This is a genomic window from Tardiphaga sp. 215_C5_N2_1, assembly GCF_052076055.1.
Lineage (GTDB): Bacteria > Pseudomonadota > Alphaproteobacteria > Rhizobiales > Xanthobacteraceae > Tardiphaga > Tardiphaga robiniae.
The window spans coordinates 2,153,027-2,207,314 of sequence record NZ_CP197240.1 but is presented as its reverse complement, the minus strand read 5'-3'; the positions used below and the strand labels follow the sequence as shown (position 1 = coordinate 2,207,314).

The 54,288-nt window shown below is 62.4% G+C and carries 60 protein-coding genes and 1 tRNA gene (1 of these 61 running past the window's edge); 31 read left to right on the top strand and 30 right to left on the bottom strand.

Annotation, left to right across the window (positions count from 1 at the left end):
• Both AB7828_RS10655 and AB7828_RS10650 read left to right on the top strand, forming a co-directional pair.
• Positions 1-177: the final stretch of a cupin domain-containing protein gene (locus AB7828_RS10655; RefSeq protein ID WP_441230116.1), read on the top strand. It extends 372 nt beyond the left edge of the window; the window shows 177 of its 549 coding nt (coding positions 373-549); its start codon lies beyond the left edge, outside the window; it ends in the stop codon at positions 175-177.
• 101 nt (positions 178-278) lie between these two features.
• Positions 279-1,340 carry a dipeptidase gene (locus AB7828_RS10650; protein ID WP_441230115.1) on the top strand — a complete coding sequence of 354 codons (1,062 nt, stop codon included), beginning with the start codon at positions 279-281 and terminating at the stop codon, positions 1,338-1,340.
• A 19-nt stretch (positions 1,341-1,359) separates the two neighbouring features.
• Here AB7828_RS10650 and AB7828_RS10645 read toward each other — a convergent pair whose 3' ends face one another.
• From AB7828_RS10645 to AB7828_RS10615, 7 genes are all read right to left on the bottom strand, one after another.
• The gene (locus AB7828_RS10645) at positions 1,360-2,610 is read right to left on the bottom strand and encodes a NupC/NupG family nucleoside CNT transporter (protein ID WP_441230114.1); all 1,251 of its coding nucleotides are present in this window, start codon (positions 2,608-2,610) and stop codon (positions 1,360-1,362) included.
• 78 nt (positions 2,611-2,688) lie between these two features.
• A complete protein-coding gene (locus AB7828_RS10640) occupies positions 2,689-3,447 on the bottom strand; it encodes an SDR family oxidoreductase (protein WP_441230113.1) in 759 nt (252 codons plus the stop codon).
• Positions 3,448-3,469: 22 nt separating this feature from the next.
• Positions 3,470-3,988: a GNAT family N-acetyltransferase gene (locus tag AB7828_RS10635; protein ID WP_441230112.1), complete on the bottom strand. Its 519-nt coding sequence runs from the start codon at positions 3,986-3,988 to the stop codon at positions 3,470-3,472.
• Between the two features lie 11 nt (positions 3,989-3,999).
• Positions 4,000-4,746, bottom strand: a complete 747-nt coding sequence (locus AB7828_RS10630) for a proteasome-type protease (RefSeq protein ID WP_093756417.1) — start codon at positions 4,744-4,746, stop codon at positions 4,000-4,002.
• A gap of 78 nt (positions 4,747-4,824) precedes the next feature.
• Positions 4,825-5,667 carry a transglutaminase family protein gene (locus AB7828_RS10625; RefSeq protein WP_441230111.1) on the bottom strand — a complete coding sequence of 281 codons (843 nt, stop codon included), beginning with the start codon at positions 5,665-5,667 and terminating at the stop codon, positions 4,825-4,827.
• Between the two features lie 40 nt (positions 5,668-5,707).
• Positions 5,708-6,652, bottom strand: a complete 945-nt coding sequence (locus AB7828_RS10620; RefSeq protein WP_068736110.1) for an alpha-E domain-containing protein — start codon at positions 6,650-6,652, stop codon at positions 5,708-5,710.
• Positions 6,653-6,714: 62 nt separating this feature from the next.
• Positions 6,715-8,133 carry a circularly permuted type 2 ATP-grasp protein gene (locus tag AB7828_RS10615; protein WP_089264954.1) on the bottom strand — a complete coding sequence of 473 codons (1,419 nt, stop codon included), beginning with the start codon at positions 8,131-8,133 and terminating at the stop codon, positions 6,715-6,717.
• A gap of 221 nt (positions 8,134-8,354) precedes the next feature.
• Between AB7828_RS10615 and AB7828_RS10610 the strand changes: the two genes are divergently transcribed.
• The 3 genes from AB7828_RS10610 to AB7828_RS10600 all read left to right on the top strand — a co-directional run bounded on the left by AB7828_RS10610 (position 8,355) and on the right by AB7828_RS10600 (position 10,334).
• Positions 8,355-9,089: a competence/damage-inducible protein A gene (locus tag AB7828_RS10610; RefSeq protein ID WP_309948719.1), complete on the top strand. Its 735-nt coding sequence runs from the start codon at positions 8,355-8,357 to the stop codon at positions 9,087-9,089.
• Positions 9,090-9,162: 73 nt separating this feature from the next.
• Entirely contained in the window at positions 9,163-9,687 is a 525-nt protein-coding gene (gene gpt / locus AB7828_RS10605; protein WP_068736116.1) for a xanthine phosphoribosyltransferase, read from the top strand.
• Between the two features lie 23 nt (positions 9,688-9,710).
• Entirely contained in the window at positions 9,711-10,334 is a 624-nt protein-coding gene (locus tag AB7828_RS10600; protein ID WP_441230110.1) for a hypothetical protein, read from the top strand.
• 112 nt (positions 10,335-10,446) lie between these two features.
• Here AB7828_RS10600 and AB7828_RS10595 read toward each other — a convergent pair whose 3' ends face one another.
• Positions 10,447-11,469 carry a methionine synthase gene (locus AB7828_RS10595; RefSeq protein ID WP_441230109.1) on the bottom strand — a complete coding sequence of 341 codons (1,023 nt, stop codon included), beginning with the start codon at positions 11,467-11,469 and terminating at the stop codon, positions 10,447-10,449.
• A 134-nt stretch (positions 11,470-11,603) separates the two neighbouring features.
• Here AB7828_RS10595 and AB7828_RS10590 point away from each other — a divergent pair, with 134 nt between their 5' ends.
• The 3 genes from AB7828_RS10590 to AB7828_RS10580 are packed head-to-tail and all read left to right on the top strand — an operon-like array spanning position 11,604 to position 13,969.
• On the top strand, positions 11,604-12,308 hold the full coding sequence (locus AB7828_RS10590; protein ID WP_089264950.1) for a glutathione S-transferase N-terminal domain-containing protein: 705 nt from the start codon (positions 11,604-11,606) through the stop codon (positions 12,306-12,308).
• 54 nt (positions 12,309-12,362) lie between these two features.
• Complete coding sequence (locus AB7828_RS10585; RefSeq protein ID WP_441230108.1) at positions 12,363-12,992, top strand: 2-hydroxychromene-2-carboxylate isomerase; 630 nt, start codon at positions 12,363-12,365, stop codon at positions 12,990-12,992.
• Positions 12,992-13,969 carry an NADPH:quinone oxidoreductase family protein gene (locus tag AB7828_RS10580; protein ID WP_441230107.1) on the top strand — a complete coding sequence of 326 codons (978 nt, stop codon included), beginning with the start codon at positions 12,992-12,994 and terminating at the stop codon, positions 13,967-13,969. The genes AB7828_RS10585 and AB7828_RS10580 overlap by 1 nt, the downstream gene beginning before the upstream one ends.
• Before the next feature lie 4 nt (positions 13,970-13,973).
• Here AB7828_RS10580 and AB7828_RS10575 read toward each other — a convergent pair whose 3' ends face one another.
• The 8 genes from AB7828_RS10575 to AB7828_RS10540 all read right to left on the bottom strand — a co-directional run bounded on the left by AB7828_RS10575 (position 13,974) and on the right by AB7828_RS10540 (position 23,447).
• On the bottom strand, positions 13,974-14,645 hold the full coding sequence (locus AB7828_RS10575; RefSeq protein ID WP_441230106.1) for an esterase/lipase family protein: 672 nt from the start codon (positions 14,643-14,645) through the stop codon (positions 13,974-13,976).
• 8 nt (positions 14,646-14,653) lie between these two features.
• Positions 14,654-15,544, bottom strand: a complete 891-nt coding sequence (locus AB7828_RS10570) for a crotonase/enoyl-CoA hydratase family protein (protein WP_175365783.1) — start codon at positions 15,542-15,544, stop codon at positions 14,654-14,656.
• A gap of 274 nt (positions 15,545-15,818) precedes the next feature.
• Positions 15,819-16,979, bottom strand: coding sequence for a M20 aminoacylase family protein (locus AB7828_RS10565; RefSeq protein WP_089264945.1), 1,161 nt, complete (start codon positions 16,977-16,979; stop codon positions 15,819-15,821).
• 12 nt (positions 16,980-16,991) lie between these two features.
• On the bottom strand, positions 16,992-18,515 hold the full coding sequence (locus tag AB7828_RS10560; protein ID WP_439077656.1) for a M81 family metallopeptidase: 1,524 nt from the start codon (positions 18,513-18,515) through the stop codon (positions 16,992-16,994).
• A 30-nt stretch (positions 18,516-18,545) separates the two neighbouring features.
• Complete coding sequence (locus AB7828_RS10555) at positions 18,546-20,231, bottom strand: ABC transporter ATP-binding protein (RefSeq protein ID WP_420878637.1); 1,686 nt, start codon at positions 20,229-20,231, stop codon at positions 18,546-18,548.
• Entirely contained in the window at positions 20,228-21,112 is an 885-nt protein-coding gene (locus tag AB7828_RS10550) for an ABC transporter permease (RefSeq protein ID WP_093756404.1), read from the bottom strand. Before AB7828_RS10550 ends, AB7828_RS10555 begins: the two co-directional genes overlap by 4 nt.
• A gap of 13 nt (positions 21,113-21,125) precedes the next feature.
• Positions 21,126-22,067: an ABC transporter permease gene (locus AB7828_RS10545; RefSeq protein WP_089264942.1), complete on the bottom strand. Its 942-nt coding sequence runs from the start codon at positions 22,065-22,067 to the stop codon at positions 21,126-21,128.
• A gap of 246 nt (positions 22,068-22,313) precedes the next feature.
• Positions 22,314-23,447, bottom strand: coding sequence for a M20/M25/M40 family metallo-hydrolase (locus tag AB7828_RS10540; protein ID WP_441230105.1), 1,134 nt, complete (start codon positions 23,445-23,447; stop codon positions 22,314-22,316).
• A 330-nt stretch (positions 23,448-23,777) separates the two neighbouring features.
• On the opposite strand from AB7828_RS10540, the gene AB7828_RS10535 reads away from it, so the two are divergent.
• Positions 23,778-25,397, top strand: a complete 1,620-nt coding sequence (locus AB7828_RS10535) for an ABC transporter substrate-binding protein (protein ID WP_441232221.1) — start codon at positions 23,778-23,780, stop codon at positions 25,395-25,397.
• Here AB7828_RS10535 and AB7828_RS10530 read toward each other — a convergent pair.
• Complete coding sequence (locus AB7828_RS10530; protein WP_176454592.1) at positions 25,394-25,549, bottom strand: hypothetical protein; 156 nt, start codon at positions 25,547-25,549, stop codon at positions 25,394-25,396. The genes AB7828_RS10535 and AB7828_RS10530 overlap by 4 nt on opposite strands.
• A gap of 244 nt (positions 25,550-25,793) precedes the next feature.
• Here AB7828_RS10530 and AB7828_RS10525 point away from each other — a divergent pair, with 244 nt between their 5' ends.
• Positions 25,794-27,419: an ABC transporter substrate-binding protein gene (locus tag AB7828_RS10525; RefSeq protein ID WP_120292628.1), complete on the top strand. Its 1,626-nt coding sequence runs from the start codon at positions 25,794-25,796 to the stop codon at positions 27,417-27,419.
• Between the two features lie 109 nt (positions 27,420-27,528).
• Here the strand turns inward: AB7828_RS10525 and AB7828_RS10520 are convergent, their stop codons facing one another.
• The gene (locus AB7828_RS10520) at positions 27,529-28,092 is read right to left on the bottom strand and encodes a helix-turn-helix domain-containing protein (protein ID WP_068736144.1); all 564 of its coding nucleotides are present in this window, start codon (positions 28,090-28,092) and stop codon (positions 27,529-27,531) included.
• Positions 28,093-28,421: 329 nt separating this feature from the next.
• Here AB7828_RS10520 and AB7828_RS10515 point away from each other — a divergent pair, with 329 nt between their 5' ends.
• From AB7828_RS10515 to AB7828_RS10480, 8 genes are all read left to right on the top strand, one after another.
• Positions 28,422-28,769, top strand: a complete 348-nt coding sequence (locus AB7828_RS10515) for a RidA family protein (protein WP_093756398.1) — start codon at positions 28,422-28,424, stop codon at positions 28,767-28,769.
• 221 nt (positions 28,770-28,990) lie between these two features.
• Positions 28,991-30,247 carry an MFS transporter gene (locus AB7828_RS10510; protein WP_374725737.1) on the top strand — a complete coding sequence of 419 codons (1,257 nt, stop codon included), beginning with the start codon at positions 28,991-28,993 and terminating at the stop codon, positions 30,245-30,247.
• A 155-nt stretch (positions 30,248-30,402) separates the two neighbouring features.
• Positions 30,403-30,918, top strand: coding sequence for an MOSC domain-containing protein (locus tag AB7828_RS10505; protein ID WP_231080107.1), 516 nt, complete (start codon positions 30,403-30,405; stop codon positions 30,916-30,918).
• Positions 30,915-31,871 (top strand): PDR/VanB family oxidoreductase, encoded by a 957-nt coding sequence (locus AB7828_RS10500; RefSeq protein ID WP_441230104.1) that lies wholly within the window; start codon positions 30,915-30,917, stop codon positions 31,869-31,871. Before AB7828_RS10505 ends, AB7828_RS10500 begins: the two co-directional genes overlap by 4 nt.
• A 286-nt stretch (positions 31,872-32,157) precedes the next feature.
• Entirely contained in the window at positions 32,158-33,186 is a 1,029-nt protein-coding gene (locus AB7828_RS10495; RefSeq protein ID WP_441230103.1) for a 2-keto-3-deoxygluconate permease, read from the top strand.
• Between the two features lies 1 nt (position 33,187).
• Positions 33,188-34,450: a four-carbon acid sugar kinase family protein gene (locus AB7828_RS10490; RefSeq protein WP_441230102.1), complete on the top strand. Its 1,263-nt coding sequence runs from the start codon at positions 33,188-33,190 to the stop codon at positions 34,448-34,450.
• Complete coding sequence (gene pdxA / locus AB7828_RS10485) at positions 34,447-35,448, top strand: 4-hydroxythreonine-4-phosphate dehydrogenase PdxA (protein WP_089264929.1); 1,002 nt, start codon at positions 34,447-34,449, stop codon at positions 35,446-35,448. Before AB7828_RS10490 ends, pdxA begins: the two co-directional genes overlap by 4 nt.
• Before the next feature lie 148 nt (positions 35,449-35,596).
• A complete protein-coding gene (locus AB7828_RS10480; RefSeq protein WP_441230101.1) occupies positions 35,597-36,361 on the top strand; it encodes a DeoR/GlpR family DNA-binding transcription regulator in 765 nt (254 codons plus the stop codon).
• 4 nt (positions 36,362-36,365) lie between these two features.
• On the opposite strand, the gene AB7828_RS10475 is transcribed toward AB7828_RS10480, so the two are convergent.
• Positions 36,366-36,451 (bottom strand) — tRNA-Leu (locus AB7828_RS10475).
• 148 nt (positions 36,452-36,599) lie between these two features.
• Here AB7828_RS10475 and AB7828_RS10470 point away from each other — a divergent pair.
• Positions 36,600-37,016, top strand: coding sequence for a twin-arginine translocation pathway signal (locus AB7828_RS10470; protein ID WP_441230100.1), 417 nt, complete (start codon positions 36,600-36,602; stop codon positions 37,014-37,016).
• 11 nt (positions 37,017-37,027) lie between these two features.
• On the opposite strand, the gene AB7828_RS10465 is transcribed toward AB7828_RS10470, so the two are convergent.
• Complete coding sequence (locus AB7828_RS10465) at positions 37,028-38,194, bottom strand: FAD-dependent monooxygenase (RefSeq protein WP_441230099.1); 1,167 nt, start codon at positions 38,192-38,194, stop codon at positions 37,028-37,030.
• Positions 38,195-38,203: 9 nt separating this feature from the next.
• Complete coding sequence (locus tag AB7828_RS10460; RefSeq protein ID WP_089265655.1) at positions 38,204-38,449, bottom strand: zinc-finger domain-containing protein; 246 nt, start codon at positions 38,447-38,449, stop codon at positions 38,204-38,206.
• Positions 38,450-38,678: 229 nt separating this feature from the next.
• Between AB7828_RS10460 and AB7828_RS10455 the strand changes: the two genes are divergently transcribed.
• From AB7828_RS10455 to AB7828_RS10440, 4 genes are all read left to right on the top strand, one after another.
• Positions 38,679-39,887: a hypothetical protein gene (locus AB7828_RS10455; protein WP_441230098.1), complete on the top strand. Its 1,209-nt coding sequence runs from the start codon at positions 38,679-38,681 to the stop codon at positions 39,885-39,887.
• Positions 39,888-39,956: 69 nt separating this feature from the next.
• The gene (locus AB7828_RS10450; RefSeq protein WP_441230097.1) at positions 39,957-40,709 is read left to right on the top strand and encodes an alpha/beta fold hydrolase; all 753 of its coding nucleotides are present in this window, start codon (positions 39,957-39,959) and stop codon (positions 40,707-40,709) included.
• A gap of 226 nt (positions 40,710-40,935) precedes the next feature.
• Positions 40,936-41,763 carry a serine O-acetyltransferase gene (gene cysE / locus AB7828_RS10445; protein WP_068736178.1) on the top strand — a complete coding sequence of 276 codons (828 nt, stop codon included), beginning with the start codon at positions 40,936-40,938 and terminating at the stop codon, positions 41,761-41,763.
• 173 nt (positions 41,764-41,936) lie between these two features.
• On the top strand, positions 41,937-42,155 hold the full coding sequence (locus AB7828_RS10440) for a DUF3126 family protein (protein ID WP_068736180.1): 219 nt from the start codon (positions 41,937-41,939) through the stop codon (positions 42,153-42,155).
• Between the two features lie 74 nt (positions 42,156-42,229).
• Here AB7828_RS10440 and AB7828_RS10435 read toward each other — a convergent pair whose 3' ends face one another.
• Both AB7828_RS10435 and AB7828_RS10430 read right to left on the bottom strand, forming a co-directional pair.
• On the bottom strand, positions 42,230-42,880 hold the full coding sequence (locus AB7828_RS10435) for a response regulator (RefSeq protein ID WP_068736182.1): 651 nt from the start codon (positions 42,878-42,880) through the stop codon (positions 42,230-42,232).
• Complete coding sequence (locus tag AB7828_RS10430; protein WP_441230096.1) at positions 42,877-44,256, bottom strand: histidine kinase; 1,380 nt, start codon at positions 44,254-44,256, stop codon at positions 42,877-42,879. The genes AB7828_RS10435 and AB7828_RS10430 overlap by 4 nt, the downstream gene beginning before the upstream one ends.
• A 194-nt stretch (positions 44,257-44,450) precedes the next feature.
• Here AB7828_RS10430 and AB7828_RS10425 point away from each other — a divergent pair, with 194 nt between their 5' ends.
• Genes AB7828_RS10425 through AB7828_RS10415 form a run of 3 tightly spaced genes read left to right on the top strand, consistent with a single transcriptional unit; the run spans position 44,451 to position 46,457 of the window.
• Positions 44,451-45,212, top strand: coding sequence for a MotA/TolQ/ExbB proton channel family protein (locus tag AB7828_RS10425; RefSeq protein WP_441230095.1), 762 nt, complete (start codon positions 44,451-44,453; stop codon positions 45,210-45,212).
• Positions 45,209-45,847: a hypothetical protein gene (locus AB7828_RS10420; RefSeq protein ID WP_439058977.1), complete on the top strand. Its 639-nt coding sequence runs from the start codon at positions 45,209-45,211 to the stop codon at positions 45,845-45,847. Before AB7828_RS10425 ends, AB7828_RS10420 begins: the two co-directional genes overlap by 4 nt.
• A 4-nt stretch (positions 45,848-45,851) precedes the next feature.
• Positions 45,852-46,457, top strand: a complete 606-nt coding sequence (locus AB7828_RS10415; protein WP_441230094.1) for a hypothetical protein — start codon at positions 45,852-45,854, stop codon at positions 46,455-46,457.
• A gap of 1,068 nt (positions 46,458-47,525) precedes the next feature.
• Here the strand turns inward: AB7828_RS10415 and AB7828_RS10410 are convergent.
• Complete coding sequence (locus AB7828_RS10410) at positions 47,526-48,233, bottom strand: hypothetical protein (RefSeq protein WP_439083185.1); 708 nt, start codon at positions 48,231-48,233, stop codon at positions 47,526-47,528.
• Between the two features lie 229 nt (positions 48,234-48,462).
• On the opposite strand from AB7828_RS10410, the gene AB7828_RS10405 reads away from it, so the two are divergent.
• The gene (locus AB7828_RS10405) at positions 48,463-48,792 is read left to right on the top strand and encodes a DUF6949 family protein (RefSeq protein ID WP_093762015.1); all 330 of its coding nucleotides are present in this window, start codon (positions 48,463-48,465) and stop codon (positions 48,790-48,792) included.
• A gap of 48 nt (positions 48,793-48,840) precedes the next feature.
• Entirely contained in the window at positions 48,841-49,371 is a 531-nt protein-coding gene (locus tag AB7828_RS10400; RefSeq protein ID WP_089264916.1) for a gamma carbonic anhydrase family protein, read from the top strand.
• A 122-nt stretch (positions 49,372-49,493) separates the two neighbouring features.
• Here the strand turns inward: AB7828_RS10400 and AB7828_RS10395 are convergent, their stop codons facing one another.
• From AB7828_RS10395 to AB7828_RS10385, 3 genes are read right to left on the bottom strand one after another with little or no spacing between them, the layout of a single operon-like run.
• Positions 49,494-49,667 carry a hypothetical protein gene (locus tag AB7828_RS10395; RefSeq protein WP_170849843.1) on the bottom strand — a complete coding sequence of 58 codons (174 nt, stop codon included), beginning with the start codon at positions 49,665-49,667 and terminating at the stop codon, positions 49,494-49,496.
• The gene (locus tag AB7828_RS10390; protein ID WP_441230093.1) at positions 49,636-49,914 is read right to left on the bottom strand and encodes a hypothetical protein; all 279 of its coding nucleotides are present in this window, start codon (positions 49,912-49,914) and stop codon (positions 49,636-49,638) included. Before AB7828_RS10390 ends, AB7828_RS10395 begins: the two co-directional genes overlap by 32 nt.
• 8 nt (positions 49,915-49,922) lie before the next feature.
• The gene (locus tag AB7828_RS10385; RefSeq protein ID WP_439064308.1) at positions 49,923-50,204 is read right to left on the bottom strand and encodes a hypothetical protein; all 282 of its coding nucleotides are present in this window, start codon (positions 50,202-50,204) and stop codon (positions 49,923-49,925) included.
• 108 nt (positions 50,205-50,312) lie between these two features.
• Between AB7828_RS10385 and AB7828_RS10380 the strand changes: the two genes are divergently transcribed.
• From AB7828_RS10380 to AB7828_RS10370, 3 genes are all read left to right on the top strand, one after another.
• Complete coding sequence (locus AB7828_RS10380) at positions 50,313-50,609, top strand: hypothetical protein (RefSeq protein ID WP_175365517.1); 297 nt, start codon at positions 50,313-50,315, stop codon at positions 50,607-50,609.
• A gap of 155 nt (positions 50,610-50,764) precedes the next feature.
• The gene (locus AB7828_RS10375) at positions 50,765-51,136 is read left to right on the top strand and encodes a hypothetical protein (protein WP_441230092.1); all 372 of its coding nucleotides are present in this window, start codon (positions 50,765-50,767) and stop codon (positions 51,134-51,136) included.
• Positions 51,137-51,201: 65 nt separating this feature from the next.
• On the top strand, positions 51,202-51,441 hold the full coding sequence (locus AB7828_RS10370; protein WP_309944839.1) for a hypothetical protein: 240 nt from the start codon (positions 51,202-51,204) through the stop codon (positions 51,439-51,441).
• A 250-nt stretch (positions 51,442-51,691) separates the two neighbouring features.
• Here AB7828_RS10370 and AB7828_RS10365 read toward each other — a convergent pair whose 3' ends face one another.
• The 3 genes from AB7828_RS10365 to AB7828_RS10355 form a co-directional block, all read right to left on the bottom strand.
• A complete protein-coding gene (locus tag AB7828_RS10365) occupies positions 51,692-52,315 on the bottom strand; it encodes a transglutaminase-like cysteine peptidase (protein WP_441230091.1) in 624 nt (207 codons plus the stop codon).
• 330 nt (positions 52,316-52,645) lie between these two features.
• Entirely contained in the window at positions 52,646-53,260 is a 615-nt protein-coding gene (locus AB7828_RS10360) for a PilZ domain-containing protein (RefSeq protein ID WP_441232220.1), read from the bottom strand.
• Positions 53,261-53,409: 149 nt separating this feature from the next.
• Positions 53,410-53,967: a PAS domain-containing protein gene (locus tag AB7828_RS10355; protein ID WP_441230090.1), complete on the bottom strand. Its 558-nt coding sequence runs from the start codon at positions 53,965-53,967 to the stop codon at positions 53,410-53,412.
• Positions 53,968-54,288: the final 321 nt, after the last annotated feature.

Sequence of the window (54,288 nt, the reverse complement as noted above, 5' to 3'; positions counted from 1 at the left end):
GTGCTGAACGGCTGGGTGAAGGCCTATATGGAAGGCGAGGGCGAGATGACCATGCGTCAGGGGTCATGCTGGACTCAGCCGCCACGCATCAGGCATCTGATCCGTGATTACTCCGACAATTGCGAACTGCTGGAAGTGATCCTTCCGGCGGAGTTCAAGACGGTGGAAGTCCGGTAGTTCGCGTGCGGAAATGCGACGCGTGCCTTGTTCGCGCGTCGCAGTGGCGTTGAATCAGCTATGCTGAGCCCGTCGCTGCCCTGGCCCTCAACGAGTATCTCATGACTGCATCCGTTCCGGTTTTCGACGGTCACAACGATGTGCTGCTGCGGCTGTACAAATCGCAATCGCACGATCCGGTATCCGACTTCCTGACCGGGGAAGCCGCCGGTCACATCGACCTGCCGAAGGCGAAGGCCGGCGCGTTCGTCGGCGGGCTGTTCGCGCTGTATTCGCCGGCGGCTCAGGCGTCATCGGGATTCATGGCGCAGATGACGGGCGGACGCTACGCCGTGCCGCTTCCCGAGCCGCTGACGATGGACGAGGCGCGCAATTCCGTCGTCGCCGAACTGGCCATCCTGCTGCAGCTCGAACGCACTTCCGCAGGCGCGGTGGCGATCTGCACCACCACCGCCGAAATCCGGTCCGCCATTGAGCGCAAGGCGCTGGCCGTGGTGGTCCATCTGGAAGGCGCGGAGGCCATCGACGCCGAGCTCAGATTCCTCGACGTTCTCTATGCGGCGGGGTTGCGGTCGATCGGGCCGGTGTGGAGCCGGACCAACATCTTCGGCCATGGCGTGCCGTTTCACTTCCCGTCCGGGCCGGATCTCGGCGACGGTCTCACCGCGGCCGGCGAGCGGTTGATCGGCGCCTGCAATGACCTGAAGATTCTGGTCGACCTGTCGCACATCACCGAGAAGGGTTTTTGGGACGTGGCGCGGCTGTCGAAGGCGCCGCTGGTGGCGACCCATTCCAATGCCCATGCGCTGTGCCCGTCGCCGCGCAATCTCACCGACAAGCAGCTCGCCGCGATCCGCGACACCGGCGGCATGGTCGGCCTGAATTTCGCGACCTGCTTCCTGCGCCCCGACGGCAGCATGCGGCCCGACACCGGCATCGAGCTGATGGTGCAGCAGATCGACTATCTGCTGGAGAAGCTGGGCGAGGATCACGTCGGGCTGGGATCGGATTTCGACGGCGCGGTGGTGCCCGAGGCCATCGACTCCGCCGCGGGCCTGCAGGTGCTGTTCGTGGCCTTGCGCGACAAGGGCTATTCCGAGACGCTGCTCGGCAAGCTCGGCGCGGGCAACTGGCTCGATCTGCTGCAGCGGACGATCGGCTGACCGGCGCTGGCGGCGTATCTCAGGTGAGCATGCCGACGATCGCGCCCATCAGACAAGTCGTCAGCGTCCCCGAGACGATCGACTTCACACCGAGCGCGTTGATTTCGTTACGACGTTCCGGCGCCATGGTGCCCAGGCCTCCGATCATAATTCCGAGGCTGGCAAAATTTGCAAATCCACACAGCGCATAAAGCATGATGAGGCGCGAGCGTGCATCCAGCGCATCGGGACCGAGCTTCGCCAATTGAACATAGGCGATCAACTCGTTGAGGATCGTCTTGACGCCCATGAGCGAGCCCGCGGTCAGCGCCTGGTCCCACGGCAGGCCCATCAGCCAGCACACCGGTGCCATCACGTAACCCAGCATGCGTTGCACGGACAGCGTGTTGCCTCCCACGGTGGGCATCGTCATGAGGATCGCGTTCATGAGATACATCAGCGCCACGAAGACCAGCAGCAGGGCGATGATGTTGACGAGTAGTTCGATGCCTGCACTCGTGCCCTTGACGATCGCATCTATCGTGCTCGTGGCCGATGCGTCCGGATTGGCGAGCAATCCACCTGTGCGACGATCCTCCGTCTCAGGCACCATGATCAGGCTGACAAGGATCGCAGCTGGCGCCGAGAGCACGGAAGCAATCACGAAATGCGCCGACGCATCGGGGATCAGCGGCGCCATAAAAGTGGCGTAGAGCACCAGCACGGTACCGGCGATCCCCGCCATGCCGCCCGTCATCACCAGAAACAGTTCGCTGCGCGTGAGCTGCGCGAGGTAAGGGCGAATAAACAACGGGGCTTCGACCATGCCCAGAAAGATGTTCGCGGCCGTTGACAGCCCGACCGCGCCGCCGATGCCGAGTGTGCGTTCAAGCAGCCACGCCATGCCGCGCACGATCGGCGGCAGGATACGCCAGTAGAACAACAGGCTGGTCAGCACGCTGATGACCAGCACCACGGGGAGTGCCTGCAGTGCGAGCACGAAATCCGCGCCGGGATTCTTGAGATCGAACGGTAGTGCGCCGCCGCCGAGATAACCGAACACGAAGGAGGTGCCGGCGCGCGACGCTGCGGCGATGGTGCTGACAGCATCGTTGATGCTGCTGAAGGCGCGCGTAACGACGGGAAGCTTCAGCAGGATCACGGCAGCGATGACCGTCAATGCGAGACCGATCGCGGCCTGTCTCAGCGACACCTTGCTGCGGTTTTCACCGAGCGCCCAGGCGATCCCCAAAAGCGCGATGACGCCGAACGCCGATTGTAGCTGAAGCATAAATCCCCCGAAACCGCGGCGATGATGCCGCGGCTCCCCATGTCATGCAATCGCAATGCCGCTGAGGCGGATTGCGTTTTAGCCGCGTCCGACGAACGGCATCTTCGTTGCCATGACCGTCATGGTCAGCACATTGGCATCGAGCGGCAGGCCGGCCATATAGGCGACGGCGTCGCCGACGGCCTTGGCGTCCATGCGCGGCTCCTGCTTCGAGGTGCCGTCGGGCTGCAGCACGCCGGGGCCGTTGACCATGCGGTCGGTCATGGGTGTGGCGGCGTTGCCGATATCGACCTGGCCGACGGCGATGTCATAGGCGCGGCCGTCGAGATTGCTGGCCTTGGTCAAGCCGGTGATGGCGTGTTTGGTCGAGGTATAGGCGGCGGAGAATGGGCGCGGTGCATGCGCTGAGATCGAGCCGTTATTGATGATGCGGCCGCCGCGGGGCGTCTGATCCTTCATGATGCGGAAGGCGTGCTGCGTGCACAGGAACGGCGCGGTGAGATTGGTGTTCACCACGGCCTGCCACTGTTCGAGGCCGAGGTCTTCGAACGGAACCGCGGGCGCGCCCATGCCGGCATTGTTGAACAGCACGTCGAGCCGGCCGAATTCCTGCATGACCCTGGCGAACAGCGCGGCGATGGAGGCCGGATCGGCCATGTCCGCGCTCACGGGGAGGCTCTTGCCGCCATTGGCCGCGCCGAGCTTCTGGGTCTCTTGCAGCAGTTCGAGCCGGCGACCGGCGAGCACGACGGTGAAACCGGCATTCATCAGCGCAAGCGATGCGGCACGGCCGACGCCGGTGCCAGCTCCGGTCACAAGTGCGATTTTGTTGGTCATCTGTTTCGTCCCTGTTTTCTTTTTACGAGAGGTCTTTTTGAGTGAGGTCCCGGACCATGAAACGTGCGTTGTCGCCGTAGCTTTGCAGTTTCTGATCCAATTCGGAATCGCGCATGATGGTGAAATCGTGCCGCTGCCAAAAATGAACTGAATTGTTGACGGCAACAAGCGTCATGTTGGGCAGTTGCATCAGCCTGGCGCGTGCCGCCATCATATCGACGGCCACAGTCGCCGCGCCGGATCTGCGGGTTTCGGGCAGCAATGCGAGATCGTGAATGTAGAAGGTCGAGGGCGCTGCGGGCATTGTCAGCAGGCTGTTCAGCGACGGCGGCTCCCTGAATTGCCAGGGATGGCTGACGAGGTAACCCTTGATCCCGTCCTGGGCCTCGAGCACGGCGCAACCGTTTGGATCGAGCGCCAGGCGGTTCGCGAACACGACCTCATCTTCGGGAAAATCGGGATGAACGGCATCGGCGATGGCGAGGACGGATGGCAGGTCTGCCTCCGTCATGATGCGCCATTTCATCGGGCCTGCGGTCATCGCGGCCGCGCTCAATTGTCTTTCTTGTAGGGTGGGCGCGGAATGTTTTGATGTGCCGCGCGCAGTGCTGCCGACCAGCGCGAGCGCAGGTCGTGAAAATAGGGCTCGCCGGCTTCAATACGGTGATTGAGATCGGCGTCGCAGACATCGGTGCGCACCACCAGCACATCGATCGGCAGGCCGACGCCGATATTCGAGCGCATGGTCGAGTCCATCGAGATCAGGCCGGTCTTGAGCGCCTCGTACAATTCAACGTCGTAATGCATTGCGCGGTCGAGCACCGGCTTGCCGTATTTGTGCTCGCCGATCTGCAGATAGGGTGTGTCCACCGTGCATTCGATGAAATTGCCGGCTGGGTAGATCATGAACAGCCGCATCTTGGCGCCCTTGATCTGGCCGCCGAACAGGAATGAGACGTCGAAATTGATATCCTCGGCCTCCAGCGCCTTGCCCTCGGTGGCGTTGACGTGTCGGATGGCGCGGCCGATGCGCTGCGCAGCCTGAAACATCGTGGGCGCGTTCAGCAGGGTTTCCAGCTCGCCGGTGGTCGGGTTCTCCAGCCCCTCGCTCAGGGTGGAGAGCACCGATTGGCTGATGGCGAGATTGCCGGCCGAGGCCACGGCCATGATGCGGTCGCCGGGCTGGTTGAAGATATGCAGTTTGCGGAAGGTCGAGATGTTGTCGAGCCCGGCATTGGTGCGCGTGTCCGCGATCATCACCAGGCCGTCCTTGACGAGAATTCCGCAGCAATAGGTCATCGTCGGTCCCTTGGTCAGGGAAGCGTCTTACGCGGTGGGTATCGACCGGGCAACCTCGGAAAACCAGTTTGAGGTTGTTCAGGACTGGCTCTGCGATTGTGACTGGCCGCGGCCATTGGCCTGATCGACCTTGACGGCGACGGTCAGGGTTTCCGTGCCGCCGCCATAGCGGGTGCCGCGGACGGGGGCTGCGCCGAGGTAATCCAGGCCGATGGCAACGCGGGCATGGGCGTCGGTGGTGCAGATGGCATTGGCAGGGTCGAAGCCGACCCAGCCGAGATCGGGCACATAGGCCTCGGCCCAGGCATGGCCGGCCTGCTGGTTGGTCTCGCCATCGGCACGCCAGAAATGGCCGGAGACGAAGCGGGCAGGGACGCCGGCCGAGCGGGCACAGGCGATGAAGATATGCGCGTAATCCTGGCAGACGCCACGCTTGCCGATGAAGGCCTCGCTGGCCGAAGTGCCGGTGCTGGTTGGATCGACGTCGAAGGTCATGTGCTCGTTGATGGCCATCATCAACGCATGCAGGAAGCCGAGCACGTCGGTCTCTGCGCTTGGTGACAGATCCTTGGCAAAGGTCTGCATCGCTGCGCTGAGGTCGGTGAGATCGGTCTGGCGCAGGAAGAAGCTTGGCGGAAAGCGCTCGTCGGTGCCCTTGAGCACGCCCCCGGTATCCTGGGTGTCGATCAGGCCTTCGACGATCACGGTGAGGTCGGCGATCGGCCCATGGGTCAGCACATGCGTGACGTTGCCGAACGCGTCCTCATGCAAATCCAGGCGCGAATCCGTGGAGACATCGATCTGCCACTCGGCGACATACTGGCCGTCATGGCTGCCCGGCGTCATCCGCAAAATCTGGATCACGCCCGAAGCCGGCGGTTCGTAGCGATAGGTGGTTGAATGGGCGATACGCAGGCGCATGGCAACGTGTCCGAATCTGCAGATGAGCCGGGACGCTAGCTCAAATCAGGTATTGTTTGGCAATGATGTCGCCCAGACGGCTGTTATCTGCAATGAATTCCTGGATGAATTCATGCAACCCATGCTGGAAAATATCCTGCATGTTGCTGTGTTCGAGGCGGTTTCGGACGCCGCGGGCGTGGCGCTGCGCTGCGCCCTGACGGCCATAGGACACGCCGATCTGGTCGAGATTGCGGACCAGATTGCCGTAGCAGCTCGCCAGCGAGCGCGGCAGCGTGTCGTTGAGGATCAGGAGGTCGGCGATCAGCCACGGCTTCAGCGTCTCGCGATAGACCCAGTGATAGGCCGTCAGCGCCGAGACCGAGCGCAGGATCGAAGTCCACTGATAGTAATCGAGCGGGCCGCCGACATGTTCATCCTCGGGCAGCAGCAGATGATATTTCACATCCAGAATGCGCGCAGTGTTGTCGGCGCGTTCCAGATGCAGGCCGAGCCGCGAGAACCAGTAGGCATCGTTGCGCAGCATGGTCCGGTAGGCTGAGCCGTCGAAGCGCAGCGATGTTTCCTGCACGAAGCGGAGGAAGTTCGCCAGTTGCTCGCGTGTCTTGGCGCCGCCGCTCCAGGCGGATTGCAGTTCCAGCCACGCGCTGTTGATCGTGTCCCACATCTCGCCGGTCAGTGCGGTGCGGACCGAGCGCGAGTTCAGGCGTGCGGCTTCGATGCAGTTGCGGATCGAGGAGGGATTGGCCGTCGAGAACGAGAGATATTCGACGACATTGGTCTCGTTGGCTTCCTCGTAGATCTCGTAAAAGGCCGCGCTGACGCCTGCGGTCAGGAGCGCCGAATCCCATTCGTTGGTCTGGCCGATATAGGTATTCGGCAGCGCGGTGACGCGCAGTGTCGCCTCGATCGTGCGCGCGAGATATTCGGCGCGTTCGACATAGCGGGCTAGCCAGTAAAGGTTCTCGGCGGTGCGCGACAGCATGCGGGGATGTTACTCTTTGAAAAATGGGTCGTCGGTCGAAGTCCGGTTGCCTATATCGAGAGTTATTCGTCCAGTATCCACGTATCCTTGGTGCCGCCGCCCTGGCTGGAATTCACCACCAGCGAACCTTCCTTCAGCGCGACGCGGGTCAGGCCGCCTGCGACGATGGAGACGTTCTTGCTGCCGGTGAGCACGAAGGGGCGAAGATCGACATGCCGCGGCGCGAGGCCTGACTCGGTGCAGGTCGGGCAGGTCGACAGCGCCAGCGTTGGCTGGGCGATGAAGCCTTCCGGCTCGCGCTTCAGCTTGTCGCGGAACGCTTCGATTGTGGCCTTGGTGGCGGCAGGCCCAATCAGCATGCCGTAACCGCCGGAGCCGTGGACTTCCTTGACGACGAGTTCGCTTAAGTGATCGAGCACATAAGCGAGATCGCCAGGTTCGCGGCAGCGCCAGGTCGGCACATTCTTCAGGATCGGCTCTTCGCCGAGATAGAACTTCACCACTTCCGGCATGTAGCTGTAGATCGCCTTGTCGTCGGCGATGCCGGTGCCGACTGCGTTGGCCAGTGTGACGTTGCCAGCCATATAGGCCGACATCAGGCCGGGCACGCCGAGCGCTGAATCCGGGCGGAAGGTGAGGGGATCGAGGAAATCGTCATCGACGCGGCGATAGATCACGTCGACGCGTTTGAGGCCTTCGGTGGTGCGCATGAAGACTTCATCGTTCTTGACGATGAGGTCGCGGCCCTCGACCAGTTCGACGCCGAGCTTGTCGGCCAGGAACGAGTGTTCGTAGTAGGCCGAGTTGTAAACGCCGGGCGTCATCAGCGCGACCGTGGGTTCCGTCGAGGCCGAGCGCGGTGCGACGGAGCGCAGGCAGGACAGCAGCTCGTCTGGATATTTCTCGACGGGTGCTACGCGATGCCGCGCGAACAGGTCGGGGAACAGCCGCATCATGATCTCGCGGTTCTCCAGCATGTAGGAGACACCGGAAGGCGTGCGGGCATTGTCCTCGAGAACGAAGAATTCATCCGGATTGGTGCGGACGATATCGATGCCGGCGATGTGGACATAGACGTCGTGCGGGACGTCCTGGCCGTTCATCTCCGGACGGAACACCGGATTCTGGAAGATCAGGTCATCGGGGATCAGGCCGGCGCGGAGAATTTCGCGGCCATGATAGATGTCCTTGAGGAACATGTTGATGGCGCGGGTGCGCTGCTTCAGGCCCTTTTCCAGCAGGGTCCATTCCTTGCCGGAAATGATCCGCGGAATGACGTCAAAGGGGATCAGCCGTTCGGTGGATTCGGAGTCGCCGTAAACCGCGAAGGTGATGCCGATCCGGCGGAACAGCAGCTCCGCTTCCTGGCGGCGATGTTCCAAAGCGTCCGGAGGCGTCTCCTTGAGCCAGCGGGAGAGTTCTTCATAGGCCGGGCGGAGTTCGCCTTGGGGCCCGTTCATTTCGTCGAACGCGACTGCCATGTACCCTGACTGTTGTTTCGAGGCCGTACGGAGATTGCACGACTGAAAGGGATGGTAGCAAGGGGCGGGCCAGCACGATATGCATTCAACAAGAGCAATTCGTATGAGATGCGTGTAAAGCTGCCTGAAAAAACGGCTGGACGCTGCTCGTTTCGGCAGCAAAACCCCGTGACATCAGGACTTTGCCTGCGCATGGTCCCGGGAATGGTGAGGAACGACAAATGACCGAGATTGTGACCGCGGGCATCCTGGTGATCGGCGACGAGATTCTGTCAGGTCGGACCAAGGACAAGAACATCGGATTCATTGCCGAGTACCTCACCAATATCGGTATCGATCTCAAGGAAGTCCGTGTCGTCTCCGATGATGAGCCGGATATCATCGCGGCACTCGATGCGCTGCGCAAACGTTACACCTACGTTTTTACCACTGGCGGCATCGGCCCCACTCACGATGACATTACAGCGGATGCGGTCGCCAAGGCGTTCGGCGTCAAGATCGATCACCATCCCGAGGTGGTCGCGCGCTTCCAGGAGCGCTTCGGCGCCGACCTGAACGAAGCCCGGCTGCGGATGGCCCGTATTCCCGACGGCGCCGACCTGATCCAGAGCGCGACCATCCTGGCGCCCGGCTTCAAGATCGATAATGTGATCGTGATGGCCGGCGTGCCGACGATCATGCAGGCGATGATGGACATCGTGTCGCCGAAGCTGAAATCTGGTTTGCGGATGCTATCCGATACGGTGAAGGCCAATGCGCGTGAAGGTGATGTCGGCGGTCCGCTACGCGATATCGCGAAGGCGCATCCCGACACGATCATCGGCAGCTATCCGTTCATGGACGAACAGGGCAAGCCGAACACCAATCTGGTGGTGCGTTCGCGCGATCAGGATAAGCTCAATGCGGCAATGGAGGCCGTCAAGGCGATGTTGGCGACAATCAACGCGCCCAAGTGAAATTAAGAGTGAACTAACGAGTGGATCAACATAAGTCCGGCCGCCTGAGGGCGACCGATGTGAGGAGACGAACATGGCCGATCATCCGGAATTGAGTGCTGAGGAGCGCGCCGGCAAGGCATTCCCGGTGTCCTGGGATCAGTTCCATCGCGATTGCCGCGCGCTGACCTGGCGGCTGAACAGCGCCGGTCCATTTCACGCGATCATCGCCATCACCCGCGGCGGGCTTGTGCCGGCAGCGATCGTGGCGCGCGAGCTCGGCGTCCGTGTCATCGATACGGTGTGCATCGCCAGCTATGAGCACAACAAGCGCGGCGAGTTGCAGGTACTGAAGGGGCTGTCGGCCGATGCGTTGAAACTCGGTGGCGGCGACGGCAAGGGCCTCTTGATCATCGACGACCTCGTCGATACCGGCAAGACGGCGCGTATCGTTCGCGACATGTTGCCGAAAGCGCACTTTGCGACTGTTTATGCCAAGCCCATGGGCCGGCCGCTGGTGGATACGTACATCACCGAAGTGTCGCAGGACACATGGATCTTTTTTCCGTGGGATCTCGGCCTGTCGTTCCAGCCGCCGATGCGCGAAGGCGCAGGCTAGACGCTCGTTGCGAGGAGACGCGATTGCCGCTGCAAAATCGTGTCACGCCGTCAGGCAATATCGTCGCGACACCGGAGCGCGGAACGTTCACCGGCAATCGTGGCATCATCCACGATCCCTCGACCAAAACGCTCCTGAACAGGCGTTGGTCGAACCCGGCCTGGATCACCTGTGTCTGCGAATTTCGCGGCCGGCGCCGCGATGTGATGGCGACACGCAGCTGGACCGAGCTGTTCTTCCTCGACGAGGCCACATCCTTCGCCGCCGGTCACCGCCCGTGCTTCTATTGCCGCCGCGACGATGCCAACCGCTTTCGCGCGGCGTGGGAGGAGGGCAACGGCGTCATGCGTGTGCGGGCGACGGAGATCGATGCGGTGCTGCATCGTGAGCGGCTGGATAGCAGGAAGAAGCGATTGCATCCGCTGGATGGACCTGTCGAGGTATTGCCGGATGGGGCGATGGTGCAGGCGGGTGGTGAGAGCTTTCTGATCGTGGAGGGGCGAGCGCTGCGGTGGTCGTTTGCTGGCTATCGCGTGGCGAATGTCGAGCTCGTCGACGCGCATTTGCTGACGCCACCATCGACGCTGAATGCGTTTCGCGCCGGCTATCGTCCGGTGCTGCATGTGAGTGCTGCCGCGGGAAACTAGAATTCGTCATGGCCGGGCTTGTCCCGGCCATCCATGTCTTTCCTTGCTTGGCGCTAAGACGTGGATGCCCGGCACAAGGCCGGGCATGACGGCGTTTGTTGCGGGGAACGTCTTACCCCAGCTTCTGCCTCGCCAGCTTCGCACCTGCACCCAGCGCCCGCAGCTTCGCTTCCGCGATATCGCGCTGCATCGGCGCCATGCCGCAATTGGTCGTCGGCACGATCTTGTCCTTCGGCACGTGTTTCATCACGGCCTCGATGGTGGCGACCACATCTTCCGGCGTCTCGACCTCATCGCTGGCGACATCGATCACACCGGCCTGCACGATCTTGTTCTTGAGCAGTCCCAGTAATTCCAGCGGCACGCGCGAATTGCGGCATTCGATCGCGACCTGCTGGATCGGGCTGGCATCGATGGCCGGGAAGATCTCTTCATACTGTCGCCACTCGCTGCCGAGGGTTTCCTTCCAGTCGGTATTGGCCTTGATGCCGTAGCCGTAGCAGATGTGAACGGCTGTCGCGCAAGTGAGTCCCTGCGCGGCGCGCTCGAGCGCCTTGACGCCCCAGTCGGCGGCTTCGTCCATGAAGACGTTGAAGGCCGGCTCGTCGAACTGGATCATGTCGACGCCGTCGGCTTGCAGCGCGAGCGCTTCCTGGTTCAGCAGTTCGGCGAAGGCAAAGGCCATCTTGACGCGGTCGCCGTAATAGCTGTCCGACAGGGTATCGATAATGGTCATCGGGCCGGGCAGCGTGAACTTGAACTTGTTCGTCGTGTGCGCGCGGGCAGCCTGCGCCTCGAAGGCGTGAACGCGGCCCTTGAGCTGCAGCGGCGCGATCACTTGCGGTACCATCGCCTTATAGCGATCCTTGCGGATGCCCATCTCGACCTTGTGGGCGAAGTCGATGCCGTCGACCTTTTCCAGAAAGCCATGGACGAAATGCTGCCGCGCCTGTTCGCCTTCGGTGACGATGTCGACGCCGGCATCTTCCTGCACTTTCACCGCCAGCAGCGTCGCGTCGCGCTTGGCGCGCACCAGTTCGTCGCCGGACGAGCGCCAGGTTGGCCACAGCTTGTTCGGCTCGGCGAGCCATTCGGGCTTCGGCAGCGAGCCGGCGATGGTGGTTGGAAACAGCATTTGTTCGCTCCCCGGAAATTGTGTTTTGCGGAGGCCTATCTGCCACGTTCCTGACCCTCCGTATATGGGATTGGCGCATCCATAAGGGAGGGCTAGGATCGGCCAAAACGTATCGAGGACGCCGGGAAAATTACATGATCGACCTGCATTACGCACCGACGCCGAACGGCTGGAAAATCTCGATCATGCTGGAGGAATGTGGGCTGCCCTATACGGTCGTCCCGATGCAACTCGGTCGCGGCGACCAGCACCAGCCGGAGTTTTTGAAACTCAGCCCCAACGGCCGGATGCCGGCCATCGTCGATCATGCGCCCGCCGATGGCGGCGCACCGGTCTCGATTTTCGAGAGCGGCGCAATCCTGATCTATCTCGCGGAGAAGTCCGGCCGTTTCATGCCGGCCGAGATGCGAAAGCGTTTCGACGTCATGCAATGGCTGATGTGGCAGATGGGCGGGCTCGGCCCCATGCTCGGCCAGAACGGGCATTTCCTGCTCTATGCGCCCGAGAAGATTCCCTATGCGATGGATCGCTATACCCGCGAAGCCAAGCGCCTGTACGGCGTACTCGATGCGCATCTCGGGGAAGGCCGCGATTACATCGCCGGCGACTACTCCATCGCCGATATGGCGTGCTTTCCGTGGATCATGACCCATAAGGCGCAGGGCCTGACGCTGGATGATTTCCCGAACGTGAAGCGCTGGTTTGCGCTGGTCCGCGCGCGGCCGCAGGTGCAGGCGGGGCTTGCCGTCGGCAAGCAAGAGAAGAAGCCGATGGATGAGCAGGCGAGGAAGATCATGTTCGGTGTCGATGCACCGGCGCATGCGCAGGCGCAGCAATAGAGCTCGTCATTTCGGGGCGCGCGCATAAAATAATAACAAAATGAGGAAACACCCATGATCGAATTCTTCTTCGACTGTTCCAGCCCCTGGACCTATCTCGCCTTCCACAACATCCAGCCGCTGGCGAAGGAGTTCGGCGAGGAAATCTCGTGGCGGCCCATTCTGGTCGGCGGCATCTTCAATTCGATCAATCCCAGCGTCTATGAATCGCGCAAGACGCCGGTGCCGGCCAAAGCGCGCTACATGAAGAAGGACCTCGGCGACTGGGCGCGCTCGGCCGGCCTGGCGATCAAGATGCCGCCGACGGTGTTTCCGGTGAACAGCGTCAAGGCGATGCGCGCCTGCATCTGGCTTGGCAACGATGCGATGGTGCCGTTTGTGCGCGCGGTGTTCGAAGCCTATTGGGGCGACGACAAGGATATCTCCAGGGATGACGTCCTGACCAAGATCTGCACGCGCACCGGCATCGATCCCGCGAAATTCTTCGCGGGCATCGGCGATCAGGCGATCAAGGACCAACTCAAGGTCAATACGGATGACGTGATCGCACGGGGCGGCTTCGGCTCGCCGACCATCTATCTCGACAAGACCGACATGTATTTCGGCAATGACCGCCTGCCGTTGATCCGCGAGGCGCTGCAGCGCCGCCGCGTTGGCGCTGGAAGCGCCGAGAGCGCCGCCTGATGCCGAAAGCAATCGTTTGCCGCGAACTCGGGTCACCTGAAAGCCTGCGCCTCGAACAATTCGAGTCAAAGGCGCTAAAGCCGGGGCAGGTCCGCGTTGCCGTGCGCGCTGCCGGAATCAATTTTCCTGACATCCTGATGGCGGCCGGCGAATATCAGCTCAAGCCCGAACTGCCGTTCACGCCGGGCATGGAAGCGGCGGGCGACATCAGCGAAATCGCCAGCGATGTGCCCGGCATCGCGGCTGGGGATCGCGTCATCGTCAAGCTGCGTCATGGCGGCTATGCGGACGAAGTCGTGGTTGCGCCGGCGCAACTCACCCCGCTGCCATCGACATTCGACTACGCGGAGGGGGCGACGTTTCTCGCCGCGCATGGCACCGCGCATCATGCGCTGGTCGATCGCGGCCAGATCAAGCCGGGCGAGACGCTGCTGGTGCATGGTGCCGGCGGCGGCGTCGGTCTAGCAGCGGTGGAGATCGGCAAGCTGCTTGGGGCTACCGTGATTGCGGCAGCGTCATCTGAAGAGAAGCTCGCAGTGGCGCGTGAGCGCGGCGCGGATCATGGCGTGCTGTATGGCGCGGAGCCGTTCCGCGATGCCGTGAAACGCATCACCGATGGCAAGGGCGCCGATGTGGTGTTCGACCCGGTCGGCGGCGATATCTTCGAGCAGAGCCTGCGCTGCATCAATTGGGGCGCCCGCCTGCTGGTGATCGGCTTCACCGGTGGCATCGGCGTGGCGAAAACCAATCTCGTACTCATCAAAGGCGCCAGCGTGCTCGGCGTCCGCGCTGGCGAGGCAGCACGGCGTGATCCGAAGATCGGCGAAGCCCGCATCGCGCAGCTCCTCGCATGGGCAGAAGCGGGAAAGATCAGGCCAAATGTTTCGCATCGCCTGCCGCTGGCGGAGGTGGCCGCAGCCATGCGATTGCTTACCGAGCGCAAGGCGATCGGCCGTGTGGCGCTGACCATGGGCTGAGCGCTCAGCGCCGAAACTGGCCGTCCTTCAGGAAGGCGGTGGTCTGCATGATTGCTTCCCTGTTCCGGATCATCATCGCATGTGACGCGTGGATGACGAGGTGGTCGGTCATGCCTTCAAGTTTCGTGCGTGCGACGGTGACACGACCATCATTCGGGCCACGCAACATTAAGCGCGAAGCGATCGGATCGAGCGTACGATCGCCGGCGATGATACCGACCGGATAGTCAACTGGGGGAAGCATCGCCTCAGTTACGTCATCCCGCATCGTAACGAGTTGCTGCCCCGCCGGGCCGAAATACTGGCGATACGGCAGCCAGTTCTTGAACAGATCGGCGATTTCGCTGCCGCCGTTCGGCGTACCCAGCATCACCACGCGGCCCAGACGTGATGGACGGTGGCGCGCCAGATAGACACGCGCCAGCAGACCTCCCATCGAATGGCAGACGAAATGCGTGCAGCCTTCGTTGGCTTCAGCAAACGGCGCGATGGCGGGGTGGATGTCATCGGCCAGTGCAGACAGCGTCTTGCGCCGGCTGGGATAGCCAATGTTCCGCGTGGCGAAGCCTGCGGCTTCGACCGCCTGCTGCATCTTGATGAAAGATCGGAACGACCGGCTGATGCCGTGCAGGAAAATGACGCCCTCGCGTGGACGACCAGAGGGCGTCGGATTCATTCGTCGTCCTATTTGTAGTCGCGCTCGTCCCACCACGGGAAATAGCTCGGCATGTCCGTGCTGACCTTGTTCTTGAATGCTGCCGGGCGCTTCTCGAGAAAGGCCACGACGCCTTCCTTGACGTCCTCGGAGCGACCGCGCGTATAGATGCCGCGGCTGTCGATTTTGTGCGCTTCCATCGGATCGTCGGCGCCCATCATGCGCCACATCATCTGGCGGATCAGCGCGACAGACACCGGCGCCGTCTTGTCGATGAAGGTCTTGGCCAGCGCGCGTGCGGTCGGCAGTAGCTCCTCGGGCGGCACGACCTTGCTGACAAGTCGGCCGGCGAGGGCCTCCTGCGCCGGGAACACGCGGCCGGAGTAGCACCATTCCAGCGCCTGCGAGATGCCGACGAGGCGCGGCAGGAACCAGCTCGACGCGGCTTCCGGCACGATGCCGCGCTGGGAGAACACGAAGCCGAAGCGTGCAGCTTCCGAGGCGATGCGGATGTCCATCGCGAGCTGCATGGTGGCGCCGATGCCAACGGCCGGGCCGTTCACCGCGGCGATGACCGGCTTGAGGCATTTGAAGATCCGCAGGGTCACCTGACCGCCGCCGTCGCGCACCATCGGATCGCTGTAATCGACATCGCCGCTGGCGAGGCGCTTCACCGGGCCGCGCCGCGCGTCGCGGTCGAATGTGTCGGCGCCCGAGGAGAGATCCGCACCCGCGCAGAAACCACGTCCGGCACCGGTCACGATGATCGCGCGCACATTGTCGTCCGCATCGGCCTTGTCGAAGGCATCGATCAACTCGGCCTGCATGGTGGCGTTATAGGCATTGAGCTTTTCAGGGCGGTTCAGCGTGATGGTGAGGATCTGGTCTTCGACGCTGTAGAGGATGGTCTCATAGGCCATGGTGGTTTCTTCCCTGTTTATTTTTTGTTGTCGTTGAAATCGTCATTCCGGGGCGCGCCACTTGGCGCGAACCCGGAATCCCGACGTGTTTTCATTACTACTGGATTCCGGGTTCGCGCGCGAAGATGCGCGCGCCCCGGAATGACGTGCTAGGTGCAGGATTGTAGGATGGGTAGGGCTCTTGCGAAACCCATCCTTCGCACACAAGCGTGACGGGTTTCGCTGCTCTCAACCCATCCTGCGGAATTATGCCGACAGCGTTGGCTGCCGCTTCTTACGCCGGCAGCCGGGTTTCGACGATGCGGGCGAACATGCTGGCGCCGATGGGCAGGATTTTATCGTCGAGATAGTAGCCGGGATTGTGCACCGGCACCGAGCCTTCCTGGCCGACCCAGAAATAGGCGCCGGGCACGGCATGCAGCATGTCGGCGAAATCTTCGGAGCCCATTTTCGGCTTCGCGCGGGTGATCACATTGGCGTCGCCGACAATGGTGCGAGCGACGTCCTCGACGGCCTTGGAATGTTCTTCCTGATTGACCAGCACGCTGAAGCCGTCGCGGATATCGACCTTGATCTCGCAATCGAATGCCGTCGCCATGCCGGCAGCGAGCGCATGCATCCGCTCGCGGATCTGCATCCGGACCTTCTCGGAGAAACAGCGCACGGTGCCGCAGAGCTTGGCGTCATCCGGGATGACGTTATAGGCCGAGCCGGAATGGATCTGGGTGATCGACAGCACCGCGGATTCGAACGGATTGACGTTGCGGCTGACGATCGACTGCATCGCCTGACCGAGCGACATCGCGATCACGACAGGATCCTTGGAGCGCTCCGGCATCGCGCCATGGGCGCCGTAGCCCCGGATGGTGATGTCGAAGAAATCAGCGGCGGCCATTGCAGGGCCCGGGAAGATGCCGACTTCGCCGTGATTCATGTCCGGTGCATTGTGCAGGCCGTAGATTTCATCGCAGGGAAACTGCTTGAAGAGACCGTCCTTGATCATCGCGCGGGCGCCGCCGAGGCCTTCTTCGGCGGGCTGGAAGATGAAATGCACGGTGCCGTCGAAATTGCGGGTCTCTGCGAGATAGCGCGCGGTGCCGAGCAGCATGGTGGTGTGGCCGTCATGGCCGCAGCCGTGGAAGCGGCCCGGAATGGTCGAGCGCCAGGCGAGATTGGTGTTCTCTTCCATCGGCAGCGCGTCCATGTCGGCGCGCAGGCCGATGCGCTTGGTGCCCGAGCCTTTGCCCTTCAACACGCCGACGACGCCGGTACCCCCTAAGCCGCGATGCACTTCGACGCCCCATGAAGTCAGCTTGTCGGCAACGATGCCGGAGGTGCGGACTTCCTCGAAGCCGATTTCCGGATGCGCGTGCAGGTCGCGGCGGATGGCGGTGAGTTCGTCGGCGAAAGCGTCGATACGTTCGAGTGTGGGCATGGGTCTATCCGTTCACGGCACGAGGGCAGGTGATGAGGTCTGGGGCGTAAATGGTTCGCCGTTCGGCTTCAGCCGGATGCCCGGACGCAGATGTTTCCAGGGCAGCACCGACGTATCCGCCGGCATCGCGCCGGGCGCGGCGCAGATCAGCAGCTTGCCGGCGATGGGCTCGAAGTCGGCGCGGAAATGCACCGAGCTCTTGTTAACGAGAATGTTCTGCTCAGTCGGCTCGATACCGACATAGCGATACATCGACTGGTCGGCGAGCTGGGCCTTGTGCGACGAGATCACGACGCGGACGTCGTCGATGCGCAGACAGGCAGAGAGGCCCATATCCATGTCGCGACCGCCATAATAGGGGCCGTTAGCGACGAACTTGCCGTCCGACAGTTTCTCGACCACGAACGTGTTCTCGTAAGGCGCATCGCCGGGGATGCCGGACTTGCCGCCGATGGAGAGTTTGACCGTGGCGCCTTCGCCGGCCTGATGGGCAGCCTTCGCCGCAGCGGGATCGTAGATCACGCCATGGGCGGCCTTGATCGCCTTGTTCTTCACCAGCGCGCGCAGCATGCCGGTGGTGTCGCTGTCGCCGCCGGCGCCGGGATTGTCCTGGGTGTCGGCGATGACGACCGGTTTGGTGAGGGTCTTCGCCAATTCCATGGCATGCAACACGCCTTCATCCGGCCTGTAGATCTTGCCGTCGAAATCGTCTTCTTGGCCCATCACCAGCTTGACGATGGTGTCCGCTGCGGCGTCGGCATCAGCCTGTGTCACGCCATAGGCGAACACGCTCGGGCAGCAATGCGGGAAATCGGCGGCAGGAAAGCCCGGGCAGAACGACAGCGTCGGCACCTGGTCATGTTCCAGCGCGGCCAGCTTCAGATAGATGCTCTTGGTCGGCTCGTCATTGGTGCATTGCCAGCTGATCGGAATCAGGAACGGCAATTGCCGGAATGCCTTGGCGAAGCGGTTGCCGGCGAGCAGCAAGTCCATGTGGCGTGCACAGGCGCGGCCGGTGTCGGCCATGTCCACATGGGGATAGGTGCGATAGGCGATCAGCGCGTCGGTGTATTCGACCGTCTCCGGCGAGATGTTGCCATGCAGGTCGAGGCTGACCACGAACGGAATGTCCGGCCCGATCACCTCGCGTACGCGCCGCGCAATCTCGCCTTCGCCGTCGTCGAGATGTTCGGTGACCATGGCGCCGTGCAGATCGAGATAGACCGCATCGAGGGGCAGCGCTGCCCTGATGCCGTCAATCATCTCGCCGACAATGCGCTCGAACGCGTCCCTGGTGACATGCGCCGAAGGGCTCGCGCCGCAGGCGATGGTCGGAATCAGCTCCCAGCCGCGTGCCTCGGCTTCCTCGGTAAAGCCGGCGAGGCCGACATTGATGCCACGCATGACCTTGAGGACGTCGGCGCCATGCGTCATCGACGGCCAGCCGCCGCCATGTACAAAGGCCTCATAGGTCGCCTTGGTCGGCGCAAACGTGTTCGTCTCGTGCAGAAAGCCGCCGACAGCGATACGGGTCATTCAGAATCCAGGATCAGTTTCGGTATGGGCTCAGGCCGCCGGCACGGTGGTGCTGCCATCGACCGCGCGGAAGTTGGCGAAATCCCATCCTCGTCCGGGCGCCGCGTCAAGCAGCTGGCGCGTATAGGGCTGTTGCGGATTTGCGAGGACTTCCGCCGCCGGGCCCTGTTCCACCACCCGACCATGCTGCATTACGGCAACGTCGTCGCAAATCTGGGCGGCGACGCGCAGATCGTGGGTGATGAACAGGATGGCGATGCCGAGCCGGGTCTGGATGTCGTCGAGCAGCCGCAGCACCTGCGCCTGCACCGAGACGTCGAGCGCCGAGACGGCTTCGTCGGCCACCAGAACTTCCGGATCGAGGGCAAGCGCGCGCGCAATGGCGATGCGTTGGCGCTGGCCGCCGGAGAACTGGTGCGGATAGCGCGACACTGCGTCAGGTGGAAGACCGACCAGTTCGAGCAGTTCACGCGCCCTGGCCATTGCCACCGAATGTTTGGTGCCGAAATTGATCGGACCTTCGCAAATGGACTCGCCGATGGTGATGCGCGGATTGAGCGAACGATAGGGGTCCTGGAAGACGATCTGTATCTTCTTGCGGTGCGGCTGCAACGCGTGACGTGACAGGTCGGAGATTTCGCGTCCGGCGAGACGGATGCCGCCCGAGGTGGGATCGATCAGTCGGACGATACAGCGCGCCACGGTCGATTTGCCGGAGCCGCTTTCGCCGACGATGCCGAGCGTGCGGCCCTTGCGCAGTGTCAGCGTGACGTCCTGGGCTGCGTGGACTTCGCGTGGTTTCCCGAACATAGAACGTTCGCGATAGACCTTGCCGAGCTCATTGGCCTCGAGCACGACTGGATTGAAGCCTGCTTCCTCGCGGGCCGCGCGGGGAATGAGGCTCGGCACCGACGACAGCAGGTTACGAGTATAGTCCTGCGTGGGCGCGCTCAGAATATCCTTCAATGCTCCGGTTTCCACCAGGCGTCCATTACGCATCACGGCGACGCGGTCGGCGATGTCGGCCACCACGCCCATGTCGTGAGTGATGAACAGCACGGCGGTGCCGTGATCCTTCTGAAGGTCGCGCATCAGCTTGAGGATCTGCGCCTGGGTGGTGACGTCGAGCGCTGTCGTTGGCTCATCGGCGATCAGCAGTTTCGGCTCCAGCACGAGCGCCATGGCGATCATGATGCGCTGGCGCTGGCCGCCCGACAGGCGGTGCGGATAGGATGCGAAGATGCGCTTCACATCGGGAAGCCGCACTTGCTCCATCATGTCGAGAATGCGCGCACGGCGGGCGCTGGCGCCGAGACTGGTGTGGGTGCGTAGTACTTCGTCGATCTGCTTGCCAACGGGGACGACTGGATTGAGCGCCGTCATCGGCTCCTGGAAGATCATCGCCATGGTGGTGGCGCGGAGCTCGCGCAGCCGCCGGTCGCTGGCCTGCAGCACATCTTCGCCGACCAATTTAATGCTGCCGCCGATGGCTTTGAGTGAATCTCGCGGCAGCAGGCCCATGGTGGAGAGCGAGGTCACCGACTTGCCGGAACCACTTTCGCCGACCACGCAGAGCGTTTCGCCCTGGCGCACCTGGAGAGAAATGCCGTCGATGATCTTCTTGCCGGTGCCGCTCTTGCCGACGCCGACGACGAGGTTTTCAATTTCCAGTGCGATGGGGCGGGTATTCACGGTGGGGTTCACTAGTTCACTCACTTGCCGGCCTCACGCTGTTTCATGCGGGGATCGAGCGCATCGCGGGCAGCGTCGCCGATCAGATTGACGGAGAGGATGGCAATCGAGAGCAGTAATCCCGGCCAGAAGATCAGCGATGGCTTGACCTGGAAGAAGGCGCGACCCTCGGCCATGATATTCCCCCAGGTCGGGGTTTCCGGGCTGATGCCGGCGCCGAGGAACGACAGGATCGCCTCGGTGAGAATGGCGGATGCGGCGATGAAGGTGCCCTGGACGATCAGCGGCGCCACCGTGTTGGGCATCAGATGCTTCCACATGATCTTCGGCATGCTGGAGCCGAGCGAGATCGCCGCCTCCACATAGGGCTCCTCACGCGCCGACAGCACCACGGAACGCACCAGTCGCGCGACACGGGGGATTTCCGGAATAGTGATCGCAATCAGCACCGTCGTCAGAGTGGCGCCTGACAGCGACACGACGGCGATGGCCAGCAGCACGCCGGGCATCGCCATCAGGCCGTCCATGACACGCATCATCACAGCGTCGGCCAATTTGAAAAAGCCCGAGAACAGGCCGATGAAGAGGCCGATGACAATACTGGTGACGGCGGCGCCGAGGCCGATCAGGAGCGAGATGCGACCGCCATAGAGGATGCGCGCCAGCACGTCGCGGCCGTAAGCGTCGGTGCCGAGCAGATATTCCGAACTGGCCGGCTTCAGCCGCAAGGCGGGTGCCAGCAATTGCGGATCGTGCGACGTCAGCCACGGTGCGAAAATCGCCGACAGGATCACCAGCGTCAGGCAAATCGTCGCCAAGGCGATAATCGGCGTCGCGGTGAGAAAGCCGAGCGACGGACCGCTGCGGGAGGGGAGGGCCGGGTTGGGAAGGGATTCGATCGCCATCAGATACAGATTCCTAGTAACGAATTCTGGGATCGAGCAGTGCGTAGGCAAGGTCGATAAGCAAATTGACCCCGACATAAACGCCCGAGGTCAAAAGGATCATGGCCTGGATCACGGGAAAATCCCGCGCCAGCACGGCGTCGACCGTCAAGCGACCGATGCCGGGCAGGTTGAACACGCTTTCGGTGACGACGACGCCGGAGATCAGCAGTGCGAAGCCGGTACCGATCACCGTGATGACCGGCACGGCGGCGTTACGCAGCGCGTGGCGGAACAGCACACCGCTCTCGTTGATGCCCTTGGCGCGCGCGGTGCGGACATAGTCTTCGCCGAGCACTCCGAGCATCGCCGCGCGGGTCATGCGCGCGATTAGCGCGACATAGACAAAGGACAGCGCGACGGTCGGCAGCGTGATGCGCTCAAAGAACGGCCCGAAGCCACGCGAGATGCTGCGGAAACCCTGCACCGGAAACCAGCGCAGTTCGATCGCGAACACCTGGACCAGCACGTAACCGATCACGAACACCGGCACGGAGAAGCCGATCACTGACAGCGCCATCACGAAACGGTCGATCCATGTGCCGTGTTTCCATGCGGCGATGACGCCGAGCGGGATCGCAACAAGGATCGAAACCAGCATCACGCTTAATGCAATGCTCAAAGAGGGCTCGATGCGCTGGTTGACCATCTGCAGCACAGGCACGTTGGAGATCAGCGAGGTGCCGAAGTCACCGTGCAGCAGCCGCCAGACCCAGCTGAAAAACTGCGTGTAGAGCGGTTCGTTGAGACCGAGCTGCGTCCGGATGCGGTCGAGCTGCTCGGCCGTCGCGTTATCGCCGGCGATGATCGCGGCAGGATCGCCGGGCGTCAGCCGAAGCAGCAGGAAGACAAACAGGGCCACCACACCCATAACGGGTATGGCCGCAAGAATCCGGCGAATGAGGTATCCGAGCATGGCGCTTTCCTATTGGTGGTGTTGATCGAACGTAACTGGACCGCGTCGGTCAACCGGAAACGTCACGGGCTCGCTGCTCTTGGTCGTCATGGTCCGCGAGAAACACAGATTTTTCGAGAAACAATGATTCACTGTCGCAACTTGCCTCAACCCGAAGTTCGCTAAACTTAAACGTAAAGGTAGCAAGTCCTGTGCCACCGCCCGATTTGCGCCATGCGATGCATGTGCAAACCGGGCGACGTTGCATCAATCGAGGGTTGCCAGCAATCCCGCCATCAGGCGGCCACGATCAACAAGGCTCTGCGCGACGATATATTCGTTGAGCGTGTGCATATCGGCGCCATGAACGCCGAGCCCGTCGAGGGTCGGGATGCCCATTGCGCCGGTAAAATTACCATCCGAACCGCCACCCTTGCTGCCATGGGTCAGTTCGGGCAGGCCGAGGCGACCATTGATGGCCTTGGCTTTCTCGAACAGCGCCATGGTCGCCGCGTTCGGTTCCCACACCGGGCGGGTGACGCCGCGGGTGACGTTGAAGGTCACGTCATTCTCGGTACCTGAGAGAGCGAGCATGCGCTGGACGCCAGCATCGAGATCCTCCTGGCGCTTGGCCATGCTCAGCGCTTCGCCGGTGCATGACGAGGCAACGCAGTTGACCCATTGTCCGCCATGCACGATGCCGACGCTGAACGTGCAGTCCGGTCCGGTCATCTCGTCGATCTGCACGATCTTCTTCGCCATTTCGCGAATCGCGGAGCGGCCGTTCGATAGCGTCGCGCCCGAATGGCTGGGCCGGCCGATGGTTTCGAGATTGAAACGGGCGATCGCATAGCGGCCAGTGGTGACACCGTTGCCCGCACTACCGGGCTCCGGCACCAGCACGTATTTGTTCCGCGCGGCTTCAGCTTCGATGATGTCGCGGGTCGATGGCGTGCCGACTTCCTCGTCGGGCGTGAACAGTACGGTGATGGGTAGCGGCGTCGTATAGGAGATACGTGCGAGCTGGCGGATGGCTTCCAGCGACAGATAATTGCCGCCCTTCATGTCGCAGATCGCCGGGCCGTAGCAGCGCTCGCCATCGCGGCGCCACTTCAGTTTTTCGATGGTGCCAACCGGATGAACGGTATCCATGTGGCCCGCGATCAGGATACCGGGTTCGCCGAATTTCGGATGTGGAAAACGGGCGCGGATGCAGCCGCCGAATCCCTGACGTCCCGCGATGCGCTCGATGGTCGCACCCATGATTGCCATGTCGCGTGCAGCGAGGTCGAGCATGCCGTTGACCGCATTCGCGTCCCGTGTGGGGCTCTCGCATTCGACCCAGATGCGCAGGCCCTGCAACATGTTCTCGAGATCAAACGGGAGTTCGGCGGGGTTCATCAAGTCATTCCTCTTGGATGAGAATTTCGTCACGGATGATCAAGGCGCTCCGTGCCTGCGCACATTGCGAGAGTTTGTCGGCGAGAGTTCGCGCATGACTTAGCAGCAGCGCAATCGCCTTTGCAAATCGACAATGTGCATTGCAATGCATTCTACACCGTGTGGATGTATCGCGTGGAAAACGCGATTGACGCGCATCACGCTTGATGCCAAGTCCTTGAAGCCTAAATGATAAAGGCAATACGCGAAGGCGCCTAAAATTCTATCGCGTTGCATAATCGATCATCGATCGATGGTCAGATTCCAGTCAGGAGAGATTGAGTGTCCTACATGTCACGTTGGCAGCATTCTGCGGCCTTCACGAAATTTGCGCTGCCCGGTCTGGCGGTCGCCGTTGCGCTCGCGCTGCCGGTGCTGTCGTCGCCCGCGCATGCTGCAGGTAAGACCATCACTGCAGTGATGCATTCCGATCTGCGTGTGATCGATCCCGGTATCACCACCGGTTATATCGTCCGCGACCACGGCTACATGGTTTACGACACGCTGCTCGGCATGAACTCGAAATACGAGATCAAGCCGCAGATGGCCGACTGGAAGGTCTCCGACGACAAGCTTGTCTATACATTTACCCTGCGCGACGGCCTGCTGTGGCATGACGGCAAGCCGGTCACCGCCGAAGACTGCGCCGCGTCGCTGCAGCGCTGGGGCCGCAATGACGGCATGGGCCAGAAGCTCATGGATTTCACCAAGAGCATCGAGGCGCCCGACGCCAAGACCATCGTGCTGACGCTAAAGGAGCCCTACGGCCTCGTTCTGGATTCGATCGCCAAGCCATCGTCGCTGGTGCCGTTCATGATGCCAAAGCGTCTGGCTGAGACGCCCGCCGGCAAGGCGATCGCCGAGCAGGTCGGTTCGGGTCCGTTCAAATTCTTGCAGTCGGAATTCCAGCCCGGCGTGAAGGCCGTCTACGAGAAGTTCAAGGAGTACAAGCCGCGCTCCGAGCCGACCGACTGGCAGGCCGGCGGCAAGGTGGTGAAGGTCGATCGCGTCGAATGGATCACCATGCCCGATGCACAGACCGCGGTGAATGCGCTGCAGTCGGGTGACATCGACTTCATGGAAAATGGTCCCTACGACCTGCTGCCGGTCCTGGCGAAGGATCCGGAGCTTAAGATCGAAGTGCTCAACCCTCTGGGCTTCCAGACCTTCGGCCGCATGAACTTCCTTAACCCGCCCTTCGACAATCCGAAGATTCGCCGTGCCGCGTTTTTGGCAATGAGCCAGAAGCCGGTGCTGGATGCGCTGGTCGGCGATCCCAAATATTACAAGGTCTGCGGCGCGGTGTTCGGTTGCGACACGCCGAATGCGACGGATGTCGGTTCGGAAAGCCTTGTGAAGGGCAATGGCGTCGAGGAAGCCAAGAAGCTGCTCGCCGAGGCCGGTTATGACGGCACGCCGGTGGTGATCATGGCGCCAACCGACGTGACCACGTTGAAGGCGCAGCCGATCGTTGCGGCGCAACTGCTCCGCAATGCCGGCTTCAAGGTCGAAGTGCAGGCCACCGATTGGCAGACGGTGCTCAGCCGTCGTCCGAGCCAGAAGCCCATCAAGGAAGGCGGCTGGAACATGTTCTTTTCGAACTGGGTCGGTGCCGACATTCTCAATCCCATCAGCAATGTCGCGACCTCCGGCCGCGGCAAGAGCAATGGCGGCTGGTTCGGCTGGAGCGAAGATGCCGAGCTGGAAATGCTGCGCGACAAATATGCGCGTGCGACCACGCCGGAAGAGCAGAAGAAGCTCGCCGCCGAGATCCAGCAGGAGATCTATGACAAGGTCATCTACATCCCGCTCGGCGAATACAAGGTGCCGAGCATCTGGCGCACCTCGCTGACCGGCGTCACCCAGGGCGCTGCCATTCCGATGTTCTGGAACATCGACAAGAAGGACTAACCGGCGCCGCTGTCGCGGTTCGTGTGAAGTAGCAGAACGCCGGCCTGAGTGATCAGGCCGGCGTTCTTGTTTTTGCGAATGACCTCTCCACGAGCGATGCGTTCGATGGTCGCACCCATGATTGCCATGTCGCGTGCAGCGGGGTCGAGCATGCCGTTGACTGCGTGCGTGACTTGGCAGCAGCAGGCAATCTCCTTTGCAAATTGACGATGTGCATTGGAATGCATTCTGCAGCATGTGGATGTAGCGCGTGGAAAACGCGATTGACGCGCATCACGCTTGATGCAAGTCTTTGATGTCTAAAAGATAAAGGCAACGCGTGGTCGCGCCTAAATTTCTATCGCGTTGCACAAGCAATCATCGACCGATGGTCAGTTTCAAGTCAGGAGAGATCGAATGTCCTACATGTCACGTTGGCAGCGTTCTGCGGCCTTCACGAAATTGACGCTACCAGGTCTGGCGGTAGCCGTTGCGCTCGCGCTGCCGGTGCTGTCGTCGCCCGCGCATGCTGCCGGCAAGACCATCACCGCAGTGATGCACTCGGATCTGCGCGTGCTCGATCCGGGTATTACCACGGCCTATATCGTGCGCGATCACGGTTACATGGTTTACGACACGTTGCTGGCGATGGACGCAAACTTCAAAGTCCAGCCGCAGATGGCGGAATACAAAGTCTCCGATGACAAGATGGTCTATACTTTCACGCTGCGCGACGGCCTGAAGTGGCACGACGGCAAGCCTGTCACTGCGGAAGATTGCGCTGCTTCGTTGCAGCGCTGGGGCCGCAATGACGGCATGGGCCAGAAGCTCATGGACTTCACCAAGAGCATCGAAGCCCCCGACGCCAAGACCATCGTGCTGACGCTCAAGGAGCCCTATGGCCTCGTGCTCGACTCGATTGCCAAGCCGTCCTCGCTGGTGCCGTTCATGATGCCGAAGCGTCTCGCCGAGACGCCCGCCGGCAAGGCCATTCCGGAGCAGATCGGTTCGGGTCCGTTCAAGTTCGTGCAGGCTGAATTTCAGCCGGGCGTGAAGGCGGTCTATGAGAAGAACAAGGACTACGTGCCGCGCTCCGAGCCTGCGAGCTGGGCGGCCGGTGGCAAGGTCGTCAAGGTCGACCGCGTCGAATGGGTCACGATGCCCGATGCGCAGACGGCGGTGAACGCGCTGCAGTCCGGCGACATCGATTTCATGGAGAACGGTCCCTATGATCTGCTGCCGATTCTCGTCAAGGACAAGGACCTCAAGATCGAGGTTCTGAACGAGCTCGGTTACCAGACGTTGGGGCGTATGAACTTCCTGTTGCCTCCCTTCGACAACGTCAAGGTTCGCCGCGCGGCGTTCCTCGCGATGAACCAGAAGCCGGTGCTCGATGCGCTGGTCGGTAATCCCGACTACATGAAGATCTGCGGTGCCATGTTCGGCTGCGGCACGCCGAATGACACCGACGTCGGTTCGGAAACCATGGTCAAGGGCAGCGGCATGGCGGAAGCCAAGAAGGCGCTGGCCGATTCCGGTTACGATGGCACGCCCGTGGTCATCATGGCGCCGACCGACGTGTCGTCGCTAAAGGCGCAGCCGATCGTTGCAGCGCAGCTTCTGCGCGATGCCGGCTTCAAGGTCGAAGTGCAAGCCACCGACTGGCAGACCGTGGTGACGCGCCGCGCCAGCCAGAAGCCCGTCAAGGAGGGCGGTTGGAACATGTTCTTCACCAATTGGGTCGCTGCTGATATTCTTAACCCGGTTTCCAACGTCTCGACGTCGGGCCGCGGCAAGAATGGCGGCTGGTTCGGATGGTTCGAGGACGCCAAGATCGAAGAACTGCGCGACAAGTATGCGCGCGCAGCGACGCCTGCGGAACAGAAGGCTGCCGCTGCGGAAGTCCAGGCCCGTGCGCTCGAGCAGGTCGCGTATCTGCCGCTTGGCGAATACCGGATCCCCAGCATATGGCGGAAGTCACTGACCGGCGTGCTGCCGGGCGCCGCCACTCCGGTGTTCTGGAACATCGACAAGAAGGAGTAACCGGCGCCGCTGCGGCGGGCAGGTTTGAATAAGAGAGCGCCGGCCCGAGTGATCAGGCCGGCGCCTTTGTTTTTGCGAATGACCTCGTGATGACGGGGATGAGCCGGTACTACCGCTCGGGCGATGCCGCCGACACCACAAGCAGCACGTCGGCCTTGGGCTTGCCGATGCTGCGCACCCAGTGCGGCGTCTCGCCGGAAAAGTACAGGCAGTCGCCTTTCTTCAGGACGATCTCTTCGTCCTCGATCTTGATCGCCATCTTGCCTGATATGACGAACAGGAATTCCTCGCCCGCATGCGATGCGCGCGGCGCGAATTTCAGCGGCGGCCGGATCAGGAACGGCTCCATCATCTTGCGTGTGCGTCCCGCAGCCAGCGCCAGCAGATCGACGCCGTCGTCCTGCATGGGCGTTTGCTGTTCGTCCTGCCGGAACAGCGTGTAGCGCGGGGCCGGCGTCGGGTTGGGGTCGAACAGATAGGTGACGTTGACATCGAGCGCCGCGGCGAGGCGCAGCAGCGCATTGACCGACGGCGTTTTCAGGCCGCGCTCGACGAGGGAGATATAGCCGCGCGTCAGCTCGCTCTGGGTGGCGAGCTGATCTAGCGTCAGTCCCTTGGTGGTGCGTAGCTGGCGCAGGTTGAAGCCAACCGCATTCTTGCTGACGTCGAGCAACGTCGATCTCCTGATGAGGTGCTTGTTCTTTTAGAGGGCGCGCGGCGATGGTGGAAGGGCCGTCTCGCTGATCTCTTTGAAAGAGCTCCAGAGCGATGCCGGAGTGTTTCTACAGGAAAACATTGCTGCAGATATTTCCAGCACGGGCAAGGATAATTTAGGCAAATGTGCGGGGGAATGCCGATTTTCAGCCTGCGTTATGTGCATTGGCTGTCTTTTGCCGATTTAGGCATCAGATGCCGATTTTCGTGACGTTGATTTCTGTCAGTAAACCTGTTGGATTTTGATGACGGGAATATGTCCTCAGAAAACGACACGAAGGCAGATATATGATCAAGCGTTTGAAGCCCGGTAAGCGGCTCAGCATGGCCACGGTGCATGGTGGTCTCGTTTATCTCGCAGGGCAAGTGCCGGACGATCTGTCTGTCGGTGTCGAAGCGCAGGCCGCCGAAGTGCTCGCCAAGATCGATGCACTGCTCGGCGAAGCCGGCACGGACAAGTCATCGATCCTGAGCGCCACAGTGTGGTTGCCCAACATCGCGGATTTCGCGGCTTTCAATACAGTCTGGGATGAGTGGGTGCCGGCAGGCGCATCGCCTGCACGCGCCTGTGTCGAAGCGCGGCTCGCCAATCCCTCGATCAGAGTCGAGATCGCAGCCATCGCTGCGATTCTCTAGGGAATCGCTGCCATTCCTTAGGCATCACCACCGCCTGCGCTGGGGCGACTGAAGCAACAGCGAAAGTTCACGAGAAGACCCAGACTGCGCCGCGAGATGTCGCGGCACGGAACGAGCCCACGCGCCTGAAACTGAACATGTCTTTTGAAGGAGTGAACATGACCGTCGCAGAAGAATTCAATACAGTCACCGCCACGGCGGAGAATCCCGACGATGCGGCCATGCGCAAGATCGTCTGGTCGAGCGTGATCGGCACCGCCGTCGAATGGTACGACTTCCTGATCTACGGCGCGGCAACCGCGCTGGTGTTCAACAAGGTGTTCTTCGCTGCCGGCGATCCGGCACTCGCAACTATCGCAGCCTTCGGTACCTATGCGGTCGGCTTCCTCGCGCGTCCGCTCGGCGCGGCGATCTTCGGTCACTATGGCGACCGTGTCGGCCGCAAGGCGATGCTCGCCATTACGATCATGGTGATGGGCCTCGGCACATTCGCCATCGGCCTGCTGCCGACCTACGCACAGATCGGCATCGCAGCGCCGATCCTGCTCATCGCACTGCGTTTCCTGCAGGGCATCGGCCTTGGCGGCGAGTGGGGCGGCGCGGTGCTGATGGTGGTCGAGAATTGCCCCACGCATAAACGCGGCTTCCTCGGCAGCATGGTGCAGGTCGGCAATCCCGTCGGCAATCTTGCGGCCATCGGCATGTTCGCGCTGGTGTCGCAACTGCCTGAAGAAGACTTCATGAGCTATGGCTGGCGTATTCCGTTCCTGATCTCGATCCTGCTGGTCGGCGTCGGCCTCTGGATCCGCATGAGCATGGAAGAGACCCCGGCGTTCCGCGCGCTGAAGGCGAAGAACGAAGTCGCCAAGATGCCGATCGTCGACATCTTCAAGTATCACCGTCGTCCGTTCTTCACGGCTGTCGGTCTGAAGATCTCGGAGATCGCCTATGCCAGCATCGCCGGCGTGTTCATCATGTCCTATGCGACGTCGAAGCTCGGCCTGTCGCGCGGGCTGGTGCTGAACGGCGCCTTCATCGCATCCTTTGTCGCGCTGTTCTCGATCCCGTTCTTTGGTTGGCTGTCGGACAAGGTCGGGCGGAAGGCGATGTTCTATGCGAGCTGCCTCTTTTGCGCGGCTTTCGCATTCCCGATGTTCTGGCTGCTCGATACCCGCGATCCGACCATCGTGATCCTCACCATCGTTGTCGCAATCTCCTTCGGCCAGATGGTGATGTTCGGCATCGGTGCGCCCTGGTATTCGGAACTGTTCACCGCGAAGCTGCGCTATAGCGGTGCATCTCTCGGCTTCCAGGTCGGTGCGGCCATCTCGGGCGGTCTCAGCCCGTTGATCGCGGCGTCGCTCATGACATGGGCCGGTGCGACCTGGCCGGTATCGGTGTTCCTGATCTTCTGCGCCTGCATCACCGCAATCGCGACATCCTTTGCGCCGGAAATGGCGAACAAGGAACTGACCTGAACGCAGTCTTCGTCATGCCCGGCGCATGCCGGGCATCCACGTCTTTGACCGCATGAAGACGTGGATGGCCGGGACATCCAGCGAAGCCGCGCTTCGCGCTTTGCCCGGCCATGACGGAGTGATGTGTCGCCCAAGCCTCTACAAGGACGAAAGCAATGCTCGATACCGTTACTTCCGCATCCACTGCCGTGGTCTCGTCATGGACCGGCGTGGTGCGCTATCTCCACATCACGCCGCGCGCGTTCCTGCCAATGCGTGAAATGCCAGAACTCACTTTGATTGCCGGCAAGGGCATCGAGGGCGATCGCTACATGATCGGCCGCGAGGAGGGGTTCTATTCGCACAAGCCCGAAGAGGGGCGTCAGGTCACGTTGTTCGAATACGAGACGCTGGTAGCCCTGAAGCGCGATCACAATATCGATCTCGCCCCCGAGGAGCATCGCCGCAATGTCACCGTATCCGGCGTGCCGCTGACGCATCTTGTTGGCCGTCAGTTCTGGCTCGGCGAGACGCTGCTGGAATCGACGCGGTTGTCGATCCCGTGCCGGCATATCGAGGAGATCACCGGCAAGGCGATCTTCGATCCGCTGATCAATCGCTCCGGCCTCAACTGCAGGATTCTGCAGGGTGGCACCGTGCGTGTCGGCGACGCCGTGCGGAACGTGCAATGAGCGCGGTGCCGATCACCAGGGTTAGGACCGTCGTCGACAAGATCGAGGACGGCGGCCAAGGCATCAAGCTGTTCTCGCTGGTCGATCCCGATCACTGGGAGCTGCCGCCGTTCCGGCCGGGTGCACATATCGATCTGCATTTGCCCCGTGGATTGGTGCGGACTTACTCGCTCTGCAACGATCCCGCCGATGACAAGCGCTATGTCGTGGCAGTGAAGCGCGAGGCCGAAGGGCGGGGCGGTTCGATCGTACTGCATGACGCGGTCAAGGTCGGCGACACCATCGGCGTGACGCTGCCCCGCGGCGGGCTCGATCTGTCCGCGGATGTGACGCGCTTCACCTTCATTGGCGGTGGCATCGGTGTGACGCCGTTCCTGTCAGCGGCGGCCTTCCTCAAACGTATGGGCCGTTCGAAATTCACGCTGCACATGATTGCGCGCGGTGAGCCGCCACTCGCCGATCTCCTCGCGCCGCTGCGCAAGTCCGGTCATGTGGTGATTCACGACACGTCGAGCGGGCAACGCCCGGATATCGCGGCACTGGTCGGCCGGCCGTTGTCGGACGTCGCGCTCGCCTGCTGCGGTCCCGACGGCATGATCGACGACTTCGAACAGGCGTCACGCGACTGGCCCGCCGATCGCGTTCATATCGAGCGCTTCGTGCCACCGCCGCTGCCGGTCGACCCCGACGCGAAGCCCTATGTGCTCGCGCTGGCGAAGTCGAAGCGGGAAATCACCGTGGCCGCGGGGCAGACCATGCTGTCAGCGCTGACAGATATCGGCATCGACGTGCCGGCATCCTGCTGCGGCGGCATCTGCGGCTCCTGCAAGGTGGACTGGCTCGAAGGACAGCCGGTGCATCGCGACCGCGTGCTGTCGCCGGCGGAGCGCGAACGCAGCCTCCTGGTCTGCGTGGCAGGTTCCGCTAGGGATCGTCTGGTTCTCGATCTCTGACTGCTGATCTGACGGCCCAACAGGCGGCAACGGTCATCCGTTGCCGCCTGTTTGCGTTTCATGCAGCGCATCGCGACGCGCGACGTTCCGGTCAGCGAAGCGCCCGCTTTGGATGGCTTACAAACATACCTTGATCGTTTAACTAATTTTTAGAAATTGCGCAAAGTGCGCAAAAAGTGTTTGATGTCTGCGCAATTTGCGCATATCGGGCGGTGTGCGCAGGGGCTCCTGAGGGAAATTGCGCAGAATAATCAGTAATGCGCACGGCGCGGGAAGGAAATAGACCATGCAGATTCCAATTAAGCGGGCGATTGAGAAGGTGCCGGGCGGCATGATGACCGTGCCGCTGCTGATCGGCGCGCTGTTCGCGACCTTTGCCCCCAACACCCCGAAATTCTTCGGCTCGTTCACTGGCGCGCTGTTCTCCGGCGGCGCTCTCAGCATTCTCGCCGTGTTCTATGTGTGCATGGGTGCGAGCATCGACTTCAAGGCGACGCCTTACATCGTGAAGAAGGGCGGCGCCCTGATGATCGTGAAGGTCGGTACCGCCATCATCCTCGGCCTGATCTTCGGCCGCTTCCTCGGTGAAGCGCCGGTCACCGCCGGCATCTTCGCAGGCGTGTCGACGCTGGCGATCGTCGCCGCCATGAACGACACCAATGGCGGTCTCTACATGGCGCTGATGGGCCAGTATGGCCGTCCGCGCGACGTGGGTGCCTATAGCATCATGACGCTGGAAAGCGGTCCGTTCCTCACCATGGTGACGCTCGGCGTTGCCGGTCTGTCGTCGTTCCAGTGGCCCGCGCTCGTCGGCGCAATCCTGCCGCTGGTGGCCGGCATGATCCTTGGTAATCTCGACCGCGAACTGCGCGACTTCCTCAGCAAGGCCGTGCCTGTGATGATCCCGTTCTTCGCCTTCGCGCTCGGCACCGGCCTGAACCTGACGCAGGTCTGGCAGGCAGGTCTGCTCGGCGTCGGCATGGGCGTTGCCGTCGTGATCGTGACCGGCATCCCGCTGTTCTTCGTTGACCGTCTCACCGGCGGCAACGGCGTTGCGGGTGTTGCTGCGGCGTCGACCGCCGGCAATGCGGCGGCTGTGCCTGCGATCGTCGCTGCGGCCAATCCGGCCTATGCGGCTGCTGCCGGCCCGGCGACCATCCTCATCGCGGCCTGCGTGGTCGTGACGGCGATCCTGACGCCGATCCTGACCTCGTGGGTTGCCGGCATCGTCGGCCGTGATGTCGAGCCGGAAGCGGAGGCGACGACGCCTGCCGCGCCAAGCGTCGCATCACCCGCACCAGTGGCTGGGCACTAAGATGGCGGGACGCTGGCTGATCCTCGCCGATGATCTCACCGGTGCAGCGGACTGCGCCATCGCCTTCGGTCGCCGCGGTCTTGCGGCTGCCGTGACCTGGGGCGAGATCGCAGGTGCCGGGGCACGTGCCGGGGATCGCCAGCATCCGGTTATCTCCTATGATGCAGCGAGCCGCGGCCTCACGGCCGAGGCCGCTGCGCGTCGGCACGCCGACGTGTTGCAACAGTTGATGGAGCCGGATCGGCTCCTGTTCAAGAAGATCGACTCCACGCTGCGCGGCCAGCCGGCCTCCGAGACGGCGGCTGCGCTGGCCCATCTCAAGGCACAGTCCGGTTCGGCCTTCGGCATCTTCGCGCCAGCCTTTCCGGCGACGAACCGCACCACGATCAATGGCCGCGTCGTCGTTGGCGGCCGTCCGCTTGAGGAAGCCGAGGTCTGGAAGCGCGATCACACCTACGACAATGCCGACATCGCTGATGTATTGGCATCGGCAGGCGTTCGCAGCGAGAAGGTGCTGCTCGCGACCATCCGCGGCGGCGATCTGAAGGCGCATCTTGCGCGTATTGCGTCCGGTGACAGCGTTGTTGCGATCTGCGATGCGGAGACCGAGCACGACCTGCATCTGATCGCCGAAGCCAGCCTGAAGATTTCACCGGCGACAGTGTTCATCGGCAGCGCCGGCCTTGCACATGCGCTGGCTGCGCTCGATGACACGAGTGCCACCGAGAAGCTGGAAATTCCCACTAGCACATATGGCACGCTGATCGTGGTCGGCTCGCTCGCCGGCGCGTCGCGCTCTGCAGCGCGCAAGCTGGTCGCCAGCGGCACCGTGACCCATCTGCCGGTCACACCGGAAGTCCTGCTCGGCGACAAGGCAGGGCAGGCGGCGCTGGCTGCACGCGTGACCGAAGGATTGACCGCAGGCGGCGATGTCCTGGTTGAGATCGTGATGGACGACAATCCGAAAATGTCGCTCGGCCCGCAGCTCGCGCAGAATCTTGCCGATGCGCTGATGCCCGTGGCGTCCAGCATCGGCGCCTTTGCAGCAACTGGCGGCGAGACTGCCGCAGCACTCTTGTCGCGCTTCGGTGTCAACGGCATCCGTCTGGCGGACGAGATCGAGCCCGGCGTTTCGCTCGGGCTTACGCTCGGCGCATTGTCCGTGCCGATCGCCACCAAGGCCGGCGCCTTCGGCGACGAGAACAGCCTGATCAAAATTCGCGAACGTCTTCACATCGTCCGAACTCAAGGAAGCTTCACATGACCCGTCCGACCATTGCGATCACCATGGGCGATCCCGCAGGCATCGGGCCCGAAGTGATTATGAAGGCCTTCGCGCATCCGGAAATGCTCGCGATGTGCAATCCGCTGGTGATTGGCGATGCCAATCGCCTGCGCAAGGCCGGCGAGATCGTCGGCGCCAGGATCGGCGTCGACTCGCTCAGCGATGCAAAGGCTGCGAATTTTGCGTCGAAGAACGTCCAATGCGTTGACTTGAAGATCGTTCCCGACGATTTGCCGTTCGGGCAGAACTCCCCGATCGCAGGCGAGGCGGCTTACCGCTTCATCGAGAAGGCCGTCGAGATCGTTCAGGCCGGCATCGCCCAGGGTATCTGCACCGCACCGCTCTCCAAGGAAGCGCTGCATGCAGCCGGTCACAAATATCCCGGGCATACCGAACTGCTCGCACATCTGACCGGCACGCCTGAAGTGTCGATGATGCTGGTGTCGCCGAAGCTGCGCGTCATTCACGTGACGACGCATATCGGCCTGATCGATGCCATCAAGAAGATCGAGCCGGGCCTGGTCGAGCGCGTCATCACCCGCGGCCATGAAGTGCTGGTCAAGGCCGGCATCAAGAATCCGAAGATCGGCGTTTGCGCCATCAATCCGCATGCCGGCGAGAACGGCCTGTTCGGCTATGGCGAAGAAGCCGAGAAGATCACGCCCGCGGTCGAAGCCTGTCAGAAGAAGGGCTGGGACGTCCGCGGTCCGCTGCCCGCCGACACGCTGTTCTTCCTCGCCGGCCGCGGCGACTACGACATGGTGGTGGCGATGTATCACGATCAGGGCCATGGCCCGATCAAGGTGCTGGGTCTGGAATCCGGCGTGAACATCACGGTCGGACTTCCCGTCATCCGCACCTCGGTCGATCACGGCACCGCCTTCGACATCGCCGGCAAGGGCATTGCCGATGAGCGCAGCCTTCTCGAGGCCTTGCGGCAGGCGGTGGATCTCGCACCGGGATCCAAGGCGGCTTGACGCATCCTTCGTCATTCCGGGGCGCGCGCTCTTGCGCGCGAACCCGGAATCTCGAAGTGTCTGTCACATATCGAGGTTCCGGGTTCGTCGCCGCGAAGGCGCGGTGACGCCCCGGAACGACGAGCGTGATGAGAGGGCAGGGACATCCATGTCGATGCGCAACAAGGAACGTCGCTCACGCTTGTTGGACGCCCTGAACGCCGGCGAGATCGATGTCGACGATCTCGCACGGCGCTTTGGTGTGTCCGGGTCCACCGTGCGGCGCGACCTGCAGCATCTCTCGAAGAACAACGCGGTGCGCCGTACTTACGGCGGCGCGATTCTCACCGGCCATGTCGCAGAGACTACGCTCGACCAGCGTTTCGCGGTCCAGGGCAAGGAGAAGCAGGCCATCGCGCGGGCCGCGATCGACCTGATCGAGGACGGCGACACGCTGATCCTCGATGCCGGCTCGACGGTCGCCGCTTTCGGCAAGCTGCTGCTGCAGCGCCGCCTGCGTATCATCACCAACAATATCGCGCTGCTGCCGTTTCTCGCCAAGGCACCAAGCATCGAACTCGTAGTGCTTGGCGGCGCGCTGCGCTCGACCAGCATGAGCACTATGGGTCCATTGGCCACTGAAGGACTGCGCCGGCTCACGGCCGACCGCGCCATCATGAGCGCCGACGGTGTCGTGAGCGGCCGCGGGTTGTGCGAGGCCGACCTCGATCAGGTCGCCTTGAAGTCCCTGATGATGCAGCAGGCCAAGGAGGTCATCGTGCTCGCCGACGCCGGCAAGCTCGGCCGCGCCGAACAAGACGCCTGGGCGCCGCTTCCCCAGCGCTGGACCCTCGTAACAGGCGCCGGTGCTTCGGCGGAGCAGCGCAGGCTCATGGAGAGTGCAGGGGCGCGGATCGTGGTGGCTGGCGTCTAGCCGCTGGTGCCCCCTGCCGGACTCGAACCGGCACGCCCAGAGGACTCAAGATTTTAAGTCTTGTATGTCTACCAATTCCATCAAGGGGGCAGGCCGCGCTTCCTTACCTTTAAAATCGCCAGTCGCCAAATCGCTTGCGAGATCAGGCAAATGGCGGGCGGGGGCGCAGCTTCGGCCTCAATCCGGCCACCGGCGGCTGCTTTACGCAACGTCAATCCTGCCCGGCTAGAAAGTCCCGATGATCGACCGTCACCCTCGTTCCCGCCTGCCAATGCGCGCTGCCGCGATGGCGTCGTTGCTCGTCGTTGCCGGCTATCTCGGCGGTTGCGCCAGCATGGGCGATGGCATGGTGTCGGGCGCTTTCGTCGATCCTGCGAAATATGACCTCTATGACTGCCCGCAGCTTGAGACCGAGCGCAAGACGCTTGCGACGCGGACAGCCGAATTGCAGGGGCTGATCGACAAGGCCCAGACCGGCACGGGTGGAGCGGTGGTCAGCGAACTCGCCTATCGCAACGATTACATCTCGACGCGTGCGCAGGCCAAGCTGGCAGAAGAGAACTGGCAGAAGAGCAAGTGTGTGGCGAGTGCGCCGAAAGCGCCGGCGGCATCAGAACCCATTACGCCGCGCAAGCGGGCTGGCGCCCGCTCCTGAGCCTGTCAGGATCAGAGTTTCCAGTCATAGATCCAATCCTGCCGCGCCTGTAGACGCTCTGCACCGAGCGCGCGCATGGCGAGGTCGCGCGCCAGCGCCATGGGGCCACGCAGATGATAAATCTGGCCGGATTGTCGGGCGGCGCGCTGTATCAGGCCGACGCGTGGCTGGCGTAGCGCGGCGTAGCGCGCCAATGCGGGCGCGATCGCTGCGGCATCGTGGCCAGCGGCGGCAAGGCACTCCGCCAGCACCGCCGCATCCTCGATGGCCATGCCTGCGCCCTGCGCGGCGAAAGGCAGCATCGCATGGGCGGCATCACCCAGTAACGCCACGGATCCCTCGTGCCACATGCCGCCGTCCGGCAGTGTGAACAGCGGCCAGCGCCGCCAGTTCTCGACGCTCTCGATCATCGCGCGTGCATTGGCCGGCCAGCGCGACGCTGCAAAATGTCGCCTGATCTCGCTGGCGTCGCCGGTATCGCTGCTGCCGGGCTGCATCACCGCGCCGGGCATGATCGCGACCGTGTTGATCCGCTCGCCCGATGACACCGGATAGACAACGAGATGGGCCTTCGGCCCCATCCAGAGCTGGACGCCATGGGGGACCAGGTCGCTTTTCAGCCGGCTCGTTTCCAGTGTCCCGCGCCAGGCGATCAGGCCGGAGAATTGCGGTCGCGTTTCGGGAAACACCTGTCGCCTCACGGTCGACCATGCGCCGTCGGCGCCGATCAAGGCCAGCGCCGACTCGTCGTTGACGATGATACCGGCGGGCGCGGCGCGGAGGTTGTCCACGGGACAGCCGAGGCGCAGTTCTATGTCGGGATGCGCGGTGACCGCGCCGAGCAAGGCCGATTGCAGATCGGCCCGGTGCACCAGCCAGTAGGGCGCGTCATCGCTTGCGCTGCCGAGCGGCAGGCGGATCACCTCGCCGCCGCTGCGCGCGGTCATGATGCTCACACTGGCGGGCGTCGTGACATGGGGCGCAAGGCGCGGTTGCAGGCCGAGGCCGATCAGTATGCGGGTCGCATTGGGCGAGAGCTGCAGTCCTGCGCCGGCCTCTTCAAGCCGTCCGATCTTCTCACAGATGATGACGCGAAAGCCCCGGGCGGCTAGCGCGAGTGCGGCCGTCAGTCCGCCGATGCCCGCACCAGCGATGACGATGGTGCGCGGCGCCGTCACGGCCGGAAATCAGGCAACCTTGTCTTTCACCACGCATTCCGGCGGACGTGACTGGCCGGCGCCGAGATCGGCGGCAAAGCGATACAGGGTCGAGCAATACGGGCAGATGATCTCGTTGTCGTTGCCGAGATCGAGGAAGACATGCGGATGATCGAACGGCGGATTGGCACCCACGCACATGAATTCCTGCGAGCCGATCTCGATGATCGGAACGCCGGCGTCATTGTGAAAGTGCGGAACCACGTGGTCGGACATCTTCTCTACCTTTGCTCGCAACAGCCGCGGGCGTATGAGCCGGCGCGCCATTCAGTGCGGCGCACCATACTGGTCCGGAACCATGATTCCTAGACCACGCAGGGGTCATTCATCCGTACAAATTCGACACAATTCGGGTGTCTCCGAATAGCCCTTCTTTCGTCGGGGCAGTTGTGTCCACGATGTGACGCACCATTTCTAAAGAGGTGCAAGGATAGGGTTTTCTGCCATGTGGTTCCGGCTCGACACAGCTTTGACGGGGGTAGCGGTCTGCGCGACCGCCGGCCTGCTGTTGCTGCCGCATGCGCGCGACGCCGGCGCCGTGCTGGCCGCGCAGGATGACCCGGTTGCTCTGGCCGATGCGCAACTCAGCTCTGCATTGCGGAAGGATCCCGCGGTGCTCGCCCGCAATATCGAGGAGGCGCTCGCGGCCAAGGATGCCGACCTCGCCAAAAGCTTTGCTGATGTTGCGGCTGCCAGAAACGTTCAACTGCCGGACGATCTCGCCAGGCGCGTGACCGAGGCGGTTGCGGACGAGAATTCCGCCTCCCATTTCGCCAGCCGCTTTGCGAATGGCTTTGTCACCGGCAATGCCGACGATGTCGGCAGCCTGTCCGGCACCGTCGCCGGCGATCTGTTCGTATTCGGCGATATCCGCGACGTGGTGCGCGAAGGCAAGCACATGGCGATGGGTGAGGACACCGATCACCTCATTCTCGGCCTTGCCGCGGCAGGTCTCGCTGTGACCGCCGCGACCTATGTCAGCGTCGGCGGCGTCGCGCCCGTGCGCGCGGGCCTCACACTGGTGAAGGATGCACGCAAGGTCGGGCGGATCGGCGAGGGACTCACCACCTGGGCGGCGCGCTCGGCGCGCGGCGTGGTGGATGGTCCGATGCTGCGCGCCGCGGTGGCCGATGCGTCGATCCTGCGGCCGGGGCAAACCATCACTGCGGTGAAGGCGGCGTTCCGCACCGAGAAGGCCGGCGGCATCGTGCGTCTTGCCGGGGATGTTGGCCGCGTCGGCGAGAAGGCTGGCACGCGCGGCGCGCTCGATACGCTGCGCATCGCCCAGAGCCCCAAGGATGTTACGCGCGCGGCGCGGCTCGCCGAAGTCAAAGGCGGTCAGACCCGCGCCATCATGAAGATGTTCGGCCGTGGTGCGCTGCTGCTGGCGGCTGGCGCGTTCAATCTTTCGATGTGGGTGTTCTGGGCATTGTTCGCGCTGCTCGGATTTGTCGTGTCGATCAAGGCGACCACCGAGCGCATCACCTGGTCGTGGCTGCAGCGCTCCAAGGCGAGGCGCGCGCGCCGCGATCTGGCGGTACGACAGGACGCTCTGCTGCAGGACATCTCACGCAAGGACGCATTACTCAGGGACATGGCTCTCCGCCATCCCGCGCCGGCTCACTCACTGGCGCCGGTGCTCGTCCACGGGTAAACTGCGCGCTTCCCACCACCACCGTTCATTCTCTCAATCACCCATCTCTCAATCGTAACGGAATTCTGGATGCCGAGCTTTCACAACGGCGCTGTCGAAATTGCTTATCTCGATGAAGGTGAGGGCGATCCGATCGTTCTCGTGCATGGCTTTGCATCGAGCAAGAACGTCAACTGGGTCTATCCGACCTGGGTGTCGGAATTGAAGAAGCACAATCGCCGCATCATCGCGCTCGACAATCGCGGCCATGGCGATTCCAGCAAGCTCTACGATTCCGAACAATACAGCATCGGTGCGATGGCCGCCGACGTGCGCGCGCTGCTCGCGCATCTTGGTATCGTGCGCACCGACATGATGGGTTATTCGATGGGCGCGCGCATCACCGCCTATATCGCCTATAGCCATCCCGAATTGATCCGCAGCGCGATCTTTGGCGGGCTGGGCATCGGCCTCATCAAGGGCGGCGGTCCAGGCGAGAACGTTGCCCTCGCGCTCGAGGCGGACTCGCTCGATGACGTCACCGATCCCGTGGGGCGTACGTTTCGCGCGTTCGCCGATCAGACCCGTTCGGATCGCCGCGCGCTCGCAGCCTGTCTACGCGGTTCGCGCCGGCTGATGACGAATGAGGAAGCCGCCGCCATCAAGGTGCCGCTGCTGATCGCCGTGGGAACGACGGACGAGATCAGCGGCTCCGCGCAGGAGTTGCAGAAGATCATCGCCGGCTCTGAAGTGCTGGATATCCCGAACCGCGATCACATGCGGGCGGTCGGCGATCGCGTTTACAAGGAAGGCGTGCTGGATTTCCTGTCCCGCCGCCCGTGATGACAATTGGCGAGGGGCGCACCTTGTTTTGATCACACGAGCGCCCACTTCTGATGCACGCCCGGTTTGTGGGCGGACGGGGCTTCCGCCGGAATTGCCTGCGCTTTCAACGTGTTGGCAGGCGATCGCCGGGTAAGCCGCCGTTCACGATGGCAGGAGCCGTGTCGCGACAGCGATGCGCCTTGTGCTATAATCGACGCCGTATTCAGGGAATTGCGAGTCCGCCATGGCCGTGCAGAGCATCAATCCGCAGAATTCAAAACTCGCAACGCTGGATCCGATCTGGGATCGCATCCGTTCCGAGGCGGAAGACATCGTCCATCGCGAGCCTGAACTCGCATCCTTCATTTATTCGACCGTGCTGCATCACAACCGTCTGGAAGATTCGGTGGTGCACCGCGTTGCGGAACGTCTCGATCATGCGGCGCTGTCCGGCGACCTGATCCGCCAGACCTTCGACGAAGCGCTGCGCGACGAGCCGGATCTTGGCAATGCGTTCCGCGCCGACCTGGTCGCCGTGTTCGACCGCGATCCCGCCACCACGCGCTTCATCGATCCGCTGCTATACTTCAAGGGCTTTCATGCCATCCAGGCGCATCGTCTTGCGCATTGGCTCCACAAAAAGGGCCGCAAGGACTTTGCGTGGTATCTGCAGAGCCGCTCGTCGGCCGCCTTCCAGACCGACATCAATCCTGCCGCCAAGATCGGCCGCGGAATCTTTCTCGATCACGCGACCGGCTTTGTCGTTGGCGAGACCGCTGTGATCGAAGACGACGTGTCGATCCTGCACGGCGTGACGCTCGGCGGCACCGGCAAGGAAAACGAGGACCGCCATCCGAAGATTCGCCACGGCGTGCTGATCGGCGCCGGCGCCAAGATTCTCGGCAATATCGAGGTCGGCCATTGCGCGCGCATTGCCGCGGGTTCCGTTGTCGTCAAGCCTGTGCCGCACAACGTCACCGTGGCCGGCGTGCCGGCGAAGATCGTCGGCGAAGCCGGCTGTTCGGAGCCGTCGCGCACCATGAACCAGATGCTGAACGCGATCGGGCTCTGATTTTCAGGGGCTGAGACTTCTGGGCTTGCGATTTGCAAGCGCTGATATTGCACGCGTTTTCGTTCACTTGTGGGATGGCGTGATTTTTCGAGAAACGGCTAGCCGTGGCCGTCATCTCGCATTAAAGCTTCTCTCCATCAGCTCAACAGACATCAACTGCATTGGAGACACCTGTGGACGTTCAGGAAGTCAGAAAGCTCGACGCCTATCTCAAGCGCGTGTTCGGCAACCAGAAGCTCCGCGTGGTGCCGCGCCCGAAGAAGGACGACTCCGCCGAAGTCTATATCGGCGAAGAATTCATCGGCGTGCTGTTCGTCGATGACGAAGACGATGATCGCTCGTTCCAGTTCCAGATGGCGATCCTGGAAGAAGACCTCGTCGATAACGGCTGAGCAGGCACCTTGCCCCGCTTGGCGGCGGCGAGATCAGCGCAAGCGCGGGCCCTCGCGCTCTGTACATCACACGCTTAGGCCGCGTTGTCCGGCGCGACCAGGCCGGCGGCGGTGGCAAGCCAGACCAGGTGCGCGTCGGTGCGCGCGCCGATCTTCGATTTGATCTGGTAGTGATAATTCTGCACGGTCTTGGTGCTCAGATTGAGCGACGTCGCGATCTGCTCCGTGGTCCAGCCTGACGCCACCAGCCGCAGGATTTCCGTTTCGCGCGGCCCGAGATCTTCCACCAGCGAGCGTTCGTTGCCGAGCCGCTCGCTGGCGATTTCGCGCGCGATGTCTTCGCTCAATGCGCGTCCGCCGCGGGCGACGGTGGCGATGGCGCGCACCAGTTCGTGCGGCGCGCTGCTCTTTGTGATGTAACCGCAGGCGCCAGCCTCGAACGCTTTCAGCGCGAATGCGGCGCTCGCATGCATGGTGAACACCAGCAGGCGCGCGGTGCGATCCCATTGCCGGATATGCCGGATCGCTTCCAGCCCGCCGGGGCCGGGCAGCGACAGATCCATGACCACCACGTCCGGGCGCTCTGCCTGATAGGCGCGATAGGCCGCAGCGGCATCCTCGGCCTCGGCGCTGACGCGAAAACCGACCTGCCGCTCCAGTAGCCGGCGATAGCCTTCGCGCACTACCGGATGGTCGTCGACCAGCAGGATGCTGACGGCGGTCATGCCGCCGCTTGTCGTGGCTGCAGCGGAATCACCGCGGCCACGCGGATACCGTGTGCCACCGGGCCGATCGACAGGCTGCCGCCAAGCGCTGCGATGCGTTCGCGGATGCCGAGAATGCCGTGACCGGAGGCGGTGTGGGCCTGCGTGGCGTCGCCGCCGCCGTCATCCTCGACACTGACGGCGATGGCGTCGCGGACCTCTTCTCCATGGCTGACGCGGAGATGAACGTGCTGCGGCCGGCCGTGGCGTGCGGCGTTGGTGAGGCACTCCTGCGCGATGCGGTAGATGTTGACGGCGGCTTCTGCGGGGACGGCGGTGAGATCGCCGGTTACGTCGAGATGAAACACCGCGCGCCGCGTTGCGCTCGCATTCCACTGCGCCACCAGTTGCACAAGGCTGGCCTGCAATCCCAGTTCCTCGAGATCCTGCGAGCGTAGCCGCGCCAGCGCGCTGCGCAGCGTCGTCATCATCTGGCCGGTGATGCGGGCGATTGCGCGGGCATCGTCGGCCAGATCGGGACGGGAGGGCGTGGCGCCGGTCTCGATGGCTGCGGCGAGCGCCGCGGTGGCGGTGAGGCACTGGCCGAACTCGTCGTGCAGATCGCGCGCCAGTGCGCGGCGTTCTTCTTCCTGTACCTGAAACAGTCGCTTGGTCAGTGCTACGCGTTCGGCGGTGGTGGCCGCGAGACGGCCGGCGAGATCGTTGACGGCGCGGGCGATATGGCTGAATTCGGTGGCGCCGAAAGCGGGCAGGCGATGGCGGTGGTCACCATGTTCGAGGCGGCGCAGGCCGCGTACGATGCTCTGGGCCGGCATCAGCGCATGGCCGATCAGGAGGATCGCGAGCAGACTGATGCCCAGCGCCATCGCCGCGGCGATGCTGACCATCACGGTCACCTGCCGCCATGCCTGACGCACGGCGGTGGCGGGGTCGACACGGGCTTGCACGGTGCCTGCATCGCGCTGCCGCACGGTCAGCGGCCGCGTCTCCGTGGCATGTGGCCCGAATAGCGCGCCGTAGAGACTGACGAACCATGATGGCGCCGGGCTGCCGATGTCTTCGGTCTGGCTGCACAGGTCGAAGGGCGGCGCGCTGCCGAGCCGGAAGTCAATGCATACGCCTGGCGCGATCACCTTCATGGTCGCAATGGATTTCCAGTCCGGCAGCGGCAGCAGTGCATCGCGGTAAGTGCCGTCGCGCCACAGCAATTCGCGCCAGTACAGGTTCTGCAGGGTTGTCGCGACGCGGTCGGCGGAGGCGGCGGTGTCGGCCTCGATGGTGCGGTGCGCATCGACCAGAATCCATCCGATCGTACAGGCCAGACAGAGCAGCACCACGGCGACGAGACGAAGAACGAGATGTATCAGCAGGCGCATGATCGCATTCCCCGCGGTGAGACGTTGATATTAAAGCGGCACGCGCCGTGGTCTGGCAAGCGGTTCTGCATCGTTTGGGCAATTTGCCCGGTATGTCGCGGGTGCGATGCCCTTGGAGGCTCAGTCGTACAGGCGGCAGATTGAAGCCAACCACCGATCGTGATCGGTGAAACAACCAGCAGGAGGGACATGTGGTGAGCCGGCATCATCTCGATCCGGCGGATCGCGCGCCGCTACTGCACTGGTTGATCTTTACCGGGCTCTGTCTGTTCGCCGCGGTTCTGCTTTGGCACTATGGCCTGGTGCGGCAGATGCTTGCTGTCGATCGCACCTATATCTCGTCAGTGATCGTACTGCTCTATGTCGGTGCGTCGCTGCATTGCCTGTGGCGTCTGATCGCGGTGTCGCGCGAAGCCGACGCGGCGCGGGGGGCGGCGCAGCTGTTCGCGCAGGGCGGCCAACGCGTCGTCGTGGCCGGCGACGGTGTCGCGATCGACGGCGTGGGCATGTTGCCGAAAGGCCTGATGGCGTCGCATATCCGCGACCTCGCCGTGAAGTCCGCGCTGCAAAGCGGTCGGCAGCTCGACCAGACGCTGCTGCTGCGTCGTCTCGCCGGCAATTTGCGCGGCTCGAACGGATTCGGCGGCTTTGCCGGCGACACGCTGATGAAACTCGGCCTGATCGGCACGATAGTTGGCTTCATCATGATGCTGGCGCCGATCGCCGGCCTCGACACGGGCAATCAGGGCGCCATCAAAGCCTCCATGAACCTGATGAGCGAGGGCATGGCGGTAGCGATGTATACCACGCTGGCGGGGCTGATCGGTTCGATCCTGATCCGCATCCAGTATTACATGCTGGAGGACGCGACCGCCAAACTGTTCGCCTTTGCCGTCGGCGTCATCGATGTCCACGCCGTGTCGCTGCTCGAACGTGAAGCGGAGCATGCGAAGTGATCGACGAGTTCGAATTCTCTGGCAAGGAAGCACCGTTCGATCCGCTCGGCGTCATGCTGTTCAAGGCGCTGCAGGTGATCGCGTTCCTGTTCTTCATCGCGCTGCTGGCGATCAAGACCCATGACGACGAAGGCAAGGTCGATCCCAAGCTGGAATTCATGATCACGGTGAGCTGGCCCGACAAGCACCCGGACGACATCGACATGTTCGTGCAGGACCCGCTCGGCAATATTGTGTGGTACCGGCGGCGCGAGACCGGCTTCATGGTACTCGACCGCGATGACCGCGGCGGGCTCAACGATTTCATCATGGTCAACGGCCAGAAGGTACTCTCGCCGATCCGTCAGGAGATCGTCAGCCTGCGCGGCATCGTGGCCGGCGAGTACATCGTCAACATCTACCATTTCGCCGCGTTGACCGGACAGCCAGTGCCAGTGACGGTCAAGGTCGAGAAACTGAATCCGAAAGTACAGGTGGTGCACTACGACACCGTCAATGTCGATCATGGCGGCGCCGAGACAACCGCGGTGCGCTTCATCATGGACAAGACCGGCAATGTTACCGAGGTCAATCACGACCAGACATCGCTCGTGCAGATGCTGAACAAGCGGTACAGGGAGCGCAAGGCTGGATGAAGCGATGAGCCTGCAAACCAGCATTATCGGTCTGTCGCTCGGCTACGTGCTGCTCGGCCTGTTGCTGTTGCTGGCGGTGGTGCGGACGCGGCTGCCGTGGCCGGTGAAGGCCGGCGCGGTGGCGGTGACTTCGGCGTTTTACGTGCTGGTGTTCTTCCGCACCCAGGGCCTGCTCGGCTGGTCGGCGGACGATCCGCTGCCGCCAAACTTCCAGTTGTTGTGGGTGCGCAGCGTCGAGCCCAACATCGCCCAGGGCGAGCCTGGCGCCATCCACATGTGGGTCGAGGCCCTCGACGACGACAATCTGCCGAGCGGGGTGCCTCGGGCCTATCGGCGGCCTTACTCCACCGCGCTGGCGCGCAAGGCCGAGCGTGCGCGCACTGAGATCGCCGCGGGTCATCCGCAAGGTGGCCGCGCCGCGCAGTTCGGATCCGGCGAGGGTGAGTTGCCCCCTGCGGGTCCACAGGGCGCGTTGTTCGCCAGCGGGGAACCGGGCGGCGATCCGTCCGGCGGTGGCCTGCTGGACCCCGCTTTCATGCGCGGCGACTCCCAGTCCATCACATTCGCCCCGCTGCCCGTGCCCGTGTTGCCAGCCAAAGATGTGCCGTAGTGGCGATGGCCGGCGCGAGTGTTAGCTCCGCTTGGGGTGGCGGGGAATCCTGATCCAAGGTCGTCATTCCGGGGCGTGCGTCGCCGGCGAAGCCGGCAGAGCGCGAACCCGGAATCCCGGAGTGTTTGGCTCTACGGAGACTCCAACGTTGAGATTCCGGGTTCAGTCCCGTCGCCTGCGGCGCCGGTCCCGCCCCGGAATGACAGTTTGGGGCTGCGTAAAGCACCTAAACATTTTTTCCTATCTCCCGTTGACACCATCCCCATCAGGTTTATATTCCCCTTCGTCCTGCCCCACCGAGAGGGGCGATCGCGATCGTCACGTTCGCGGGGTGGGATGCGGTGGACGCCGGAGATGCGGCGTCACGCGGTTCATGGGGGAACGTCTGTCTTCGGGCAGGACGGATCTGCGCCAGCACTGCCACTGGCAAGGACACGGCCGACCTTGAGATGGAAAGATCCCTGGACAGTGTGACGGACGACCAAATCGAAACGCGTTCGGCCAAGTGCTTTGCGGCTACCCTGTCCCTCCGCCCTGGGACATTAATTTTGGTGATGGGACCGTTCGCCATGGCAGATGTGCAAGCAACCGAAAAAACACCGCAGGCGGAACGTCGGGCACTTGCTCGGCGCCTCCGAAAGTCCTGATGCACTCACAATTGCGGAAGACCGCATCGCATCAGGCCCAAGGGTGCAACGGGCACCCGGCGTTCCGCACGCCCTCTCACAAGGGGGTAGGAATGCAGGAGACGACGGCGCCCCCGCGCCGCAAACAATGGGGGTGATGACGCATGTCTGAAGAGCAGTGGCTGTTTGACAGTTGAATCTGAACTAGCGTGACGCGCGCACGCTCAAACCAAACGCCGTCATGCCCGGCGAATGCCGGGTATCCACGCCTTGGCCGCGGAGAAAGGCGTGGATGGCCGGAACATCTAGCGAAGCTCACTTCGCGCTATCCGGCCATGACGACGGAGAGGGTTAAGCAAGATCGTCGGATGGAGTGAGCGCAGGCGCATCGCGCAGACGCTCACCCCACATCCTACGATCAACGCAATCACGACGAGGGCGTTTACCGCAGCCCGCTGAGCTGCGTCGTCAGTCGATCCATCGCATTGCCGACATCGCGCCATTGCGCGAGCCAGCTACGCGGAAAGCGGAAGATGAGATCGGCGCCGCCGATGCGGCGTTCGCTCATGCACATGCCTTCCGTGGCACCGTCGCGCGTGCAGCGCGCCACCAGCGCCGGCGTTGTGCCGAGAAACAGATCTTCATTGCTGTAGGGCGAGTTGTCGCGGAATGGCTGCGTGGTCAAGCCGTCTTCGCTTGATGTCGCACGGTCGATATAGCGCGGATAGATCGTGCGCAGGCGGGTGTCCGGCGAGGTTGCATCGTGATGCGCCGAGATCGAGACGAAGATGCGATCGATCGGCTGTGCGTTCTCATCGAAATTCTCGACGCTGACATGCCTCGGCAGGTTGCTCGCTTCGAGTGAGGGATAGACATAGCTCAGATCGACGCGTTCCTGCGGCCCTGAATGTTTCTGCACCTTACGGCGAAACGCATGGGTCGGGACGTTGAACAGTGTGGCGCCCACGCTCACCGGAATGCGGTCGGGATCGCCGGGCTTCTGGCTCTGCCAGGTTGGCCACAACAGATACGCCACCACTGCGATAGCGGGGGCTGCAAGCGCTGCACCGATCAGCATCGGTACGACGTGGTTGCGGCGGTGGCGGCGCCGCGGCCGCGTCGTCGGGTGGGTCGGAAACAGAAGAGACATGCGCACGCTAAATTGGAACTGGGACGGTGTACCGGGTGGGCGAATCAACCGCGAATATGCCAGCCGATGGTTAACGGCCTCGCGCGCCTCGCCGCAGGCGGTATCCGGGAGCCATGCACCGCACGCGGTTCCCGACCGTGCCGTTAACCCTTTATTAACGTTGTGCTGGCGGGGAGCTTCGCATTTTGCGATGCAGGGCGGTGTTTGTATGTGCCGTGAAAGAGCTTCGATGTCCCCCGATGCGTTGAATTCATTCTTCCAGCTATGCATTGGCTTCGCGCTCGCAGGCGCCATTGCAAGCGCCTATCAGGCCTTTGCCAAACGTCCCCCGAGCTTCAGCCTGCTGCAGCAGGGGCCGTCCCCTGAAGCCTTCGCAGCCGTGCCGCTGCTGGTCTTCACGGCGCCTTTCATCATCATGCGCAACACGCTCCGAAACGGTGCAGCCGAGCAGCATCGCATTCAGTTCGTGATGATCGCGACGGTGCTGTCGGGCATCTGGAGCCTGATGTCGGGCACCTTGATCGTGATGACCCTGGAAGCGCTGGGCATACTGGCCTAAGCGCAAGAATCCGTGGCAGTGTCTCCCGCAAAGGGAGACCACTAAATCATGGCAATCTACGAACTCGACGGGCAGGGACCGGATCTTCCGGCTAGCGGAAATTACTTCATCGCCGACACGGCCGATGTGATCGGCAAGATTCGTTTGCTGGAGCAGGCGAGTGTCTGGTTCGGCGCGGTGCTGCGCGGCGACAACGAATGGATCGAAATCGGTGAAGGCTCCAACGTGCAGGACAACTGCACGTGCCATACCGACAAGGGCTTTCCCCTGACCATCGGCAAGAACTGCACCGTCGGCCATAATGTCATCCTGCACGGCTGCACCATCGAGGATGGCGCGCTGATCGGCATGGGCTCGATCGTGATGAACGGTGCAAAGATTGGCAAGAACAGCATCGTGGGCGCCGGCTCGGTGATCACCGAGGGCAAGGAGTTTCCGGAGAATTCGCTGATCATCGGATCGCCGGCGCGCGTCATTCGCACGCTGTCGCCGGAGCAGGTGACGGCGATGGGCAGCGCCGCGCGATTCTATGCGGCGAACGGCCCGCGCTTCCAGAAAGGTCTCAAGAAGATCGGCTAGAGCGTTCTCGAGCGAAGCGGGTACCGGTTCGCATCAAGAAAACGCGTCTCAACAAAAAGCCAGAGCCTCGGTTCTGATTCTATCAACCGAAAGGGCTCTCGTTGTGATCGCACGCAGCGCGATCACGTCCCTTCGGACTCATTGGCTTCTGTTTCGCCGGCCACGCGCTCGTGGCCGGCGCTCCATAGCGAATGCTCCTCGGTGCCGTCCTGATAGGGATTGGCCTCGGCAGGAATGCCCTCGCTGGCGGCACGCTCGCCTTCCTCAAATGGATCTTTTTGCGGATCGTTTGGCATGGGCCTTCTTCCTTGCTGGACGTGATGGGGCGGGGCGCATCGCAGTGTTGCGGCTTGATGCCGATGATGGACCGGCGGCTTTCACGCTCTTGCGGAGTGCATCCTTGAGATCGATCGGAACGCCGTGCTTCTTCAGGAGGTCGGCGAAGGCTTCATCGGCAAGTTCTTGCGTCGTCGCCATGCGGTCGCGACCGAGCTGGGTGAGCTTGTCGAGGGTCTCGTCGTCGAAGTCGATCAGCTTGCGCATGACATCTGCTAACTGAGGCCCGGCCTGCGCCAGCGCGATCGCGCGCGCGTCGGGTCGAATACTTTCTCCTGATGGCGATGCAGCGCCTGTGCAACGCCGAGCCGCGCGAAACTGACAGGGCCGCCGTAGTCAGCCGCCTCGATCAGGCAATGCATCGCGGTTTGCCATTCCTTTGCATCGTGTTCAGATGGTGACAGCTGTGTGATGTAAGCGCCGGCGTCGCGCAACGACACCAGCGTGTTGCCGTCGGGCAATTCGATCGGTTCGCGAAACGGCTTGTCCCAGGACACGCAGGCTTCTCCTCGGCAATGTCAGGGATTCAAGCCGCCGGCGCCAAATTCGTTCCCGCAACGGAACCCGTTTCCGCTGGTCTCGTTGAACGCCAAAGGAGATTTCCAATGGCGCATTCCTCGAAACTCATCGCGGCTGCAACGGCTACCGTCCTGTTGTCTTCAGTTGCGGCGTTCGCCCAATCCGGCAGTGCAGGTGGCGGCGCGACGGGCGGCGCTGCGGGCACCAATAGTGCAGGCACGGCGAATGCGAGTGGTGGACGCGCCGCGACCGGGATCACGGCAGGCGCGAGCGGGACCGGACAGGCGTCGCCGGATGGCAAGCCGGCGACAGGCGATGCAGCGGTCGATGCGCAGGATCGTGCCGTTGATCGCAAGGTGAAGAGCATCTGCAAGGGGTGCTAGCGCAACGTTGCGCGACAGGCTTTCAGCAACACACCGTAACCGACAGTCGCGAACAAGTGACGGCTATTGATCGTCGCACCGTGGCGGTTCGCGAACGAAAGAGCTACCTATTTGACTGGGCGGCGCTGTAAGTGACCCGTGACGGAGTGTAGTTGATGTTACGCAAATTGGTGTTTGGTCTGTTGACCCTTGCCGCAGTCGCGCTGGTCGCGCCGACAGCCGCATCGGCGCGCGGCGGCGGCGGTCATGGTGGCGGCGGATTCCACGGCGGTGGATTCCATGGTGGTAGTGGCTGGCATGGCGGCGGCTTCGGCCGTGGATTTCGCGGTGCTGGAATAGGATTGGGATTTGGCCTCGCCGGCGCCGGCCTTTATGGCGGTTACTACGGCTACGGCCCCTATGCGTATTACGGTGGGTACCCCTACGCTTATGGCGGTTATGATGACGAAGGCGGATGTTACATAACGCGTAAGCGCGTACGGACACCGGCTGGATATCGGGTGCGTCGTGTCGAGGTTTGTGACTGATCGGCCTTGAGCGACGCCACCTGATTACCTCGTCGGCTCCAGCATAGCTGTGCTGGAGCTACATCATGGCTGGTCAGATTGTCTGGTACGCGTTTTGCAAAATCGAAACGATGACCATGACCCTCGACATTGCCAATCTCACGCTGCTGTTTGTCACCACCGTCTTTGCGCTGGTGATGGCTTTCGTCTGGATGTTCTGTGAGTTCGAGCGCCGGTTCGGGAAGCGGTTGACAGCGATTGCGCTCGTGCGCTTCGGCTATCGGCCCGACGGCACCATCGACCGAAACGCAAATCGCCGCGACTAGCGCGGCGATTTTTTGTCGGTTCGTGTTTCTCAGACAGCAGTTCGGGATCAGCCCAGCACTTTGTACTTTGTCAGCCAGGCCTGCATCTGCTTCCACGCGTCGTCGGCCGCTTCCTGTCGGAGGCTGCGTGGCCACCACCTCAAAAAGTTGCGCCCGAACCTTGGGGGAGGTTCGGGCGCGCGCGATCCGGTCTGGGACGGGGAGGGGTGGGGATGTGACCGGGTCGCGTGTCTCCAATTCGTATTGTTGTTTAGCGATCCCGCGCGCTGGCCGTAGCCACTGCAGGACGGTTGTCGCCGAGCGAGACCCACACATTCGGATCGTTCTGTGACTGACGTTTGACGAAGCGGTAACCGGTCTCGGTCCAGGCGAGGACGTTCTCATTCTGGTTGTCGAGAACGTATTCGCCCTTGTCCGTCTTCACCGTGAGCACGGCGTGGCCTTCGCCCTTCTTGTCACGCACCACGGTGATCAGCAGCGCCTCGCGTGGCCAGCCTGCTTCGATCAGCATCTTGCGCTTAAGGAGCACATAGTCTTCGCAGTCACCGTAACCGTCTGATGGCAGCGACCACTTTTCGATCACGCCCCAATGATCCATGTCGGTCATTGGCTTGATGGTCTCGTTGACCCAGCGATTGACCCGCACCAGATCCTTCCACGCAGTCTGCGTGATGACGATGTCACGTGCTTGCGTCGCACCGCCGCGGCAGTCGGTCGGATTGTCTGAACAGAATTCGACCCAGCCGATCGGTGCGCGCGTGCTGTCGCCTAGGCTTGCGTAGAGTTTTTCGTTGCCGGCACGTGCCGACGAAGTCACTCCAAGAAGGACTGCTAAAACGGCCAGTCCGAAGTATCGCCCCTTGTTACCAAACATTGTGGCCCCCGTTTTCTTGTTGGGACCATGTTTCGCACAAAGGATTTTCGTCGCCGCTAAATCGCTCAAGTACAATTGAAGCGATTACAAGTAAAAGGCGCGGCGAATTCGAACTATACTTGAATCGAATGTGATTCAAATTTTAGCTAATTGTATTTGATTCAAATTTTACGCGTTAATGGCTTGAATGCCGCAATTCAGGAACTTGCGTGCAAAAGCGGCGTGAAATTAACCCCTCGCGACCGCGTCCAGATGACGCGCAACGGTATCCGCTGACGCGGATAGCGCCTTCAGGACATTGAAAAACGAGGATCGGGGGCGTTCGGCCGTTTACCGGGCGTTGACGCTGTCTTCGAGCGTCTCTGCCAACTGCTCGTGGAAGAACTCCAGCGCGAAGCCTTCTTCGAGATGGCGGACCACACGGGACTGGATTCGGCCGAGCATGACAATCGAGTTCAGCGGCGGACGTTTCTCTGCCGCGATGGCGGCGCCGGACAGCGACAGGTCGATAATGCGGCCGTTCATGTGGACGCCATCCTCGAGGGTGAGGAGCACCATCGGGTTGCGCGGCACGATACGGTCGTGGCGGCGGTCTTCCGGCAGATTGAGAATGTCGCGGTTGGCCAGCCAGGTCAGCTGGGCTGCCAGCTTGTCGCGTTTGCGCGGTGTCGCACCCACGGTCATGGCGAAGCCGTTGTCGATGATCCGGGTTATTTTACCTTCGACACGGCCGATATGGTCGAGATAGGCGATGACGCGGTCGCCCACATTGCCGATGCCGGGACCGAGCAGCGCGAGGCCGCCGGGCGACATATTGATGACCTGGCACGGAAATTCGCGGCGATCCGGCAGCATATAGCGGCCAAGCAGGTGCACTTTCACCCGCTGAAAGCGACGGCGTTCTTCTGCAGACGGAAGAATCGATTTTGTTTGCGCGAACGCCATCAGTGTCGTGCCGGTCATGCTGGTCGAGTTTCGACCGACCCTACGGCCCGTAGGGTTAACGCCGCGTTAGCAAATACCGAACTGGCGCAACCAGTTGGCGTGATTATTCTGCGCGACACTTATAATGAGCAGCGTACGTAGAAGGCTGCTCAGCGCAGCCCTTCATAGACCATAAGGCCGCGGGCAACCTGCAGTTTGCGTAGGGCGCGCGGCGCAAAGCGCTGGGGGTGGTGGGCGAGATAGCGGAACGACGTTAGCTGGAATGCGCCGAGCCGGCCGCGGACTTCATACATGGGCGCCAGCAGGCCGGTCAGGCTGATAGGGGAATGCGCGCGCGTCGCGAATGGCAGCAACAGCAGTTCCAGATGCGCCTTCTGACCGAATTCGGTCATGGCGGTCACGCCAGCAACGGCGACGAGTTGCTCCTCGGATACGACGGTGATCATGTCCCGGATCTCGTCGCGACACTCGGGGGCGAACAGCAACGGAAACGGCTGGTTCTTCAGGTCGCGGCCCAGCAGGGCACAAACTCTTGTGCCGGCCACGCGGAACGGGAATTCGACGGGCTGGTCATAGGACAGCACGAAGATATCGCCGAGCAATTCGCGCACGGGGCCGGGTTCCAGCTCGCTCCGATCGGGAGCGCGTGCAAAACCGCGTTTGTCGTCCCAATAGGCGAAGAACGCGCGGCTGGATGGATGTTTCATTCGCCTGATCCTGACCCGGCTTGCAGTGGATCGGGGACATTTCTGTCCCGAATCCATCCATCGCTCGCCGCTACATGTTGTGCAGATCAGTCATTGCAGCGTCCATGCCGAAGGCGCGTTTTCCACCGCGTTCGGGCGGGTATCCGCCGTTAAGGTTAAGTTTACTATGATTATTAGGATCTCATTAACCGTCCGGTTTCGGAGCGGATGGGCCGGTTCGCCGTTAACTCTAAGTTAAGCATGCGCTTGGCAACGCGGGGATTGCCGGTAGTCTCCTGCTCACTCCAGAGCGGAGCGGACTGTCTCCAGCAGTTCGTGACG

What these genes read in the sequence shown, in the direction of transcription:
- AB7828_RS10650 (WP_441230115.1), top strand. Translation starts at nt 279, where the DNA reads ATGACTGCATCCGTTCCGGTTTTCGACGGTCACAACGATGTGCTGCTG.
- AB7828_RS10645 (WP_441230114.1), bottom strand. Translation starts at nt 2,610, where the DNA reads ATGCTTCAGCTACAATCGGCGTTCGGCGTCATCGCGCTTTTGGGGATC.
- AB7828_RS10640 (WP_441230113.1), bottom strand. Translation starts at nt 3,447, where the DNA reads ATGACCAACAAAATCGCACTTGTGACCGGAGCTGGCACCGGCGTCGGC.
- AB7828_RS10635 (WP_441230112.1), bottom strand. Translation starts at nt 3,988, where the DNA reads ATGACCGCAGGCCCGATGAAATGGCGCATCATGACGGAGGCAGACCTG.
- AB7828_RS10630 (WP_093756417.1), bottom strand. Translation starts at nt 4,746, where the DNA reads ATGACCTATTGCTGCGGAATTCTCGTCAAGGACGGCCTGGTGATGATC.
- AB7828_RS10625 (WP_441230111.1), bottom strand. Translation starts at nt 5,667, where the DNA reads ATGCGCCTGCGTATCGCCCATTCAACCACCTATCGCTACGAACCGCCG.
- AB7828_RS10620 (WP_068736110.1), bottom strand. Translation starts at nt 6,652, where the DNA reads ATGCTGTCGCGCACCGCCGAGAACCTTTACTGGCTAGCCCGCTATGTC.
- AB7828_RS10615 (WP_089264954.1), bottom strand. Translation starts at nt 8,133, where the DNA reads ATGGCAGTCGCGTTCGACGAAATGAACGGGCCCCAAGGCGAACTCCGC.
- AB7828_RS10610 (WP_309948719.1), top strand. Translation starts at nt 8,355, where the DNA reads ATGACCGAGATTGTGACCGCGGGCATCCTGGTGATCGGCGACGAGATT.
- gpt (WP_068736116.1), top strand. Translation starts at nt 9,163, where the DNA reads ATGGCCGATCATCCGGAATTGAGTGCTGAGGAGCGCGCCGGCAAGGCA.
- AB7828_RS10595 (WP_441230109.1), bottom strand. Translation starts at nt 11,469, where the DNA reads ATGCTGTTTCCAACCACCATCGCCGGCTCGCTGCCGAAGCCCGAATGG.
- AB7828_RS10590 (WP_089264950.1), top strand. Translation starts at nt 11,604, where the DNA reads ATGATCGACCTGCATTACGCACCGACGCCGAACGGCTGGAAAATCTCG.
- AB7828_RS10585 (WP_441230108.1), top strand. Translation starts at nt 12,363, where the DNA reads ATGATCGAATTCTTCTTCGACTGTTCCAGCCCCTGGACCTATCTCGCC.
- AB7828_RS10580 (WP_441230107.1), top strand. Translation starts at nt 12,992, where the DNA reads ATGCCGAAAGCAATCGTTTGCCGCGAACTCGGGTCACCTGAAAGCCTG.
- AB7828_RS10575 (WP_441230106.1), bottom strand. Translation starts at nt 14,645, where the DNA reads ATGAATCCGACGCCCTCTGGTCGTCCACGCGAGGGCGTCATTTTCCTG.
- AB7828_RS10570 (WP_175365783.1), bottom strand. Translation starts at nt 15,544, where the DNA reads ATGGCCTATGAGACCATCCTCTACAGCGTCGAAGACCAGATCCTCACC.
- AB7828_RS10565 (WP_089264945.1), bottom strand. Translation starts at nt 16,979, where the DNA reads ATGCCCACACTCGAACGTATCGACGCTTTCGCCGACGAACTCACCGCC.
- AB7828_RS10560 (WP_439077656.1), bottom strand. Translation starts at nt 18,515, where the DNA reads ATGACCCGTATCGCTGTCGGCGGCTTTCTGCACGAGACGAACACGTTT.
- AB7828_RS10550 (WP_093756404.1), bottom strand. Translation starts at nt 21,112, where the DNA reads ATGGCGATCGAATCCCTTCCCAACCCGGCCCTCCCCTCCCGCAGCGGT.
- AB7828_RS10545 (WP_089264942.1), bottom strand. Translation starts at nt 22,067, where the DNA reads ATGCTCGGATACCTCATTCGCCGGATTCTTGCGGCCATACCCGTTATG.
- AB7828_RS10540 (WP_441230105.1), bottom strand. Translation starts at nt 23,447, where the DNA reads ATGAACCCCGCCGAACTCCCGTTTGATCTCGAGAACATGTTGCAGGGC.
- AB7828_RS10535 (WP_441232221.1), top strand. Translation starts at nt 23,778, where the DNA reads ATGTCACGTTGGCAGCATTCTGCGGCCTTCACGAAATTTGCGCTGCCC.
- AB7828_RS10530 (WP_176454592.1), bottom strand. Translation starts at nt 25,549, where the DNA reads ATGCTCGACCCCGCTGCACGCGACATGGCAATCATGGGTGCGACCATC.
- AB7828_RS10525 (WP_120292628.1), top strand. Translation starts at nt 25,794, where the DNA reads ATGTCCTACATGTCACGTTGGCAGCGTTCTGCGGCCTTCACGAAATTG.
- AB7828_RS10515 (WP_093756398.1), top strand. Translation starts at nt 28,422, where the DNA reads ATGATCAAGCGTTTGAAGCCCGGTAAGCGGCTCAGCATGGCCACGGTG.
- AB7828_RS10510 (WP_374725737.1), top strand. Translation starts at nt 28,991, where the DNA reads ATGCGCAAGATCGTCTGGTCGAGCGTGATCGGCACCGCCGTCGAATGG.
- AB7828_RS10505 (WP_231080107.1), top strand. Translation starts at nt 30,403, where the DNA reads ATGCTCGATACCGTTACTTCCGCATCCACTGCCGTGGTCTCGTCATGG.
- AB7828_RS10500 (WP_441230104.1), top strand. Translation starts at nt 30,915, where the DNA reads ATGAGCGCGGTGCCGATCACCAGGGTTAGGACCGTCGTCGACAAGATC.
- AB7828_RS10495 (WP_441230103.1), top strand. Translation starts at nt 32,158, where the DNA reads ATGCAGATTCCAATTAAGCGGGCGATTGAGAAGGTGCCGGGCGGCATG.
- AB7828_RS10490 (WP_441230102.1), top strand. Translation starts at nt 33,188, where the DNA reads ATGGCGGGACGCTGGCTGATCCTCGCCGATGATCTCACCGGTGCAGCG.
- pdxA (WP_089264929.1), top strand. Translation starts at nt 34,447, where the DNA reads ATGACCCGTCCGACCATTGCGATCACCATGGGCGATCCCGCAGGCATC.
- AB7828_RS10480 (WP_441230101.1), top strand. Translation starts at nt 35,597, where the DNA reads ATGTCGATGCGCAACAAGGAACGTCGCTCACGCTTGTTGGACGCCCTG.
- AB7828_RS10470 (WP_441230100.1), top strand. Translation starts at nt 36,600, where the DNA reads ATGATCGACCGTCACCCTCGTTCCCGCCTGCCAATGCGCGCTGCCGCG.
- AB7828_RS10460 (WP_089265655.1), bottom strand. Translation starts at nt 38,449, where the DNA reads ATGTCCGACCACGTGGTTCCGCACTTTCACAATGACGCCGGCGTTCCG.
- AB7828_RS10455 (WP_441230098.1), top strand. Translation starts at nt 38,679, where the DNA reads ATGTGGTTCCGGCTCGACACAGCTTTGACGGGGGTAGCGGTCTGCGCG.
- AB7828_RS10450 (WP_441230097.1), top strand. Translation starts at nt 39,957, where the DNA reads ATGCCGAGCTTTCACAACGGCGCTGTCGAAATTGCTTATCTCGATGAA.
- cysE (WP_068736178.1), top strand. Translation starts at nt 40,936, where the DNA reads ATGGCCGTGCAGAGCATCAATCCGCAGAATTCAAAACTCGCAACGCTG.
- AB7828_RS10435 (WP_068736182.1), bottom strand. Translation starts at nt 42,880, where the DNA reads ATGACCGCCGTCAGCATCCTGCTGGTCGACGACCATCCGGTAGTGCGC.
- AB7828_RS10430 (WP_441230096.1), bottom strand. Translation starts at nt 44,256, where the DNA reads ATGCGCCTGCTGATACATCTCGTTCTTCGTCTCGTCGCCGTGGTGCTG.
- AB7828_RS10415 (WP_441230094.1), top strand. Translation starts at nt 45,852, where the DNA reads ATGAGCCTGCAAACCAGCATTATCGGTCTGTCGCTCGGCTACGTGCTG.
- AB7828_RS10410 (WP_439083185.1), bottom strand. Translation starts at nt 48,233, where the DNA reads ATGTCTCTTCTGTTTCCGACCCACCCGACGACGCGGCCGCGGCGCCGC.
- AB7828_RS10405 (WP_093762015.1), top strand. Translation starts at nt 48,463, where the DNA reads ATGTCCCCCGATGCGTTGAATTCATTCTTCCAGCTATGCATTGGCTTC.
- AB7828_RS10400 (WP_089264916.1), top strand. Translation starts at nt 48,841, where the DNA reads ATGGCAATCTACGAACTCGACGGGCAGGGACCGGATCTTCCGGCTAGC.
- AB7828_RS10395 (WP_170849843.1), bottom strand. Translation starts at nt 49,667, where the DNA reads ATGCCAAACGATCCGCAAAAAGATCCATTTGAGGAAGGCGAGCGTGCC.
- AB7828_RS10390 (WP_441230093.1), bottom strand. Translation starts at nt 49,914, where the DNA reads ATGCGCAAGCTGATCGACTTCGACGACGAGACCCTCGACAAGCTCACC.
- AB7828_RS10380 (WP_175365517.1), top strand. Translation starts at nt 50,313, where the DNA reads ATGGCGCATTCCTCGAAACTCATCGCGGCTGCAACGGCTACCGTCCTG.
- AB7828_RS10375 (WP_441230092.1), top strand. Translation starts at nt 50,765, where the DNA reads ATGTTACGCAAATTGGTGTTTGGTCTGTTGACCCTTGCCGCAGTCGCG.
- AB7828_RS10370 (WP_309944839.1), top strand. Translation starts at nt 51,202, where the DNA reads ATGGCTGGTCAGATTGTCTGGTACGCGTTTTGCAAAATCGAAACGATG.
- AB7828_RS10365 (WP_441230091.1), bottom strand. Translation starts at nt 52,315, where the DNA reads ATGTTTGGTAACAAGGGGCGATACTTCGGACTGGCCGTTTTAGCAGTC.
- AB7828_RS10360 (WP_441232220.1), bottom strand. Translation starts at nt 53,260, where the DNA reads ATGGCGTTCGCGCAAACAAAATCGATTCTTCCGTCTGCAGAAGAACGC.
- AB7828_RS10355 (WP_441230090.1), bottom strand. Translation starts at nt 53,967, where the DNA reads ATGAAACATCCATCCAGCCGCGCGTTCTTCGCCTATTGGGACGACAAA.